45 protein-coding genes and 2 pseudogenes are annotated in these 44,364 nt (G+C 64.8%); 25 read left to right on the plus strand and 22 right to left on the minus strand.

Annotation, left to right across the window (positions count from 1 at the left end):
* From IOC82_RS12120 to der, 5 genes and pseudogenes are all read left to right on the plus strand, one after another.
* A pseudogene (locus tag IOC82_RS12120) lies at positions 1–126 on the plus strand (IS630 family transposase); the annotation flags it as partial.
* A 97-nt stretch (positions 127–223) separates the two neighbouring features.
* Positions 224–358: a hypothetical protein gene (locus tag IOC82_RS12125; RefSeq protein WP_290546455.1), complete on the plus strand. Its 135-nt coding sequence runs from the start codon at positions 224–226 to the stop codon at positions 356–358.
* Positions 359–430: 72 nt separating this feature from the next.
* Entirely contained in the window at positions 431–1,087 is a 657-nt protein-coding gene (locus IOC82_RS12130) for a tetratricopeptide repeat protein (RefSeq protein ID WP_290546456.1), read from the plus strand.
* Positions 1,084–1,362, plus strand: coding sequence for a hypothetical protein (locus IOC82_RS12135; RefSeq protein ID WP_290546457.1), 279 nt, complete (start codon positions 1,084–1,086; stop codon positions 1,360–1,362). Before IOC82_RS12130 ends, IOC82_RS12135 begins: the two co-directional genes overlap by 4 nt.
* Positions 1,359–2,705 (plus strand): ribosome biogenesis GTPase Der, encoded by a 1,347-nt coding sequence (gene der, locus IOC82_RS12140; RefSeq protein WP_290546458.1) that lies wholly within the window; start codon positions 1,359–1,361, stop codon positions 2,703–2,705. The genes IOC82_RS12135 and der overlap by 4 nt, the downstream gene beginning before the upstream one ends.
* A 12-nt stretch (positions 2,706–2,717) precedes the next feature.
* Here der and IOC82_RS12145 read toward each other — a convergent pair whose 3' ends face one another.
* From IOC82_RS12145 to rpsF, 15 genes are all read right to left on the minus strand, one after another.
* Positions 2,718–3,485, minus strand: a complete 768-nt coding sequence (locus tag IOC82_RS12145; protein ID WP_290546459.1) for a fumarylacetoacetate hydrolase family protein — start codon at positions 3,483–3,485, stop codon at positions 2,718–2,720.
* Between the two features lie 14 nt (positions 3,486–3,499).
* Complete coding sequence (locus tag IOC82_RS12150; RefSeq protein ID WP_290546460.1) at positions 3,500–4,231, minus strand: SDR family NAD(P)-dependent oxidoreductase; 732 nt, start codon at positions 4,229–4,231, stop codon at positions 3,500–3,502.
* 6 nt (positions 4,232–4,237) lie between these two features.
* The gene (purF, locus tag IOC82_RS12155) at positions 4,238–5,698 is read right to left on the minus strand and encodes an amidophosphoribosyltransferase (protein ID WP_290546461.1); all 1,461 of its coding nucleotides are present in this window, start codon (positions 5,696–5,698) and stop codon (positions 4,238–4,240) included.
* Positions 5,695–6,411, minus strand: coding sequence for a CvpA family protein (locus tag IOC82_RS12160; RefSeq protein ID WP_290546462.1), 717 nt, complete (start codon positions 6,409–6,411; stop codon positions 5,695–5,697). Before IOC82_RS12160 ends, purF begins: the two co-directional genes overlap by 4 nt.
* Positions 6,412–6,478: 67 nt before the next feature.
* Positions 6,479–7,867 (minus strand): DNA repair protein RadA, encoded by a 1,389-nt coding sequence (radA, locus tag IOC82_RS12165; protein WP_290546463.1) that lies wholly within the window; start codon positions 7,865–7,867, stop codon positions 6,479–6,481.
* 49 nt (positions 7,868–7,916) lie between these two features.
* A complete protein-coding gene (locus IOC82_RS12170; RefSeq protein ID WP_290546464.1) occupies positions 7,917–8,201 on the minus strand; it encodes a 1-deoxy-D-xylulose-5-phosphate synthase in 285 nt (94 codons plus the stop codon).
* Between the two features lie 479 nt (positions 8,202–8,680).
* Positions 8,681–10,354: an amidohydrolase gene (locus IOC82_RS12175; RefSeq protein WP_290546465.1), complete on the minus strand. Its 1,674-nt coding sequence runs from the start codon at positions 10,352–10,354 to the stop codon at positions 8,681–8,683.
* Between the two features lie 304 nt (positions 10,355–10,658).
* A complete protein-coding gene (locus tag IOC82_RS12180; protein ID WP_290546466.1) occupies positions 10,659–11,435 on the minus strand; it encodes an ATP-binding cassette domain-containing protein in 777 nt (258 codons plus the stop codon).
* Positions 11,436–11,437: 2 nt separating this feature from the next.
* Positions 11,438–12,211, minus strand: a complete 774-nt coding sequence (locus IOC82_RS12185) for an ABC transporter permease (protein WP_290546467.1) — start codon at positions 12,209–12,211, stop codon at positions 11,438–11,440.
* Positions 12,208–13,347: an alanine racemase gene (alr, locus tag IOC82_RS12190; RefSeq protein ID WP_290546468.1), complete on the minus strand. Its 1,140-nt coding sequence runs from the start codon at positions 13,345–13,347 to the stop codon at positions 12,208–12,210. Before alr ends, IOC82_RS12185 begins: the two co-directional genes overlap by 4 nt.
* A 128-nt stretch (positions 13,348–13,475) precedes the next feature.
* Positions 13,476–14,975, minus strand: coding sequence for a replicative DNA helicase (locus IOC82_RS12195; RefSeq protein WP_290546469.1), 1,500 nt, complete (start codon positions 14,973–14,975; stop codon positions 13,476–13,478).
* Between the two features lie 115 nt (positions 14,976–15,090).
* Positions 15,091–16,353 (minus strand): cyclopropane-fatty-acyl-phospholipid synthase family protein, encoded by a 1,263-nt coding sequence (locus IOC82_RS12200; protein ID WP_290546470.1) that lies wholly within the window; start codon positions 16,351–16,353, stop codon positions 15,091–15,093.
* Positions 16,354–16,586: 233 nt separating this feature from the next.
* The gene (rplI, locus tag IOC82_RS12205) at positions 16,587–17,162 is read right to left on the minus strand and encodes a 50S ribosomal protein L9 (protein ID WP_290546471.1); all 576 of its coding nucleotides are present in this window, start codon (positions 17,160–17,162) and stop codon (positions 16,587–16,589) included.
* Positions 17,163–17,174: 12 nt separating this feature from the next.
* Positions 17,175–17,414 (minus strand): 30S ribosomal protein S18, encoded by a 240-nt coding sequence (gene rpsR / locus IOC82_RS12210; protein ID WP_290546472.1) that lies wholly within the window; start codon positions 17,412–17,414, stop codon positions 17,175–17,177.
* Positions 17,414–17,788: a 30S ribosomal protein S6 gene (gene rpsF / locus IOC82_RS12215; RefSeq protein WP_290546473.1), complete on the minus strand. Its 375-nt coding sequence runs from the start codon at positions 17,786–17,788 to the stop codon at positions 17,414–17,416. The genes rpsR and rpsF overlap by 1 nt, the downstream gene beginning before the upstream one ends.
* Before the next feature lie 320 nt (positions 17,789–18,108).
* Between rpsF and IOC82_RS12220 the strand changes: the two genes are divergently transcribed.
* The 4 genes from IOC82_RS12220 (at position 18,109) to IOC82_RS12235 (ending at position 22,196) form a co-directional block, all read left to right on the plus strand.
* Positions 18,109–19,137 carry an ABC transporter ATP-binding protein gene (locus IOC82_RS12220; protein ID WP_290546498.1) on the plus strand — a complete coding sequence of 343 codons (1,029 nt, stop codon included), beginning with the start codon at positions 18,109–18,111 and terminating at the stop codon, positions 19,135–19,137.
* Between the two features lie 34 nt (positions 19,138–19,171).
* A complete protein-coding gene (locus IOC82_RS12225; protein WP_290546474.1) occupies positions 19,172–20,323 on the plus strand; it encodes a spermidine/putrescine ABC transporter substrate-binding protein in 1,152 nt (383 codons plus the stop codon).
* 193 nt (positions 20,324–20,516) lie between these two features.
* Positions 20,517–21,377, plus strand: coding sequence for an ABC transporter permease (locus IOC82_RS12230; protein ID WP_290546475.1), 861 nt, complete (start codon positions 20,517–20,519; stop codon positions 21,375–21,377).
* 9 nt (positions 21,378–21,386) lie between these two features.
* Positions 21,387–22,196 carry an ABC transporter permease gene (locus IOC82_RS12235; RefSeq protein ID WP_290546499.1) on the plus strand — a complete coding sequence of 270 codons (810 nt, stop codon included), beginning with the start codon at positions 21,387–21,389 and terminating at the stop codon, positions 22,194–22,196.
* A gap of 53 nt (positions 22,197–22,249) precedes the next feature.
* Here IOC82_RS12235 and IOC82_RS12240 read toward each other — a convergent pair whose 3' ends face one another.
* From IOC82_RS12240 to carA, 3 genes are all read right to left on the minus strand, one after another.
* On the minus strand, positions 22,250–23,548 hold the full coding sequence (locus tag IOC82_RS12240; protein WP_290546476.1) for an esterase-like activity of phytase family protein: 1,299 nt from the start codon (positions 23,546–23,548) through the stop codon (positions 22,250–22,252).
* A gap of 97 nt (positions 23,549–23,645) precedes the next feature.
* Positions 23,646–25,133: a carboxypeptidase M32 gene (locus IOC82_RS12245; protein WP_290546477.1), complete on the minus strand. Its 1,488-nt coding sequence runs from the start codon at positions 25,131–25,133 to the stop codon at positions 23,646–23,648.
* Positions 25,133–26,353 (minus strand): glutamine-hydrolyzing carbamoyl-phosphate synthase small subunit, encoded by a 1,221-nt coding sequence (carA, locus tag IOC82_RS12250; protein WP_290546478.1) that lies wholly within the window; start codon positions 26,351–26,353, stop codon positions 25,133–25,135. Before carA ends, IOC82_RS12245 begins: the two co-directional genes overlap by 1 nt.
* 122 nt (positions 26,354–26,475) lie before the next feature.
* Here carA and IOC82_RS12255 point away from each other — a divergent pair, with 122 nt between their 5' ends.
* Positions 26,476–26,937, plus strand: a complete 462-nt coding sequence (locus IOC82_RS12255) for a GatB/YqeY domain-containing protein (RefSeq protein ID WP_290546479.1) — start codon at positions 26,476–26,478, stop codon at positions 26,935–26,937.
* Between the two features lie 345 nt (positions 26,938–27,282).
* Here IOC82_RS12255 and IOC82_RS12260 read toward each other — a convergent pair whose 3' ends face one another.
* Together IOC82_RS12260 and IOC82_RS12265 are read right to left on the minus strand one after the other, a co-directional pair.
* Complete coding sequence (locus IOC82_RS12260) at positions 27,283–27,702, minus strand: organic hydroperoxide resistance protein (RefSeq protein WP_290546480.1); 420 nt, start codon at positions 27,700–27,702, stop codon at positions 27,283–27,285.
* Between the two features lie 123 nt (positions 27,703–27,825).
* Positions 27,826–28,641, minus strand: coding sequence for an endonuclease/exonuclease/phosphatase family protein (locus IOC82_RS12265; protein WP_290546481.1), 816 nt, complete (start codon positions 28,639–28,641; stop codon positions 27,826–27,828).
* Between the two features lie 86 nt (positions 28,642–28,727).
* Between IOC82_RS12265 and IOC82_RS12270 the strand changes: the two genes are divergently transcribed.
* From IOC82_RS12270 to IOC82_RS12280, 3 genes are read left to right on the plus strand one after another with little or no spacing between them, the layout of a single operon-like run.
* Positions 28,728–29,519 (plus strand): transporter substrate-binding domain-containing protein, encoded by a 792-nt coding sequence (locus IOC82_RS12270; protein ID WP_290546482.1) that lies wholly within the window; start codon positions 28,728–28,730, stop codon positions 29,517–29,519.
* Between the two features lie 3 nt (positions 29,520–29,522).
* Positions 29,523–30,227, plus strand: a complete 705-nt coding sequence (locus tag IOC82_RS12275) for an ABC transporter permease (protein ID WP_290546483.1) — start codon at positions 29,523–29,525, stop codon at positions 30,225–30,227.
* A 4-nt stretch (positions 30,228–30,231) separates the two neighbouring features.
* Entirely contained in the window at positions 30,232–30,960 is a 729-nt protein-coding gene (locus tag IOC82_RS12280; RefSeq protein ID WP_290546484.1) for an ABC transporter permease, read from the plus strand.
* Between the two features lie 78 nt (positions 30,961–31,038).
* On the opposite strand, the gene trmFO is transcribed toward IOC82_RS12280, so the two are convergent.
* On the minus strand, positions 31,039–32,445 hold the full coding sequence (trmFO, locus tag IOC82_RS12285; protein WP_290546485.1) for a methylenetetrahydrofolate--tRNA-(uracil(54)-C(5))-methyltransferase (FADH(2)-oxidizing) TrmFO: 1,407 nt from the start codon (positions 32,443–32,445) through the stop codon (positions 31,039–31,041).
* Between the two features lie 18 nt (positions 32,446–32,463).
* Here trmFO and IOC82_RS12290 point away from each other — a divergent pair, with 18 nt between their 5' ends.
* The 12 genes from IOC82_RS12290 (at position 32,464) to IOC82_RS12345 (ending at position 44,141) form a co-directional block, all read left to right on the plus strand.
* Entirely contained in the window at positions 32,464–33,123 is a 660-nt protein-coding gene (locus tag IOC82_RS12290) for a L,D-transpeptidase (protein ID WP_290546486.1), read from the plus strand.
* 48 nt (positions 33,124–33,171) lie between these two features.
* Entirely contained in the window at positions 33,172–34,353 is a 1,182-nt protein-coding gene (locus IOC82_RS12295) for a glycine C-acetyltransferase (RefSeq protein WP_290546487.1), read from the plus strand.
* A gap of 1 nt (position 34,354) precedes the next feature.
* The gene (gene tdh, locus IOC82_RS12300) at positions 34,355–35,386 is read left to right on the plus strand and encodes an L-threonine 3-dehydrogenase (protein ID WP_290546488.1); all 1,032 of its coding nucleotides are present in this window, start codon (positions 34,355–34,357) and stop codon (positions 35,384–35,386) included.
* A gap of 174 nt (positions 35,387–35,560) precedes the next feature.
* The gene (gene corA, locus IOC82_RS12305; protein ID WP_290546489.1) at positions 35,561–36,565 is read left to right on the plus strand and encodes a magnesium/cobalt transporter CorA; all 1,005 of its coding nucleotides are present in this window, start codon (positions 35,561–35,563) and stop codon (positions 36,563–36,565) included.
* The gene (gene crcB / locus IOC82_RS12310) at positions 36,565–36,948 is read left to right on the plus strand and encodes a fluoride efflux transporter CrcB (RefSeq protein WP_290546490.1); all 384 of its coding nucleotides are present in this window, start codon (positions 36,565–36,567) and stop codon (positions 36,946–36,948) included. The genes corA and crcB overlap by 1 nt, the downstream gene beginning before the upstream one ends.
* A complete protein-coding gene (locus IOC82_RS12315) occupies positions 36,945–37,931 on the plus strand; it encodes an RluA family pseudouridine synthase (RefSeq protein ID WP_290546491.1) in 987 nt (328 codons plus the stop codon). The genes crcB and IOC82_RS12315 overlap by 4 nt, the downstream gene beginning before the upstream one ends.
* Position 37,932: 1 nt before the next feature.
* A complete protein-coding gene (locus IOC82_RS12320) occupies positions 37,933–38,628 on the plus strand; it encodes an ATP12 family chaperone protein (protein ID WP_290546492.1) in 696 nt (231 codons plus the stop codon).
* A 76-nt stretch (positions 38,629–38,704) separates the two neighbouring features.
* Positions 38,705–40,237 carry an acyl-CoA carboxylase subunit beta gene (locus tag IOC82_RS12325; protein WP_290546493.1) on the plus strand — a complete coding sequence of 511 codons (1,533 nt, stop codon included), beginning with the start codon at positions 38,705–38,707 and terminating at the stop codon, positions 40,235–40,237.
* A 116-nt stretch (positions 40,238–40,353) separates the two neighbouring features.
* A complete protein-coding gene (locus tag IOC82_RS12330) occupies positions 40,354–40,629 on the plus strand; it encodes a hypothetical protein (protein ID WP_290546494.1) in 276 nt (91 codons plus the stop codon).
* A 65-nt stretch (positions 40,630–40,694) separates the two neighbouring features.
* On the plus strand, positions 40,695–41,510 hold the full coding sequence (locus tag IOC82_RS12335) for a hypothetical protein (protein WP_290546495.1): 816 nt from the start codon (positions 40,695–40,697) through the stop codon (positions 41,508–41,510).
* 12 nt (positions 41,511–41,522) lie between these two features.
* The gene (locus IOC82_RS12340; RefSeq protein ID WP_290546496.1) at positions 41,523–42,839 is read left to right on the plus strand and encodes a hypothetical protein; all 1,317 of its coding nucleotides are present in this window, start codon (positions 41,523–41,525) and stop codon (positions 42,837–42,839) included.
* A gap of 42 nt (positions 42,840–42,881) precedes the next feature.
* Complete coding sequence (locus IOC82_RS12345) at positions 42,882–44,141, plus strand: MgtC/SapB family protein (RefSeq protein ID WP_290546497.1); 1,260 nt, start codon at positions 42,882–42,884, stop codon at positions 44,139–44,141.
* Positions 44,142–44,143: 2 nt separating this feature from the next.
* On the opposite strand, the pseudogene IOC82_RS12350 reads toward IOC82_RS12345, so the two are convergent.
* Positions 44,144–44,364, minus strand: a pseudogene (locus IOC82_RS12350) (transposase); the annotation flags it as partial.

Genomic DNA, 44,364 nt, shown 5'->3' on the forward strand with positions numbered 1-44,364 from the left:
CACCTCAGAGCCAAAGCAGCACGCACCATCGATGATCTCTGGAAGGCCATCGGAAACATCTGCTCGCTCTTCACTCCAAACGAATGCGCCAACTACTTCGCCGCTGCAGGATATGGATTCAATTGACCGCCCGATGCTCTAAAGGTTGTGGATTAGTGCGCGATTAATCTTTCCTTAACGCCGAGAGCCCAGCATAGTCCGGAAACCTGTAGGGGTGTGGAACATGCTTTTCGAAATCCTCGGCTTTCTGTCCGGCACGGTCGGCATCGGCGCGGCCTTCTGGATGCTGTACCGGCGTGACAGCAGCCGGGTGGTGGAAGGCATTTACGGCGTCCGCCGCAGCCGCCATCGTTTCTGAATTGCCTTGATCTTGCCTTGGGGCTGATCTAGTCCGCTTCTCAATCCTTTGGCTGATATGAGGAGCCGCGCTTTGAGCGACGAAACCCTGTTTCGCGAGGTGGACGAAGAGGTCCGCCAGGAACAGTTCAGGAAATTATGGGCCCGCTATGGCAATGCTGCCATCGGTGCCGGCGTTCTCATAATCCTTGGTGTGGCCGGAATGGAAGGCTGGCGCTATTTCCAGCTGAAACAGTCGGAAGCGGCCGGCGACCAGTTCTTTGCCGCCGCCGCGCTGGCGGATGCCGGCAAGACTGCCGATGCGGTGAAGGATTTCGAAGCCATCGCCCAGACCGGCTTCGCCGATCTGGGCCGCCTGCGCGCCGCCGCCGAACTCGTGGCTGGCAACAAGGCGGAGGATGGCGTCAAGCTCTATGACGCCATCGCGGCTGATGCCGGCGTCGACAGGACGCTGCGCGACATCGCGCGCATCCACGCCGCCGCCGCCCTGGCCGACAGCGCGGCTTTCGCCGATGTCGAGGCGCGCCTGAAGGAGTTTGCCGCTCCGGGCAACCCCTGGCGCCATGTGGCGCGCGAGATCATGGCCGGGGCGCAGTTCCGCCTCAAGGACTACGCCGGCGCCGGCAAGCAGGTGCAGGCGATTCTCGCCGATCCGGAAACGCCCGCCGCGCTGCGCAACCGCGCCGAGAAGATGTCACAGCTCCTCCTGCCCATGGCGCCCCCGAAATGAGGCTTGTTCCCCGGGTGCTGCTGGCGGCGGGCGTCCTGACGCTGCTCGCGGGCTGCAGCTATCTCGACACCATCACGGGGCAGACCAACAGCAAGGTGCTGCCTGGCCAGCGCGAGGACGCGATCCCCGGCCGCCCCAGCTTCCCCGAGAAGCCCGATCCGCAGGTGGGCACTGCCGCGCCGCCGTCGGCCGGCGGAGGCTCGGGCTGCGCCAGCAATGACCCGGCCTGCAAACCTCCCTCCACCACCAACGACACGTTCAAAGATCCGCAATGACCGCCACCGTCGCCATTATGGGGCGGCCAAATGTCGGCAAGTCGACCCTGTTCAACAGGCTCGTCGGCCGCAAGATCGCGCTTGTCGACGACCAGCCCGGCGTCACGCGTGACCGCCGCGAGGGCGAGGCGCGGCTCGGCGGCCTGCGCTTCCGCGTCTTCGACACGGCAGGCCTCGACAACATCAAGGGCGACAGCCTCGAAGCCCGCATGAGTGCGCAGGCCGAGACGGCGGTGGACGATTCCGATGTCGTGCTCTTCGTCTATGACGCGCGCGCCGGCGTCACGCCGGCCGACCGCGAATTCGCGGGGCGCGTGCGCCGCCGCGGCAAGCCCGTCATCCTCGTCGCCAACAAGGTGGAGGGCAGGGGTCACGAGGGCGCGCTTCTCGAGGCCTTCGAACTGGGCTTCGGCGAGCCGCTCGCCATTTCCGCCGAGCATGGCGAAGGCCTCGACCAGCTCTATGACGCGCTTCTTCCGTATACGGAGGAAAAGGAAGGCGAGGTTCAGGAGGGCGAGGACAGGGGCGATGGCCCGCTGCGCCTTGCCATCATCGGCCAGCCCAATGCGGGCAAGTCCACGCTCGTCAATACCATCCTCGGCGAGGACCGTATGCTGACTGGCCCCGAGGCCGGCATCACGCGCGATGCCATTTCCTCCGAGTTCGAATGGCGCGGCCAGAAGATCAAGCTGTGGGATACCGCCGGCATCCGGCGTAAGTCGCGCGTTGTCGGCAAGATCGAGAAGCTGGCCGTGTCGGACGCGCTGCGCGCCATCCGCTTCGCCGAATGCGTGGTGGTGTTGATCGATGCGTCCCTTCCCATCGAACGCCAGGATCTCTCGCTCTGCGACCTCGTGGCGCGCGAGGGCCGTGCGGTGGTGCTGGCGCTGTCCAAATGGGACCTCGTCGAGGAAAAGCAGAAGAAGCTGAAAGAAGTGATCTCCGACCTTGAGGACGTGCTGCCTGAAATCCGCGGCGTCTCGGTCGTGACCCTCTCCGCGAAGCAGGAAAAGGGCATAGACAAGCTGCTCGAGACCGTGCTGAAGGCCATGGAGCGCTGGAACCGCCGCATCCCCACATCCCAAGTCAACCGCTGGCTCGAAGCCGCCATTGAGCGCAACCCGCCGCCCGCGCCCTCGGGCCGCCGCATCAAGATCCGTTACGCCACGCAGGCCAATGCCCGGCCCCCGACCTTCGCCATCTTCGGCAACCAGCTTTCCAAGATGCCGGAAAGCTATGTGCGCTATCTGATGAACGGCTTGCGCGAAAGCTTCGACCTGGGCGGCACCCCCATCCGCTTCAGCCTGCGCGGGGGAAAGAATCCGTTCGACAAGGACCGCTGAGGGAAGAGACCCTCAGAACCTCACCGTCACCAGTCCGAGGTGCTCGAACCGCACCGTGATGTCATCGCCCAATCCCGCGGAAAAGAATTCGGTGATCACGCCCGTGGTGACGATCTCGCCTTCCTTCAGCCCCAGCCCATGTCCGTTCAGGTGATTGGCAAGCCAGGTCAGCGCCAGGTCGCCGCCGCCGAGCGCGTTGGACCCGGCGCCGCCCTGCATCTCGCGGCCGTTCCACCACACCTGGCCGTAGAGCGATGCATATCCGGCGCGTGAGAGCGGCTTCCTCGCTTCGCCCAGCACGATCCCCTCATTGAGCCCGCCATCGACGATGAACCATGGCGCCTCTTCGCCGAAGCCCTTGGGTGTCCTCGGGTTGACGACCTCGATCGCCACGCAGACATGGGCGACCGCGGCCATCACCTCGTCAACGGAATAATTGCGCCCGCGCGGGGCCAAGTCCTTCGCCATGGTGAAGCAGACCTCGGGCTCCACCACGCGCTTGTTCTCCGCTATGGTGGGGAAGGTTTCGCCGGAACGGTAGATGCGGTTCGCGAACATCGTGCCGGGAAAAGGGCCCGGTGCATTCAGCGCCTTCTGGGCGCGCTCCGAGGTGCAGCCGATCTTCCAGCCGGCCTGCTCCCAGCCCAGTTCCTTTGTCACCGCGCATTGCAGGCGGAAGGCGCGGGCATAGTCGGGCGCGCCGGGCTCGGGAAGGTGGCTCAGGGGCGACTGGGACTTGCGGGCGGCGGCGAAGGCCGCGATCACCTGGCTGTCGCTCATGGACTCCACCTTTCTCAGAATTGCTTGAACAGGCCCTCGGGCGCGTATTTCCACACCCCGCCATTGTCGTTGAAGGAAGGCTCGCACATCGGCACGATCTGGGCCGCCACTTCGTCGGGGTGCGGCAGGCTCATCGGGTCCTCGCCCGGCATGGCGGTTGCCCGCATGTGGGTGCGCGTGGCGCCGGGGCTGAAGCAGTTGGCCCTGATCTTCGTCGTGGCGACTTCCGCGGCATAGGTCTTCACCATTGCCTCGAGCGCCGCCTTGGAAATCGAATAGGGTCCCCAATAGGCCCAGCACTTGTGGGCGAGGCCGGAGGTTACGAACACCGCGCGGCCGGCATCCGACTGGCGCAGCAGCGGGTCCATGGAGCGGATCAAGCGGTAATTGGCGGTGACATTCACCGCCATCACGTCGTCCCACATTTTCGGCTCCACATGCGAGACGGGCGTCAGCTTGCCCAGCACGCCGGCATTGCCGATCAGGATGTCGAGCTTCTTCCAGCGCTCGAAGATCGCCGCCCCCAGCCTGTCGATGGCCGCAAAGTCCTTGATATCGACGGGGACCAGCGTGGCCGCACCGCCGGCCTTCTTGATCTCGTCGTCGAGTTCGGTGAGACCGCCCTCGGTGCGCGCGGTGGCGATGATGTGGGCGCCCTCACAGGCGAGCGCGATCGCGGCGGAAGCACCGAGCCCCCGCGAGGCGCCTGTCACCAGGGCGACGCGCCCTTCAAGCCTGCGTGTCATGCGATATCAGCCCGCTTCCGCCAGCAGCGAGAGCTGCTGCTTCCTGGTTTCACCGGCGAGGTCGGTGAGGTGGGTGGGATAATCCCCGGTGAAGCAATGGTCGGTGAACTGCGGCCTGGCATTGTCCCGGCCCGGGTAACCCACCGAACGGTAGACGCCGTCAACCGACAGGAAGGCCAGCGAGTCGACGCCGATGTACTGGCGCATCTCCTCCAGCGTGTGGGTGGCGGCCAGGAGCGATTTCTGCTCCGGCGTGTCGATGCCATAGAAGTCCGGGTGCTTGATGGGCGGGCTCGAGATGCGCATGTGCACCTCCTTCGCACCCGCCTCGTACATCATGCGCACGATCTTCACTGACGTTGTGCCGCGCACGATCGAGTCGTCGATCAGCACCACGCGCTTTCCCTGCACGACGGCGCGGTTGGCGTTGTGCTTCAGCTTCACGCCGAGCGAGCGGATCGTTTGCGTCGGCTCGATGAAGGTGCGGCCCACATAATGGTTGCGGATGATGCCGAGCTCGAAGGGAATGCCCGTCTGCTGGGCATAGCCGATGGCGGCGGGAACGCCCGAGTCCGGGATCGGCACGATCACGTCAGCCGCGGCGGAGGATTCCCTGGCGAGTTCGCGGCCCATGGCCTTGCGCACGTCATAGATCGAGCGGCCGCCCAGCATGGAATCTGGCCGCGAGAAATAGATGTATTCGAAGATGCAGGGCCGCGCGGGCGCCTTGGGAAAAGGCCTGAGGCTTTCGATGCCCTCGTCCGAGATCACCACCACTTCGCCGTTCTCGATCTCGCGGATGTATCTGGCGCCGATGATGTCCAGCGCGCAGGTTTCCGAGCACAGGATGTAGGCGCCGTTCAGTTCGCCGAGGATCAGCGGGCGGATGCCGTTGGGGTCGCGCGCGCCGATGAGCTTCTTGTTGGTGAGAGCCACCAATGCGTAGGCGCCCTCCAGCGCCCGCAGCGCATCGATGTAGCGCTCCACCATTCGGGCTTTCGGGGAGCGCGCCACGAGATGCAGGATCACCTCGGTGTCCGACGTTGACTGGCAGATGGCGCCCTGCGCGATGAGTTCGCGGCGCAGCGTCAGTCCGTTGGTGAGGTTGCCGTTGTGCGCGACGGCGAAGCCGCCGGCGGCCAGTTCGGCGAACAGCGGCTGCACGTTGCGCAGAATGGTTTCGCCGGTGGTCGAATAGCGCACATGGCCCAAGGCCGATGAGCCCTGAAGCCGGTTAATAACCTTCTCGGAGGAGAAGTGGTCGCCGACGAGGCCTAAACGGCGCTCGGTCTGGAACCGCTCGCCGTCGAAGGACACGATGCCCGCCGCCTCCTGGCCGCGGTGCTGCAGCGCGTGCAGGCCCAGCGCCGTCAGGGCCGCCGCGTCGGGGTGGCCATAGATGCCGAACACGCCGCACTCCTCGCGCAGCCGGTCGGCGTTGATCTCGCAATCGAGGTCCATGCTCATTGGCTGTTGTCCTGTCCGCTTGGCGGTTGCCCGGTGTTGCCGCCAACGTCCTGTCCGGCAGCCGGCAGCTGGTCGTTGCCGCCGCCCGTGCTCTCCATCAGATTGTCCAGCTGCTGGCTGTCGTTGCTCCTGTAGCCGGGGTCTGTCTGCCCGGCATCGCCGGGGGCCGAGGTCTTGCCGCCGCCCGTGGCGAGGGCCGTGTTGTTCAGCGTGTCCGCAATATCCGGCGGCATGAAGGCGAGGAGGCCCGCGCCGGCCGACTTGATCATCGGCAGCGAATAGGCGGTCCGGACCCAGCTTTCCTGCCTGTCGAAGGGCTGGAGCCAGCCATAGAACAGATAGGCGATGGCGACGAATATGAAACCCCGCGCCACGCCGAACATGAAACCCAGCGTGCGGTCGAAGGTGCCGGCCGCCGAATCGACCACCCAGTCCGAGATCTTGACGCTGATGACGGAGATGACGATCAACACGATCAGGAAGGCCGAGGCTCCCAGGGCGATCTGGGCGATGTTCTCCTTCTCGAGATAGGGCACGCTGGCCTGAACCCAGCTCACTAAACTCGGCTGCTTGATGGAGAAATAGGCGGCCACCGCCGCCGCACCCCACGCGACCAGCGACAGCACCTCGCGGGTGAAGCCGCGCATCAGCGCGAGGAGGCCGGAAACGAGCATGATGGCGATGAGAATGAAATCGAGGAGCGTCAGAGGCATCTCGTGGTCCTGGAGGGGTACGGCGACCCGGTTTCGGGCTTCTTATAGAAAGAATTCCCGCTTGAGCCTAGGCGATTCTCCGTTGTCCGCGGTCCTGTGCGGCTGACCACGCCACGAGGTCCATGATCGTTTCGAGGCCTTTCACCTTCAGACCCTTGACGCCCGGTTGCTCCGTAGTGGCGGCGACCACGGCCTCCTTCAATCCCAGCTTCTGGGCTTCCTTGAGGCGGGCTTCGGTCTGGCCCACGGGGCGGATGGCGCCAGACAGCGCAATCTCGCCGAACACCGCCGTGCCAGGCGGGATCACCGTGCCGGTGAGGGAGGAGAGGAGCGCCGCCGCCACCGCGAGGTCGGCCGCAGGTTCTCGCACTTTAAGCCCGCCGGCGACGTTAAGATATACGTCGTTCTGCCCGGTCTGCACGCCGGCGCGCGCCTCCAGCACGGCAAGGATCATGGCCAGCCGGTTCGAATCCCAGCCGACCGTGGTGCGTCGCGGCGTGCCGAGCGGCGAGGGCGAGACCAGCGCCTGCACCTCGATCAGCAGCGGCCTGGTGCCCTCCATGCCGGCGAAAACCGCCGTGCCTGGCGTCGGCCGCTCATCCGAGCCCATGAACAGGCGCGACGGGTTGCTGACTTCCGCCAGCCCGCCGTCGGACATTTCGAAGACGCCGATCTCGTCGGTCGGCCCGAAGCGGTTCTTGACAGCGCGCAGGATGCGGTACTGGTGGCCGCGGTCGCCCTCGAAATAGAGCACGGCATCCACCATGTGCTCCACCACCTTAGGTCCGGCGATCTGACCGTCCTTGGTCACATGGCCGACGAGCAGGATGGCCGTGCCCTTCTGCTTGGCGAAGCGGATCAGCGCCTCGGACCCAGCCTTGAGCTGGGAGACCGTGCCGGGCGCCGCCTCGATCGGGGGTGCCCACAGGGTCTGGATCGAATCGATGACTGCAATGGACGGGGGCTTCTCCTCCGACAGCGTGGCCAAGATGTCGGAGACGTTGGTCTCTGCCGCCAGCAGCACTGGGGCGTCGTCGAGGCCCAGCCGCTGGGCCCTGAGCCGCACCTGGGCAATCGCCTCCTCGCCGGAGATATAGACCACCCGCTCGCCCCTGCGCGCCAGGGCGGCCAGGGCCTGGAGCAAAAGGGTGGACTTGCCGATCCCCGGGTCGCCGCCGATCAGCACGCCCGAGCCCGCCACGAAGCCGCCGCCCGCCACGCGGTCCAACTCGGCAATGCCGGTGATAATGCGTGGCGGTGCGGGCGACTCGCCGCGCAGGCCGACGAGCCTTGTTGCCCGCCCCTTGGGCAGGCCGGCGCCCTTCGCGCCAGACAGTGGGGCTGCTGCCTGTTCCTCGACGATGGAGTTCCACTCCCCGCAATTGTCGCAGCGGCCGGACCATTTGGAAGAGGTGGAGCCGCAGCTCTGGCAGACGAATTGGGAGGACTTAGCCATGTCCCTTCATACCGGAACATTTCTGGAACGGAAAGGCCCAGCTTGCAAATTACGCGAGAATGCCCCGGATCTTGGACATGTACTCGACCCTTACATCGCCGTCGATCTCGACCGGACGCCTGCTGGCTGGATAGAGCCTGTCTTTGCCGTTGCGGCGCGGTCCGGAAATCCAGTATTCGTCGCCGTTTTCGACGTCGAAGCAGTTGCACTTATACCCCTTCATCTTCTGGAACTGCCGGCCCCGGTACGTCATCGTTCGGCCGGACTTTGAGAAGGTCACGCGGCCGATCCAAGCCGGCCCGTTGAGGCCTTCAGCCTTTCTTTCGATATACATGATGCGGGATTTCGGAGTGCTCATAACGTAGCATAAACCCATTGGCGCCAGGAAGCGCGTCGGTCCCGGAGGGGTGGGGTTCCTCCGGGACCATTCGGAAAACGCGCTCTTTATGGGAAGGCATGAGGCCCACTCAAACTGCCTCAAAACTCCCCGCTAACTGGCACGCCCTGCAAGGCGCCGGGGCAGGCAAACCGTTGCATACCGCTGTCCTGCTGTCGTCAGAATGACTGGTGGAAAATCAGTAATCCCGTAGAGTTCGTTAAATCAAATTAAATCTTCTGCGATCTGCACTTTACGTCAAAGTTTGGTCGCCTGGCGCCGCGTTCCCGGCCAGACGCCCGGCACCACAAAGGTCGGCCCCACACGAACGCCAGAACAGCATAGGTCACAAGGTGACGCTACTTCACGGGCCTCGGGGATTCGGCGGTTGGAAGGGTGCGGCACCGCCCCCCGCTCTGTCCTTTGGCTTCTTCACCTCACGCCTCGAAGCTTACGCGGCCATCGCAGATCGTCGTGACCGGCCGCACATTGGCAACCTGGTCCTTCGGCGTCTTCTCCATGTCAGAATCGAGCACCACCACGTCGGCGAGGAAGCCCTCTTTCAGCGTGCCCTTTCTGTCCTCCATGAATTCCATGTAGGCCCCCGCCGCGGTGAAGCTGTGGAGCGTGTCCATCAGGCTCTGCGCCTGCGGCGGGCAGTTGGGTTTCAATGGCGCCGCGGTCATCGCCGCCTGCATGCCGAGGAAGGGGCTTAAGGGCGCCACCGGCCAGTCGGAGGAGAAGGCAATCACCGCCCCCGTCTCGCGCAGCGTCTGCCAGGCATAGGCCCATGGCAGCTTGGTCCCGACGCGCGACAGAATCGGCTCATGCGGCGAGCCGGGCACGCCCACGCCGGCGATGGGCTGCAGCGAGGCGATAACGCCCAGCTCCTTCAGCCGCTTGATGTCGGCAGGGTCGATCATCTCGATATGCTCGATGCGGTGGCGCGAGTCGCGTTTGCCATTCACCTTGATCGCATTTTCATAAGCATCGAGCGTGCGCCTGACGCCGCCGTCGCCGATAGCATGGGTTGCCACCTGCAGCCCGTGCTTGTCGGCGCGGCGTACGATCTCGTTCATCTCCTCCGCCGTGAACAGCGGTGCGCCCATGTTCTCAGGCTGGCCGGGATAGCCCTCGAGCATCAGCGCGGTATAGGTTTCGAGCACGCCGTCGACGAACACCTTCACGCGGTCGCAATGCAGCATCTCGCCACCCGGCCGCGTGCGGCCATATTTGGCGCGCATCTCGGCTGCCTCCTCGACGCGGGCGATCTCGAAGGTGTTCTTCTGGTGGAAGGGAATCTCGACGCGCGCATACATCTCGCCGCGGTCCAGCAGCGCCTGCAGCAGTTCGAGCTGATACCAGTTGCCATCCATGTTGTGCATCGACGTGATGCCGAGGGACGCCGCATGCGCGATGCCTTTCTTGAAGAAGCCGATGTCGAGTTCGCGCTGTGCGGCCGTTGCCGGCGGCTCTGGATTCTCGCCCGTGGTCATGCCCAGCCATTCGCGCCCGCCCGTGGGGGTCAGCGCCTGGACAAGCATATAGGCGGCGGGCTCGCGCAGTTCGCCCGTGGCGATGCCATTGTCGTCGAGCACGATCTCATTGCCGGTGGGCAGTTCACGACCCTTCATGATGCCGGCTATCTCCAGCGCCTTGGTATTGGCCCACATGGTGTGGTGGTCGAAGCAGCCCATGATGAAGGGAATGTCGGAGACCATGCGGTCCAGCATCTGCCGGGTGATCGGCTCGCCGAAGGCCTCATGCGCGATGCCGGTTGCCAGCAGCACGGGCTCGCCCGGCCGCTGTCGGCGGAACAGGGCCACGGCTTCGGCCACCGCCGCGAAACCGGTCATGCCATTCAGCATCAGCGTGTCGAGTTCGACGGCCCCGCCGAAGAGGTGCACATGGCCCTCGATGATGCCGGGCATCACCGTCTTCTGCGCGGCATCGATGACGCGCGTGTGCTTGGCCTTGAGTCCCGCCACGTCATCCATGGATCCCAGCCGGATGATCCGGTTCCCGGCAATCGCCACCGCTTCTGCCTGCGGCCGCGCGGGGTCCATGGTCAGCACACGGGCATTGGTGATCAGAATGTCGGCGGCGGTCATGTCAGGCGTCCTTTGAGTTGCGCCTGTGAAATTGCCCTCTTGACGAAACCCCGGCAAGCCCTCACCTTGGACGCAGTGTCAACAACGAAAGGAGGTGATCCGATGTCGAGTGAGTTCACTGTGCCGGCGGGCCGGATCGTTGCCTCCGCGAGCGTGCGGAGCTGACGCAACGGTGTCGAGACCGCTTCCCGGCGCATCTCACGGAAAGGCCGCCAGCTCTGGCGGCCTTTTTCGTTCCACACGTCTCTCTTTCCTCTCCTCCACCGGGGGATAGGAAAAGGTGAGGGGGGCCGTGAGTCCGCCGCTAAGGCTTCAGCACATCCATCTGGATCGGCCCTTCGGCGCGGCCGTGGATGAACTGGTCGACGTAAGGATTGCCGCTCGTGTCGATGGTCTTCGCGGGCCCCTGCCAGACGATCTCGCCTTTGAAGATCATGGCAATGTCGTCGGCGATCTTGCGGGCAGACGCCATGTCATGGGTGATCGACACGGTGGTGGCGCCCAGCCTTTTCACGCAGTCGACGATCAGGTTGTTGATGACGTCCGCCATGATCGGGTCGAGCCCCGTCGTCGGTTCGTCGAAGAAGATGATCTCGGGGTCCGCCGCAATGGCGCGGGCAAGCCCCACGCGCTTCTGCATGCCGCCCGAGAGTTCCGCCGGATAGAGATTGCCGACGTCCGGAGTGAGCCCCACCTGACCCAGCTTCTCGATGGCGATGTCGCGGGCTCGCGAGCGTGCCATGTGGCGGCCCTGGATCAGGCCGAAGGCGACATTCTCCCACACGGAGAGCGAGTCGAAGAGAGCGGCCCCCTGGAACAGCATGCCGAAGCGCGCCAGATATTCGTCGCGCGCGCTGCCCCGAAGGCCCACGGCCTCTTCGCCCGCGATGCGGATCGAGCCAGAATCGGGATGCAGCAGGCCGAGGATGCATTTCAGCATCACCGATTTGCCCGTGCCCGAGCCGCCGATCACCACCAGCGAATGGCCCTTGGGCACCGACAGCGTCACACCGTTCAGCACATGCTTCGGCCCGAAGCTCTTCGTCACGCCAGCAAGTTCGATGTATCCCGCTTCGGCCATGATCAATCCGCGAAGAGCAGCGAGGTGAGGGCGAAGTTGGCGGCGAGGATCAGGATCGCCGAGGACACCACCGCGTTCGTCGTGGCGCGGCCCACGCCTTGCGCGCCGCCCTTGGAGTTGAAGCCGTGGTAGCAGCCCATCACCGCGATGATGAAGCCGAAGACGGCGGCCTTGATGAGGCCCGAGGTCACGTCGTCAATTTCGAGGAAGTCCGCCGTGTTGCGGATATAGGCATAGCCGTTGAGGCCGATGGAGCGAGTGCCGACGATGTAGCCGCCCATGATTCCGATGATGTCGGCGATGCCAACGAGAATGGGCAGCGTCACCACCGCCGCGATGATGCGCGGGCCCACGAGATACTTGAACGGATTGGTGGCCAGCGTCACCAGCGCGTCGATCTGCTCCGTCACCCGCATGGTGCCGAGTTCCGCTGCGATCGAGGCGCCCACGCGTCCCGCCACCATCAGCCCCGCCAGCACCGGCCCCAACTCGCGCGTGATGCCAAGCGCGACGATCGAGGCCACCAGGCTTTCCGCGTTGAAGCGGGAGGAGCCGAGATAGATCTGCAGGGCCAGCGCACCGCCGGTGAAGAAGGCGGTGAGGCCGACCACGGGCAGCGAGAAATATCCGATGCGCATCATCTGCTCGAGGATCTGGCGCAGAAAGATCTTCGGCGTCAGGCCCTGCAGCAGCGCGTCCTTCAGGAAGATCGCGACGCGGCCGGTTTCTTCGAGCAGCGCAAGCGTCGCGCGGCCGATATGGGCAAGGATGTTCAAGCTCTGCCGTCCGATTCGAGACCCGTGTAGAGCCTTGCATAGCGGCTGCCCAGCCTCGTCAGCAACTCGTAGGATATGGTGCCGGCCCAGGATGCCGCCTCGTCGATGCCGATGTGCCGCCCGATGAGCTCCGCCCGGGTGCCGCGCTTCACCTCATCCTCAGGAAGGCAGGTGATATCGATCCCCATCATGTCCATTGAAATGCGCCCGATAACCGGGCAGCGGCGGCCATTGATGAAAACCTGGGCAGGGCCGCCGGGTTCCCGCGATGACAGGGCGCGGGGCACGCCATCCTTGTAGCCCGCGCCGAGCACCGCGATGCGCGTCGGCCGTGTTGCTTTCCACGTCGCGCCATAGCCAACCGTGTCACCGGCGGCAACCTCACGCAGTTGCATCACCGCGCCTTCCAGAATGGCAACGGCATGCATCGGATTCGCAACATTCGGCGTCGGATTTCCGCCGTAAAGCGCGATGCCCGGGCGCACCAGATCATGCACGAAACCGCCGCCCAGAAAGATGCCGCTGGAGTTGGCAAGGCTCGCCGCCACCTCCGGCAGCTTGGCCCGCACCGCCGCAAAAGCCGCGCGCTGGCGCAGGTTCAGCGGGTGGGAGGGCTCGTCGGCGCAGGCCAGATGGCTCATCAGCAGCGTGACGTTCAGCCCCGCCATGGTGAAATTGTCCGCGAGCAGGGCCTCGAACTCCGGCATTGAGAATCCCAGCCGGTTGATGCCGGTATCGACATGAATGGCGCAGGGCAGTTTCCGCCCGTAAACCCTTCCAAACGCTGCCCATTCCCGGGCTTCCTCGATGGAAATCAGGGCCGGGCAGAGAGCGAGCTTGGCATAGAATTCGGCTTGTCCCGCAAACAACCCGTCGAGGATATAGATGGTGGCCTCGGGCAGCAGCCCGCGCAGCTCTTCCCCCTCCTTGGGCCGCGCCACGAAGAAGGAGCGGCAGCCGGCCTCCCACAGCGACTTCGCTACGGGTGCGATCCCCAGCCCGTACGCGTTGCCCTTCACTGCGGCGCCGCATTCCGCCTTTCCGGCCAATGCGTTAAGCCGGCGCCAGTTGTTCTTCAGCGCCACCAGGGCAATGGTCAGCACCGCGCCGGCGAGGTCCTCTGGAGTGGGGGTCATCTTGCGGGCCAAGTCCTTTCGGCGATTGCCATAAGCGGCGCGCGCGCGTGGATCAAGCCTTCCCTTGTGGCAGTCGAGACTTCGACGGCCGCCTCCCTTCTGGCGCACCACGCATCTGCGTCTTGCCGCTATTCGAAGCGTTCCGGCAGGTGGTCGGCGCGCGCCAGGTTCTGGAACTTGGTGAGGCTGGCCTCGAACTGCAGCTCGACGGTGCCGGTGGGGCCGTGCCTCTGCTTGCCGATGATGACTTCGGCGACGCCGTTCACCCGGTTCATCTGCTCCTGCCAGTCGAAGTGCTCCTGCGTGTTGGGTCTGGGCTCCTTGCGGGCAAGATAATATTCCTCACGATAGACGAACAGCACCACGTCGGCGTCCTGCTCGATGGAGCCCGATTCGCGCAGGTCGGCGAGCTGCGGGCGCTTCTCGTCGCGGTTCTCGACCTGGCGCGACAGCTGCGAGAGGGCAACGATCGGCACGGAGAGTTCCTTGGCGAGCGCCTTGAGGCCCACGGTGATTTCGGAAACCTCTTGCACGCGGCCTTCGGCGGCGCGGCGCGACGAGCCGGAGAGCAGCTGCAGATAGTCGACAACCAGAAGCCCCAGCCCCCGCTGGCGCTTGAGCCTGCGTGCGCGCGCCGCCACCTGCGCGATGCTGATGCCGCCGGTTGCGTCGATGTAGAGCGGCAGCGACTGCATCTCGCGCGTCACCTCGACGATCTTGGCGAACTCGTCCTCGTTGATCTTGCCCCGGCGGATGCGCTCCGAGGGGATCATCGCCTGTTCGGAAATGATGCGCGTGGCCAGCTGCTCGGCTGACATTTCGAGCGAGAAGAAGGCAACCACACCGCCATCCGTCACCTTCACCGAGCCATCGGCATTGTGCTCGGCCTTATAGGCCCTGGCGATGTTGTAGGCGATATTGGTGGCCAGCGATGTCTTGCCCATGGCGGGCCTGCCGGCGATGATGATGAGGTCGGAGGCCTGAAGCCCACCCATCTTCTCGTCAAGGTCCCGAAGGCCTGTGGAGATGCCGGAGAGGCCGCCGTCACGCTGATAGGCGTTCGCCGCCATGTCCACCGCATCGGTGAGCGCGCGGGCGAAAGGTTGGAAGCCCTGGCCATATTTGGCCGTCTCCGCCAGCGAATAGAGCGTCTGCTCGGCGCGCTCGATCAGTTCGCGGGAGGTGTCCTCGATGTCGGGTTCGAAGGCCTCGTTGACGAGATCGGTACCGATGCCGATGAGCTTACGCCGCTGCGCCAGCTCATAGATAGTGCGGCCATATTCTTCCGCATTGATGATGGTGGTGGCGCTCGCCGCGAGACGAGCGAGATATGCCGTGCCGCCGATCTCCTTCAGCGTCGCGTCATTCTCGAAATGGGTCTTGAGGGTGACGGGGCTCGCCAGCTTGCCGATCTTGATCAGCGTTGTGGCCGCTTCGTAGATGCGCGCATGCAGTGGTTCGAAGAAATGCTCCGGTGCCAGGAAGGCCGAGACCTTGTCGGCCGCCTCGTTGTTGACGAGGATCGCGCCCAGCAGCGCCTGCTCCGCCTCGATGTTGTGGGGCGGGGTGCGATAACTCCCGTCGTCCGGTGCGGGTTCGACGGCGCGGAGGGCAGGGGTCTGAATCATGGCGCGACCCTAGGTCGTTGCCGTCCCTTTGCGGCGCTTTTATGCGCCTTATGCCCGCTATCCACAATAACGCTGCGGAACGCCCGGAATGAAAGGGCGCGGCACCCCTTCGCCCTCACTCCGCCGGCAGCACCGATTTGAAGCGCGGCAGCTTCGAATCGATTTCGCGCAGGCGCTCTTCTTCGGCGAACATGTAGTTGCGGGTGAGCGGCAGGGCATGCTGGTTTTTCACGAACTGGATCTGGAAGTTGTTCATGCCCATGTAGCGGAAGGCGCATTCGGACGCCGCGAGATAGAACTCCCACATGCGGCAGAAGCGCTCGTCATAGAGTTTCCTGGCGCGCTCGCGGTGATCGGCGAAGCGCAGGAACCATTCGCGCAGCGTCTTGGCATAGTGCAACCGCAGGATTTCGATGTCGCTGACATAGAGGCCGGACTTCTCGATATGCGGCAGTACTTCGGAAAGAGCAGGGATGTAGCCGCCGGGGAAGATGTATTTCTTGATCCAGGCCGACGTGGCGTCGGGCCCTGCCGAGCGGTTGATCGAATGCAGCACCGCCACGCCATCATCCGCGAGGAGCGCGTTCACCTTGTTGAAGAACTCCCTGAAGTGGCCAACCCCCACATGCTCGAACATGCCGACCGAAACGACGCGGTCGAACTTGGCGTCGAGGTGGCGATAGTCCTTGAGCAGGAACTTCACGCGGTCTGAAACGCCGCGCTGCCTCGCGCGCTCGTTCGACAGTTTGTGCTGTTCTTCCGACAGCGTGACGCCGGTGACTTCGGCGCCGCAGATTTCCGCGAGGTAGAGGCCAAGCCCGCCCCAGCCGGAGCCGATGTCGAGAATCTTCATGCCAGGCTCGATGGCGAGCTTGGCCGCGATGTGGCGCTTCTTGGCCAGTTGCGCATCTTCCAGCGAGCCGTCATCGGTCTCGAAATAGGCGCAGGAGTATTGCCGGTCGCGGTCGAGGAACAGATCGTAGAGCGCGCCCGACAAATCATAATGGTGGGCAACGTTATTCTTGGCCTTGCCGACAGGGTTATATTGGTCCACGCGCTTCAAAGCGATGCGCACGGCGTTCGCGGCCTTGGCGATCTTCGGCATCTTGTGCGTCTGGGCATTGTCCATGAGGATTGCCAGCGCATCGTAGATCGTGGAGCCGCCCGAAACGTCGAGCGTGCCGTCCATGTAGCATTCGCCGAGATAGAGGTCGGCATCGGCAGCGATCCTGGCGGCGGCGAGCGGCGTCATGATCGAGATGTTGACCGGCGTGCCTGTGCCATCGCCGTAGTCACGAAGCTTGCCGTCTGGCCCGGTCACCCGCAGCGTGCCCCTTTCGACGACCGTCTTCAGTGCCCGATCCAGAAGTGCATACATGGTCCTGCGCTCCTAACCCCTTCCGCAATGGAAGTGCTGTTCAGCATCTCCCCCAGGCGCCATACTTGTTAACAAAACTTTAATGTCAGCGGGAGGCCTGCGCAAGGGGTTGGTTTCACGAGGGTTAACGGAGCCCGTTTCTCTGGCGTCAGGCTGGGTTTTCCGCCTCCGGCGCGCAAATGACAAAGGGCCGCCCGCAGGCGGCCCTGTCCTGTGTCGAATGGCGGACTGCGTCAGGCGTTGTCTTCCCTGGCGGCTTCGGCCTGGGCTTCCTCGAAGAGGGCCTCGGCGGCAGCACGGATTTCCGCACGGTCCGAGGTCGGGCCGGTGAGGTCTTCGCCGCGCGCCTGGGCGGCGGCTTCCTCGGGCGAGCGGGCGACGTTCACCGTGACCTTGACCTCGACTTCCGGATGCGGCGAAACGACAACATCGTGGAGGCCGATGGTCTTGATCGGGTTGGCCAGCATCACATGGCCACGGTCGATCTTGACGCCCACGGCGGCAGCCGCCTCGACGATGTCGCGGGGGCTGACGGAGCCATAGAGCTGGCCCGACTCGCCCGCCTGGCGGATCAGCGTGAACGTCTTGCCGTCCAGCGACTTGGCTTCTTCGCCGGCGGCAGCACGGCGTTCGGCGTTGCGGGCCTCAAGTGCCGCGCGCTCGCGCTCGAATTTGGCCCTATTTGCCTCGGTGGCGCGCAGCGCCTTGCCCTGCCGGAGAAGGAAGTTACGGGCAAAGCCGTCCTTGACCTTCACCACCTCGCCCATGTGGCCGAGTTTGGAGACGCGCTCCAGAAGAATCACTTCCATGTTGCTTACTCCTTACTTCAGCACATAGGGCAGCAGGCCCAGGAAGCGAGAGCGCTTGATGGCCTTGGCCAGCTCGCGCTGCTTCTTGGCGCACACCGCGGTGATGCGGCTCGGCACTATCTTGCCGCGCTCGGAGACATAACGCTGCAGGAGGCGCACGTCCTTGTAGTCGATCTTCGGCGCGTTATCGCCGGTGAAGGGGCAGCTCTTCTTGCGGCGGAAGAAGGGGCGGCGTGCTTGCGGAGCGGACATCAGTTGCTCTCCTCAGTGGCTTCGACACGGTCATCACGGCGCTCGCGGTCTTCGCGGCGGCGCATCTGGGCCGAGGGGCCGTCCTCATGCGCTTCGACCTTCACGGTCATGAAGCGGATCACGTCTTCCGAGATCGACATCTGGCGCTCCATCTCCTGCACGGCGGCAGAAGGGGCATCGATGTTGAAGAGCGTGTAATGCGCCTTGCGGTTCTTGCGGATCCGGAAGGTGAGGGACTTGAGGCCCCAGTATTCGGTCTTCGTTACCTTGCCGCCATGGGCGGCGACAAGCGCCTTGTACTGGTCCGTCAGGGCATCGACCTGCGCGGGCGCTGCGTCCTGACGGGTCAGGAACACGTGCTCGTAGAGAGCCATATGGATTATGCCTTTCGTTGCGTTTCAACAGTGCAAGTCATCCGGCGCAGAGCCTCTTTCGAACCCAGAAAGGCTCGAAAGACCGGTCAAACGAAAGAGCGGAGACACGGGAAGACGGGGCTTCGCCCCTAGCCAGCCGCTGATGCGCGACTGACCCTTCCGTTCAGCCCCCAGCCGGGTGCCTTACAGCGACGCGGCTTATGGCGGAAAACCGCGGCCAATGCAAGACATGGCTTCCGGCCGCCCGCCTTCCCATGCGGAACGTTGACAATCGATGAGCGCTGTCGGAACCTCACTGTGAAATTCTTTTTCCCCTGGGTATCGTGAGCGACACGTCCAGCGTCATCGAATTCCGCAAGGTCACCAAGCGCTTCGGCGATGTGGTGGCGGTTGCCGGCAATGACCTTGCGGTGAGGGCGGGCGAGTTCATGTCCATTCTGGGCCCATCGGGCTGCGGCAAGACCACCTCGCTGCGCATGATGGCGGGTTTCGAGCAGCCGAGCTCCGGCGAGGTCTTCATCCGCGGCGAGAATGTCACCGGCGTCCCGGCCTACCGGCGGCCCGTCAATATGGTGTTCCAGCACTATGCGCTGTTCCCGCATCTCTCGGTTGCTGACAATGTGTCCTATGGCCTGCGCCAGCGCAATCCAAAGCCGTCCAAAGCCGAAATAGACCGCGCGGTGGACGGGGCGCTCGCCATGGTCCGCCTCGAAGGCTACGGCAAGCGCCGCAGCTATGAGCTCTCCGGCGGCCAGCAGCAGCGTGTGGCGCTGGCCCGCGCCCTCATCAACCGCCCCGCCGTGCTGCTGCTCGACGAACCGCTCGCCGCACTCGACCGCAAGCTCCGCCGCGACATGCAAATCGAACTCCAAAACCTGCAGCGCGACGTCGGCATCACCTTCCTTCTCGTCACGCATGACCAGGAGGAGGCGCTGTCGATGTCCGGCCGGGTCTGCGTCATGCGCGAGGGCCGCATCGTGCAGACGGGCTCCCCGCGCGAGCTCTATGACCAGCCGGTCAACCGCTACGTGGCGGATTTCGTCGGCAAGACCAATTTCTTCGCCGGCCCGTCCCCGGCTGAAGTGCTGAGCATCCGGCCGGAGCAGATCGAGATCGCAACCAGCCTCAGCGCCCTGCCGGAGGGGCTCATGGCCAGGCTTCCGGTCAGGGTGCTGAACCGCATCTTCCTCGGCGAGCACACGGAATATGTGGTGGTGAGCGAGAAGCTCGGCGAGTTCATGGTAATGGCCCCGCGGAAATCGGAGCGCGACGCAGGGGTCTATGACATCGGCGACATGATCGCCGCGGGATGGCGCGCCGAGGCAGAGCGTATCTTGCCGAATACGTAACGGTATAAACACAAACACAGGGAGGAGAAGACGCATGACCAAGACACCTGACTATTTCCCGGCGCGGAATTTCATCGACGAGCTCCGCCGCTACCAGAAGGGCAGCGTCACCCGCCGCCACTTCCTCGGCGTTACGGGCCTCGGGCTGGCCACCGCCGTGCTCGGCGGCGCCGTGCCGGGCCTGCGCCCCCGCAAGGCCTATGCCGGCCTCACCGGCACGCTGAATGTCACGACCTGGCCCAACTACTTCAGCCAAGAGAACTACGACAACTTCACCAAGCAGACGGGTGTGCCGATCAACATCAACGTCTTCGGCTCCAACGAGGAAATGCTGGCGAAGCTGCAGGCGGGTTCCACCGGCTGGGACGTGCTGGTGCCCACCAACTATACGATTTCCACCTACAAGAGCCTCGACTTGATCGAGCCCCTGGACCTGAAGCTCTTCCCGAACTACGACCCCGCCCAGCAGGATCCGCGCTTCCTCGGCCCGGGCACCATCGACGGCGTCACCTATGCCGTGCCGAAGGACTGGGGCACCACGGGCTTCATCGTCAACACCAAGTCGACCACCGAGAACCCGGCCAGCTGGAAGGATTTCTTCGCCCTCGCCCAGGGCCCGCTTTCGGGCAAGGCCACGGTGCATGACTATCAGCTCACCACCATCGGCAGCGCGGCCAAGTCGCTTGGCTATTCCTTCAACACCGTGGACCCGAAGGAACTGGCCGAGATCGAGAAGCTGCTGGTTGCCACCAAGCCGCATCTCTTCGCCGTCACCTCCGACTATCAGCCCGCCATGCGCAATGGCGATGCCGCCATGGCCATGTGCTGGACCAATGACGCCGCCCAGCTCAACCGCGACCTCCCTGAGATGAGCTACCGCCTCGGCAAGGACGGCGGGGAAATCTGGGTCGATCACTATGCGGTCATCAAGGGCGCGCCCAACCGCGATGCGGCCTATGCCTTCCTCGACTTCATCCTCACGCCGTCGATCAACGCCAAGGAAATCGAGGCCCACGGCACGCCGACCACCGACGCGCGCGTTCTCAAGCTGCTCCCCGAGAGCATCCTCAAGAACCCGATCCTCTATCCGGCGGCCGGCCAGCTGTCGGTGCTGGAATATGGCGCCGCCGAAACGCTCACCAACCCGGATCGCGCCGAGTTGATGGCGCGCTTCAAGTCCGCGTGACGCACTTCGTCTTCTCCCGCTTCAGCGGGAGAAGAAGGGCCCCGTTGCGCAAGCAACGGGGAGATGAGGGGAAGTCAAAGCGCTGCATTTCATGTGCAGCACACTTCCCCTCACCTACCCCAGCTGCGCTGGGGAACTCTTCCTCTCCCGCTGAAAGAGCGAGCGAGGACGCATTGAGCAAACCCAGGAACCGATGACCACCACCCCGCGCCCCAAACTCGTGACGGCCCTGCTGCTTGCGCCAGCGGGGCTGTTCTTCGTGTTCCTGCTGCTGGCGCCGCTCGCGGTGGTGCTGCTCTTTTCCTTCGGCGAGCGCGCACCGGCGGGCGGCTACGTGCCGGCCTTCACGCTGCAGAACTACATGGACCTGCCGGCGCGCGGCAAAGCCTTCTTCAACACACTTACGCTGGCGCCGTTCGGCACGCTGCTGACGGCGCTCTTCGCCTTCCCCATGGCCTATTTCCTGGCGGTGAAGACCAGCCCTGGGTGGCGCGTGGCGCTGCTGATCCTCGTCATGGCGCCGTTCTGGACCAGCCAGCTGCTGCGCTACTATGCCTGGATGATGATCCTCGGCAACAAGGGCATCCCCGGCTGGCTTGCCACGCTGGGCATTGCCGACGTGCGCATCATCAACACGCCCTGGGCGGTGCTCATCGGCGCCGTCTACGGTTTCCTGCCGCTCATGGTGCCGCCCATCTATGTGTCCCTCGAAAAGCTCGACAAGCGCCTGCTCGAGGCCTCTGCCGATCTCGGCGCAACGCCCATCCGCACCTTCCTGCAGGTGACATTGCCGCTGGCGCTGCCGGGTGTTGCCACCGGCTCCATGCTGGTCTTCATCCTGCTGATGGGCGATTACATCCTGCCGCAGTTCTTGGGCGGCGGTAAGGTGTTCTTTATCGGCAATGCGCTGGTGGATCTGTTCCTCCAGTCGCGCAACTGGCCCTTCGGCGCGGCGGTTTCCGTGGCCCTCGTCGCCATCATGTTCGTCACGATCTATGTCTATATGCGCTTCGTGCTGTCGAAGTCCGGCACGCGGCGCGCGGCACTTGTGTGAGGTGACATGATGCTGCGCGCCTATGCCATCTGCATCTACATCTTCCTCTATTTGCCGATCAGCCTGATCGTGTTCTTCTCCTTCAATGCCGGCAAGTATGCCATGGCCTGGGAGGGCTTCTCGCTCTTCTGGTACGGCAAGGCCTTCTCCAACCCTCTGATTATGGGCGCCCTCAAGACCTCCGTCATCATCGCGCTGTCCACCGCCTTCCTCTCCGCCATCATCGGCACACTCACGGCGCTGGGGCTTGAGCGCACCAAAGGCTGGCTGCGCGTCACCTTCGATGCGCTGATCTATATCGCCATCATGGTGCCCGGCATCGTCATTGGCATCTCGACCTTGATTGCCTTCGTGAGCTTCTTCGATCTCGTCAATCCTTCACTCGCGGGGCTGGGCATCAAGTTTCAGATGGGTACCTGGGCCGTCATCGCGGCGCATGTGCTGTTCAACATCGCGGTGGTGGCGCTGCTCGTGCGCGCCCGCCTTCAGGGCATGGACCGCAGCCTCGTCGATGCCTCGGAGGATCTTTACGCTACTCCGCTCGGCACCTTTGCCCAAGTGGTGCTGCCGCTGCTCGCCCCCGCGATCCTCGCCGGCTTCCTGCTGGCCTTCACCTTCTCGTTCGAGGACTTCATCATCGCCTATTTCGTGTCAGGGCCGGACACGACGCTGCCGATCTACATCTTCTCCTCGATCCGCCGCGGCGTCACGCCGGAGATCAATGCCGTGGGCTCGGTGGTGCTTCTCACCTCCTTCGTGCTCTTGATCGCGGCGCAGGCGGTGCTGAGACGGGGGGAGAGGACGGCGCGGGCGGAATGAGAAAGGGCTCCGGCCATTCCGCCGGAGCCCCCATGTACCTTTGACGTTGTTACTTACTGGAGAACAGGCGACGCGAAGGTCACCCGCAACGCCTTGTTGCCGTCGCCCTCGATACCGAAGTCAGAGTCGTTGAACACGATCATCTCTATGGGGCTCATCACCGCCACACCCTCGATCTTCTTCGGCAGGCCCTCGACGTCGTCCGAATTCAGGACCAGGGTCTTGACGACCGGCTTGATGCCCTTTGCCTTTATGTCCGCAGCACTCATCTGTTCGAGCGACGGCGAGGTCTTCGCATCGTCGAAGGACGGATCGACCGGCGTCGCCGTGGCAAGGTCGATCACATAGAACTTGGTCGTCTTGCTGATGCGCTCGTCCACCAGCAGCCTGTCGTTTCCGAGTGCCACCATTTCGCTCATGCGCACCGCGTTCTGCTTCTGCGGCTCCTTCTTGTTGTCGGCAGCGAAGGAGGCGGCGTCATCCATCACGTAGACATATTCACCCAGCACCTTGCCGGTGGCGCGGTCGATCTTCCACAGGCGGGTGTTGGCGCTCTTCTTGTAGGCATCGCTGTCCGGGTTCGCCAGCGGGCTCTGCATCAGCGCGTAGATGGTGTTGCCATCGGGCGAGAGCGCCAGGTTCTCGAGACCGCGGTTGATGTAGCGCTTAGCCATGATGGCAGGGAGCGTGCCCACAACCTCGACGCCGTCATTGGCCAGCGCCGTTTCGAGGCCCGCCGGAACATGGCGCTTCACCAGCGTGCCATCCGCCGCCACTTCGACGATCGAGGGCGCATATTCGTCCGCAATCAGGAAGCCGCCGCCCGGAAGGCGCACCAGCGCCTCGCTGTCGAGGCCGTTGACGCCGGTGAGCGGCTTGCCGTTCATGTCAAAGGCGGCTTCCATCTTGATGCCATCGGCCGTGAAGGGCAGGCCGCCCACCGCCTTTCCGGTCTTGTCCTTGAGCGAAATGGTCTCGGTCACCTTGGCCGTGCCGTCTGCCCCAGCCTCGACCTTCTGGATGGTGATATTGAAGTCCGGCATCGGGAAATTCTTGGCCTTGCCGTCGCCGGCGCACAGCGTGTCGATGCCGAGGCCCGTCAGTTCCTCGATGCCCTCGCAGTCGAGATTGGGGCCGCGGTCGGTGAGCGTCCAGACGACGCCGGCCGGGTCATTCGGGTCGCGGAAGGCGGCGGAGCCAATGCCGCGCACCAGTGTCAGCGTCTTGCCACCGGGGTAGGTCACCTGGCCAAGCGGGAGGTCATCGAGCTTGAATTCGGTCACCGTCACGTCGGCCGCCAGGGCGGCGGTCGCCGAGAGGGCGAATACGGTGCTGAGCAGGAAGGCGCGCATCGGGTTCTCCTTGTTGGGAAATCGCAACCCTTCGCGACTACGGCTCCCTCTTAACGATTATGTGACACCCGGCCTCTCAGAAACGTGAAGGCGCGCATCACCCAAGATATCGCCGTTTCAGGTGCGCCTCGAAATATTTCGCATTCAACGGCTCACCGGTCGCCTGGCGCATGATCTCAGGCGTCGAAAGCATCGAGGCCTTCGACCAGATATTCTCCTTGCGCCAAACATTGATCCCTGAGAAGTCGCCCTTCGCGATCTGCGCTGCCGCATCCGGCACGGCGCGCTCCACCGCCACCCATTGCTGCGCCGCCATCATCGCGCCCAGCGTATAGCTGGGGAAATAGCCGAAGGCGCCGGACGGCCAATGCACGTCCTGCATCGGCCCATCCTTGTAATTGCCAGCGGTGGAGAGGCCGAGGTACTCCGTCATCTTGGCGTTCCATGCCTCTGGAACGTCCTTCGCCGCGAGCCTGCCCGTCACCAGCTCCTGCTCGATCTCGAAGCGCAGGATCACATGCAGCGGATAAGTGGCCTCGTCGGCATCCACGCGAATGAAGCCTCGCTCCACCCGGTGCACATGGGCCAGAAGATCGTCGATCGTAACGTCCTCAAGCCCGAGGATCTCTCGCGCCTTCGGCAGCGCGAATTCCCAGAACTCCGGCCGCCGCGACAGCTGCATTTCCTGGAACAGGCTCTGGCTCTCATGCATCGCCATGCCGCGCGCCCTCGTCGAGGGCCAGTGCGACAGGTCATGCGGCAGGTTCTGTTCATAAAGCCCATGACCCGTCTCGTGCAGAATGCCCATGAGGGATGAGAGGAACTCGTCCGTCCGGTAGCGCGTCGTCATGCGCACGTCGGAGGGAACGCCGCCGCAGAAGGGATGGTGCGAAATGTCGAGGCGGCCATGGTGGAAATCGAAGCCCGCCGCCTTCATCAGCTCGAGGCCCAGCGCCTTCTGCTTCTCGATTGCGAAGGGGCCGGCAAAGGCCTTCAGCGGGTGCTTTGAGCGCCTTTGCGCCTGCGCCTCCAGGGCCTCGGGAATGAAGCCCTTGAGAAAGGCCTTGAGATCGTCGAACACGGCTGAGATGTCGGCGGACCGGCTGCCGGGGTCATATTGCTCCACCATCGCATCATAGGGAGAGAGCTTCAGCACCTCGGCGCGCCGCGCCGCTTCCTCTTGCGCTAATGCCACGATGTTCTCGAAGGAGGGCAGGAAGTCGTTCCAGTCGTTCTTTGCCCTGAGCTGCCGCCACAGCTGCTCGCAGCGGATCGCGGCATTCACCTGGCGTGCCACGAAGCCGGAGGAGAGGCAGGTGCGGTTGATGTAGACGCGCTTGAACTCCGCCACCGCAGCCCTCTGCGCGTCATCGAGGTCTTCCGTCTCCGCCTTGGCGATCCAATCTCCGATGTGCGGCGCCGTCGCCATCTCATGCGCCATGGAAGCCAGCACGCTCATCGCTTCGGCGCGCTTCTCTCCGCCGCCTTCGGGCATGTTCACGGCCTCGTCCACCCCCAGCATGGCCTGGGCATGGCCAATGGCTTCGAGGCGGCGGCAGAGATGGTCGAGTCCGGCGAAGGTCATCAGCCCTTCGCCTTTTCCATGTAGCCGGCGAAGCGCTTGAACAGGTAATGGCTGTCCTGCGGCCCCGGCGAGGCTTCCGGATGGTGCTGCACGGAGAACACCGGCCTGTCCTTCAGCGCGATCCCCGCATTGGAGCCGTCGAACAGCGAGACATGAGTCTCGACGACGCCGGCGGGCAGAGAGTCACGGTCCACTGCGAAGCCGTGGTTCATCGACACGATCTCCACCTTGTTTGTGGTGAAGTCCTTCACCGGGTGGTTGGCGCCATGGTGACCCTGGTGCATCTTGACCGTCCTGGCGCCGAGCGCGATCCCCAGCATCTGATGGCCGAGGCAGATGCCGAAGACAGGCTTGCCGGATTGCACGAGCTTCCTGATCTCCGGCACCGCATATTCGCCCGTGGCCGCCGGGTCGCCCGGGCCGTTGGACAGGAACACGCCATCCGGCTTCATGGCGAGAATATCCTCGGCCTTGGTGGTGGCGGGCACCACGGTCACATCACAGCCCGCCGAGGTGAGGCAGCGCAGGATATTGCGCTTCAGGCCATAATCGACGGCCACCACCTTCCACGGCGATGACATGGCGGTCCGATAGCCATTCTTCCAGTCCCACAGCAGCTCGTTCCAGTGCATGCGCTGGGTGAGGCACACGTCCCTGGCGAGGTCGAGGCCGGCGAGTCCCGGCCAGTCTGCCGCCATCTTCTTCAGCTTCTTGAGGTCGAACTTACCCCTGGCATTATGCGCGATGACGCCATTGGGCATGCCCTTCTCGCGGATGCGGGCAGTCAGCGCGCGCGTGTCGATGCCGGAGAGGCCGATGATGCCCCGCGCCTTCAGCCACTTCTCGAAATGCTTGGCCGAGCGGTAATTGGCGGGCTCGGTGATCGCTTCCTTGATCACGCAGCCGACGACGCCCGCGTGTGCGGCAAGGTTGGTCGTTTCGGTGTCCTCGTCATTGGTGCCCACATTGCCAACATGTGGGAAGGTGAAGGTCACGATCTGCCCGGCATAGGAGGGGTCGGTGAGTATTTCCTGATAGCCGGTCATGGCAGTGTTGAAGCACACTTCGCCCACCGCCTCGCCCTCCGCCCCGATGCCGAAGCCCTCGATCACCGAGCCGTCCGCGAGCACCAGAAGGGCCGTCACGCGCGGCTGGTCCCAGTCGCCGAACGGGCGGCGTGCGGGTTTCCTGGCCTTGGCAGGCTTTTTTGCGCTCGGCATGGCGGACTCCTGGGGAATTTGAGGCTGGTTAGGGGAAGGGGGCCGGGCCGTCAAGGTTGCGGTGCAGCGTTATCCGCCCTACATGTGGCCGGAACCCCTGATATTCGAGAGGAACAGGCAGAATGGCCCTGCGCGACGACATTATGGCGGCAGTCAAGGATGCGATGAAGTCAGGCGACAAGAAGCGCCTCGGCACGCTGCGCCTCATGCAGGCCGCCATCAAGGACAAGGACATCAACAGCCGCACCGACGGCCACGATTCGGCGCTGACGCCGGACGCTGGCTTGGCCGAGCTCTTCGCCAAGATGGTAAAGCAGCGCCAGGACTCGGTCGCGGCTTACGAGCAGGGCGGCCGCCCCGAACTCGCCCAGGCGGAGCGTGACGAGATCGCCGTCATCCAGTCCTTCATGCCCAGGCAGATGTCGGAGGAGGAAGCCAAGGCAGCGGTGGCGGGCGTCATCGCAGCGGTGGGCGCCTCCTCGGTCAAGGACATGGGCAAGGTCATGGCCGAGCTCAAGGCCAAGTTCGCCGGCCAGATGGACATGGGCAAAGCAGGCGGCATCGTGAAGGCGCTCCTGGGCTAACGGCTGGCTTCGCCCCGGACCCCCTCATGTCCGTCACTCCAGCGCAGGCTGTGGTTTATCCACGCGCCAACCGCCCGAAGCGCGATCCCATCCCACGCCGGGGCGGCGGCGCGGAGGGGATGGCGGCCATGGACGGAATGGGGCCGCACAAAACAGATTCACAATGTCAATCAGCAGAAAGCACGAGAAGCCGATATCTAGCACAGATTAGGAAGAAAGTCAAGATCGAAGAAGGAGTATTTTCCGCAATCCTTTGCGGCGGCCCGCATGGGTGGAGGCGTAACAAAAAGAACAATGCGGGGCCGCCATGCAGCCCCGCATTTCGTGCGCAACCCGCAAGGATACTCAGACGATCTTGGTGGTCACCTTGATGTTTCCCTTTGTGGCGTGGGAATAGGGGCATACCACGTGGGCCTTGGTGGCAATGTCCTCGGCCTTGGCCTTATCGAGGCCGGGCAGGTGCACGTCGAGCGCCACTTCGAGGCCGAAGCCTCCACCATCCTCGCGCGGGCCAACGCCCACATGCGCGGTGACGGAGGCGTCGGGCGTGATCGTCACCTTCTCCGTGCCGGCGACGAAGCGGATGGCGCCGAGATAGCAGGCCGAATAGCCGACGGCGAAAAGCTGCTCGGGGTTCGTCCCTTTGTTGTCGCCGCCCATTTCCTTGGGCAGAGAAAGATTGACGTCGATCTTGCCGTCATCCGTGCGGCCGTGGCCGTCGCGGCCGCCGGTGGAGGTGGCATGGGCAGTATAGGCGATGGGCATGGAGGTCTCCTTCAAGAAGCCGGTTGACTGCTTTCCCCGCCATCTTGGATGCGATGCGGCGGCGGATCAAGCTTTCATCATTGCCCTGGCTTGGCCGCCAGCGCCAGGCCCAAGGACAATGTCTCAGGCGAGTTCAAGCCACACCGGCTTGTGGTCGGAGCCCGCCGCCTCCTCGTCGATCCGGGCGTGGCGGAAGCGGGGAACGAGCGCGGGGCTGAGGAAAATGTGGTCGAGCCGCAGCGGCGGCGCGTGGCCGGGGAAGGTGACGCCCTCGTGCGGCGCAAGGCCGGCCAGTTCCAGCGCATCGGCGAAGCCTTCGGCCCGGATCGACCGGTAGGCTGGCGAGCCCGGCACGCAGTTGAAATCGCCGAGCAGGATTGCCGGTTCGGGCATGGTGGGAAAGCGCCCGTCCGGCAGCACGATCCACTCGTCATCGGGTCCGAGCGCGGTCCGGCCGGGCGCCGTCACCGGCCCGCCGCGCTGTGGCGCCTCTGCGATCATCGCGAGCAAGCGGGCCGCCTGGTCCAGCCGCTGGTCCTCGCCGAGATAGTTGAGGTGGGCGTTGTACAAGCGCAGTTCGCCGATCACCGCCTCGGTCATGGCCTGCTGGTCATTGACCTGACCCTCGACCGGCCAGGAGGGCAGGGGCAGGGTTCGGGTCGATTCAATGGGCGCGCGCGAAAGGATCATATTGCCGATCTGCCGCCGCCGCCCAACCCCGCCATGGAGGTCGACGCCCGCGCCGTAAACCCAGTCGAAGCCGGGCAGCAACTCCGCCAGCCGGGCCGCCTGGTCCGGCCAGTCCTGCTCCCGCCAGTTCCGCTCCACCTCCTGCAGCGCGATGACATCTGCCGCGGCGACAGTCCCGGCGATGCGGCTCAAGTCGATCCGCCGGTCGCGGCCCATGCCCCACTGAATGTTGTAAGTTACAAGCAACATATGGCCATCATGACGGGATTTCCCGCTCTGGACAAACTGTCACAATCAGTGCCTAACTTTGCGCTGTCCTAAATTGGAGAACTGACATGAAACTGCTGAAGATCGCCGCCTTGGCGCTCGGCCTTACCGTGCTGGCGGGTCCGGCGCTTGCCGGCCAGATGAAACTCATTATCGCCACCGAGGGGGCTTACCCTCCCTACAACTTCGTTGCCGCCGACGGCAGCCTGCAGGGCTTCGACGTCGATTTCGCCAAGGCCCTGTGCGTCAAGCTCGATGCGCAGTGCGACATCATCAAGCAGGACTGGGACGGCATGATCCCCGGCCTCATCGCCAAGAAGTATGACGTGATCGTCGCCTCCATGGGCATCCTGCCGGAGCGCGAGGAGAAGATCGACTTCTCGATCCCCTATTACCAGTCGCCCACCGGCCTTGTCGCCAACAGGAACTCTGGCATCACGGCCGGCGCCGATGGCTATGTCGATCCCGCAACGCTCGCCGGCAAGAAGATCGGCGTGCAGCGCTCCACGGGTTACGAGAGCTATGCCCGCAAGACATGGCCGCAAGCCGAGATCGTGGTCTATGACACGTCGGAGAGCGCTGATCTCGACGCCACCGCGGGCCGTGTGGACGCGCGCTTCGATGACTTCATCGTGCTCAAGAACGGCCTGCTGGCGGGCGACTCCAAGGATGATTTCGCGCGCGTCGGCAACACCTGGCCGGAGACCGCCTTCGGCTCCAAGGGCGAGGGCATCGGCGTCCGCAAGGGCGAGACGGAGCTGCTGAACGCCATCAACCAGGCGATCAAGGACATGCGCGCCGACGGCACCTACAAGACGATCAACGACAAGTATTTCGACTTCGACATCTACGGCGGCTGATCCTTGGCCCTCCCGGCCTTTCTTGACCTCAAAGGCTATGGCCACCTGCTGATCGACGGTGCGCTCATTACCCTGTCGGTCGGCGTGGCGGCCATGATGGTGGCGCTCGCGCTGGGCATTCTCGGCGCGCTGGCCCGGCTGTCGGGGAACCGTTTCCTGCGCGGCGCCGGCGCCACCTATACAACCGTTATCCGCGGCATTCCCGAACTCGTGCTCATGCTGCTGGTCTATTATGGCGGCACGGTGCTGCTGCAGTGGCTGCTGTCGCTGGGGGGCGCCGAGGTGCGCGTCGACATCAATGCCTTCATGGCGGGAACCCTGGTCGTCGGCTTTGTCTATGGCGCCTATGCCACCGAGATCTTCCGCGGCGCCTTTCTGAGCGTTCCCAAGGGCCAGAGCGAGGCAGGGCAGGCCTTTGGCATGTCAAACCGTCAAGTGTTCCTCCGCATCGAACTGCCGCAGGCCTGGCGGCTGGCCATTCCCGGTCTCGGCAATCTCTGGCTCACGCTCCTGAAGGCCACCTCCATCACCTCGGTGATCGGCGTCACCGAGCTCGCCCGCCAGGCGGACCTGATCAAGGCGCCGACCCATATGCCCTTCACCGTCTTCTTCATCGCCTGCATCATCTACCTCGCGATGACGGCGGTTTCGGACCTTGCCCGCATCCGCGCCGAGCGCTGGGCCTCCTCCGGCTTCCGGCGGAGCTAAGGCAATGGGCGGCTTTGATCTCACCCTCATCTGGACCAGCCTGCCGGACCTGTTCTCCGGCCTTGTGGTGACACTGCAACTCACCGTGCTCACCGTCATCGGCGGCATCCTGCTCTCGGTTCCGCTCGGCATACTCCGCACCTCGCCCAACAAATTCATCAGCGGGCCGATCTGGGCCTATACCTATTTCTTCCGCGGCACGCCGATGCTGATCCAGCTGTTCCTGATCTATTACGGCCTCGCCCAGTTCAAGGCGGTGCGGGCCTCAGGGGTCTGGTTTATCCTGCGCGATGGCTATTGGTGCTGCCTCATCGCCTTCACGCTCAATACCGCGGCCTATACGATCGAAATCGTGGCGGGGGCACTCCGCAATGTGCCTCTGGGCGACATCGAGGCGGCGCGAGCCCTGGGGATGAGCCCCTTCGCCATCCTGCGCCGCATCAAGTTCCCGATAGCGCTCCGCATCCTGTTCCCAGCCTATACCAACGAGGTCGTGTTCATCCTGCAGTCCACTTCGCTGGCGAGCCTCGTCACCGTGATGGACCTGACGGGAGCCGCCCGCGTCGTCATCGCCCGCACCTTCGCGCCCTATGAGATGTTCATCACCATCGGGGTGATCTACCTGATCCTCACCTATCTCACTCTGTGGGGCTTCCGGGGAATCGAGGGGCGCCTGTACCGCCACTTGAAGAGCCACAGGGAAGTGGTGTCGGAGGTTCCGCTTCTGCGGTGAGTTCCGATATTGCCGTCACCCTGGCCCTCGCTGGGGTGACGGCGCCTGGGGGAGGATGACGTCAGGAGCAAGGGGAGATTATTCCGCTGCCTTCAACCCCGCCGCACCCAGCCACGCGTCGAACGCCGCCATCGCCCGCGCAGTGTAGGCGCGCTTCCGCTCGACCGCCTGTTCGGAGTGCTTGATGCGCTTGCCGTTGCGAAACCTCACCGTGTCGATGGGCGGGAAGAGGCCGAAATTGACGTTCATCGGCTGGAAGGAGGATTTCTGCCCGTCGGTGGTCTCGATGTGTCCACCGGTGATGTGGTTGATGAGCGCGCCATGCGCCGTGGTGGGCGGGGGCACGTGGAAGGGCAGGCCCAGCGCCTCGGCGGCGGCCATGCGCCCCGCCATCAGCCCCATGGCAGCACTCTCGACATAGCCCTCGACGCCGGTCACCTGTCCGGCGAAGCGCAGGGCGGGCCTCGCCTTCAGCCGCAGCAGGCCGTCGAGCACGCGCGGGCTGTTGAGGAAGGTGTTGCGGTGCAGGCCGCCCAGTCGGGCGAACTCGGCGTTCTCCAGCCCCGGAATGGAGCGGAACACCGTCACCTGCGCGGCATATTTCAGCTTCGTCTGGAAGCCGACCATGTTGTAGAGCGTGCCGAGCTTGTTGTCCTGGCGGAGCTGGACGACCGCATAGGGCTTCTCGCTGGGCTTGTGCGCATTGGTGAGGCCCCGCGGCTTCATCGGCCCGTGGCGCAACGTCTCCGGCCCGCGCTGCGCCATCACCTCGATGGGCAGGCAGCCGTCGAAATAGGGGGTCGACTTCTCCCACTCCTTGAAATCCGTCTTCTCGCCGTCCATCAGGGCACGGACGAATTGCTCGTACTGCTCCTTGTTCATCGGGCAGTTGATGTAATCCTTGCCGGTGCCGCCGGGCCCCACCTTGTCGTAGCGTGACTGGAACCAGCAGACGTCCATGTCGATCGTCTCGCGGTGCACGATGGGCGCGATGGCATCGAAGAAGGCGAGGGAGTCTTCGCCGGTGAGCGAACGGATCGCCTGCGCAAGCGCAGGGGAAGTGAGGGGACCCGTCGCGATGATGACGCTCTCCCAGTGCTCCGGCGGCAGGCCATCGACCTCGCCTTCAACCACCGTTACCAGCGGATGGCGCTTCAGCGTCCCGGTCACCTCTGCGGAGAAGGCGTCGCGGTCCACCGCAAGGGCGCCGCCGGCTGGCACCTGGTGGCGGCCGGCCATGGTCATGATCAGCGAGCCGCAGCGCCGCATCTCCCAGTGCAGCAGCCCCACGGCATTGTTCTCGGCGTCGTCCGAGCGGAAGGAGTTGGAGCAGACGAGCTCGGCAAAGCCGCCGGTGCGGTGGGCGTCGGTTCCAACCTTGGGGCGCATCTCGTGCAGGATCACGGGGACGCCGAGGTTCACCGCCTGCCAGGCGGCTTCGGAGCCTGCCATGCCGGCGCCGACGATGTGGAGGGGCTGTGTCATAGCCCCGCTGGTAGCACGATGGTGCAGGGGCTTCAAATCGCCTCGCATCCGGTCTATGGCTGCGACATGCGCATCACCCGCCGGCAGGTTCTGCTTACCCTCCCGCTTCTCGCCCTCGCCACTCCTGCCCGCGCTGCGCGCGACACGCTGGAATCCGAATGGTTCACCGGCATCATCCCGGATACGCCCTTCAACATCGAGATCGTCAATATCCGCAAGATTCCGCCAGAGTTCCGCCGCCAGGACGTACGCTATTCGGGGCGCGAGCCGGTGGGGAGCCTCGTCATCGACAAGGCCAGCCGCTTCCTGTTCCACATCACCGGCCCGGGCCGGGCGGTGCGCTATGGCGTGGCGGTGGGCCGCGACGGGGCGCAGTGGCAGGGCGAGGCCGTGGTGGGCCGCCGCGCGCGCTGGCCGAGCTGGACGCCCACAGCCAACATGCGCCGCAGGAACCCGAACCTCCCCCGCACCATGCCGGGCGGCCCGCAGAACCCGCTCGGCGCGCGGGCCCTTTATCTTTACCGGAACGGGCGGGACACGCTCTACCGCATCCACGGCACCAACGAGCCGTGGTCGATCGGCAGGGCGGCCTCCTCGGGATGCATCCGTATGCTGAACGAGGACGTCTTCGAGCTTTTCGGCAGCGTGCCCAACGGCACGCGCGTCTTCGTCAGGTGAGAGGTTTCGACCCTTCTACATGAGGCGCAGGCGGGCTAGCATCGCCTCATGAGTACAACCCTCGCCGATATTTCCGCCGAACTTGACGCCATCCGCGCCCAGTCGCTGTGGAAGGTGGAGCGCCCCATCCTCGGCCGGCAGTCCGCCCATATCCGCGTGAAGAGCGGTGAGGTGCTGAACTTCTGCGCCAACAATTACCTGGGGCTCGCTGGCCATCCGGAACTGCTGAAGGCGGCGCACGAGGCGCTCGCCACCCACGGCCTCGGCATGGCCTCGGTGCGCTTCATCTGCGGCACCTCGGACCTCCACCTCGCGCTGGAGCGCCGCCTTGCGGACTATCTCGGCATGGATGACTCGATCCTCTTCGCCGCCTGCTTCGATGCGAATGGCGCGGTGTTCGAGCCGCTGTTCGGCGAGCAGGACGCGATCGTGTCCGACGCGCTCAACCATGCTTCGATCATCGACGGCATCCGCCTCTCCAAGGCCAGGCGCTTCCGCTATGCCAATGGCGACATGAACGGCCTCGAGGCGCAGCTCAAGGCCGCGCGCGAGGGTGGCGCGCGCCGCATCGTCATCGTCACCGACGGCGTGTTCTCGATGGACGGCTATTTCGCCAAGCTCGGCGAGGTCCGCGCACTGGCCGACAGTTTCGACGCGCTGGTGATGGTGGATGACTGCCACGCCACCGGCTTCATCGGGCCGCAGGGCCGCGGCACGCCGCACCGCGTCGGCGTCAAGGCGGACATCCTCACCGGCACGCTGGGCAAGGCTTTGGGCGGTTCGGCAGGCGGCTACATCGCAGCGAGCCAGCCCATCGTGGACCTGATGCGCCAGCGCGCCAGGCCCTATCTCTTCTCCAACGCGCTCCCGCCGCCCATCGTGGCTGCCGGCTTGCGCGCCATCGACATGGCGGAGCAGGGGGACGATCTCCGCGCCCGGCTGTTCGGCAACACGCAGCGCTTCCGCTCCGGCATGGCGGCCGCGGGCTTCACGCTGCTGCCGGGCGAGCACCCCATCGTCCCCGTCATGCTGGGCGAGGCGAAGCTGGCGCAGGAGATGGCGGCGAAGCTCTATGACATGGGCATCTATGTCACCGGCTTCTTCTTCCCCGTGGTGCCCAGGGGCCAGGCGCGCATCCGCACCCAGATGTCGGCGGCGCATTCATCTGAGGACATCGACACGGCGATTGCCGCCTTCACCGCCGCGGGCCGGGAGCTGGGAGTGATCTGACATGCGGGCACTGGTGAAGGCCGAACGCGCCGAAGGCCTCGTGATGCGGGACGAGCCCGTGCCGCGGATCGGGCCGGACGACATCCTCATCAAGGTGGCGAAGACCGGCATCTGCGGCACCGACCTCCACATCTGGAAATGGGACGACTGGGCGCAGAAAACGATCCCCGTGCCGATGGTCGTGGGGCACGAATTCGCAGGGGTCGTGACCGATGTCGGAAGCCACGTGCGCACCGTGAAGGTGGGCGACCGCGTCTCGGGCGAGGGCCATCTGATCGGCATGAAGAGCCGCATGGCGAGGGCCGGGCATTTCCACCTCGACCCCGAGACCAAGGGCATCGGCGTCAACCTGCCGGGCGCCTTCGCGGACTATCTCAAGATCCCGGCCTTCAACGCCATCCATCTGCCTCCGGAAGTCGATGACGAGATCGGCGCCATTCTCGATCCGCTGGGCAACGCGGTGCACACGGCCCTGTCCTTCGATCTCGTGGGCGAGGACGTGCTGATCACCGGCGCGGGGCCGATCGGCATCATGGCCGCCGCCGTCTGCCGCCACGTGGGCGCGCGCCATGTGGTGGTCACCGACATCAACGACTACCGCCTCGACCTCTGCAACCGGGTGACGGACGCGGTGACGGTGAATGTTTCGCGTGAAGATCTCCCGGACGTCATGCACCGCCTGCGCATGAGCGAGGGCTTCGACATCGGGCTTGAGATGTCAGGCGCGCCCAAGGCCTTCGACCAGATGGTGGACCGCATGATCATGGGCGGCAAGATCGCCATGCTCGGCATTCCCTCGGGCCCGACGACGGTCGACTGGAACCGCGTGATCTTCAAGTCGCTCACCATCAAGGGCATCTATGGCCGCGAGATGTTCGAGACCTGGTACAAGATGATCGCCATGCTGCAATCGGGCCTCGACTTGCGGAAGGTCATCACCCACCGCATGAAGGCCGCGGACTATGCGCAGGGCTTCGCCCTGATGAAGCAGGGAAGCTGCGGCAAGGTGGTTCTGGACTGGGGTTCCCCGTAGCGCCGTCATCGCGGCGAAAGCCGGGACCCTGCTTTCCCTAGGCTCCAAAGGCCAAAGCTGGGCCCTGGCTTTCGCCAGGGTGACGGCATGCAGGGGTCCACCTTGCCATTCCCCGCCATGAGGGTTACGGAGGGGGCTCCGTACCCCCGTAACCCAGGTCTCCGAGTTCACCCCATGATGACTGTGTATGGCACGGCCAATGGCTGCCTGACCGAGTTCCCGGCCGATCCGCCGGACCTGCCGCCGGATGCCGTGTGGATCGACCTGGTGGAGCCGACGGCCAACGAGGAATCGAAGGTCGAGGGCGTGCTGGGGATCGACATCCCGACGCGCGAGGAGCTGGCCGAGATCGAGGCGTCCTCGCGCCTCTACCAGGAGGACGGGGCGGTGTTCATGACCGCGAACCTGATCCGCCGCGGCGAGAATGACGAGCCGGAATCCTCCCCCGTCACCTTCATCGTCAAGGACAACACGCTCATCACCGTGCGCTATCACCACCCGCAGGCCTTTCCGGCCTATGTGAAGCGGGCGATGAAGTCGCAGTCCGCCTCGATGAGCGGCTGGGGCATTCTGATTTCGCTCTTGGAAGCGGTGGTCGACCGCGCCGCCGACCACCTGGAGCGCGCCGGTCAGATCGTGGACGAAACATCGAAGAAGACCTTCGGCGCCAAGCGCACGCTGGCCGGCACCCACAAGCAGAACCCGAGAAAGGGCGTCAATCTGCAGGAGCTGATCGAGAACATCGGCGAGGAGGGCGACTTCGTCTCCAAGATGCGCGAGAGCCTGGTTTCCATTGGCCGGGCGGTGGCCTTCATGCAGGCTATCGCCGACCAGCAGTCCGACAAGAAACAGGCCAAGGAGAATGTGGGCCGCATCAAGATCCTGCAGCGCGACATCGTGTCCTTGACCGACCATGCCACCTTCCTCTCCGGCAAGATCAGCTTCCTGCTCGACGCCGTGCTGGGGCTCATCTCGATCGAGCAGAACGGCATCATCAAGATCTTCTCGGTGGCGGCCGTGGTCTTCCTGCCGCCCACGCTGGTGGCCTCGATCTATGGCATGAACTTCGCCTTCATGCCGGAGCTGCAATGGCAGCTCGGCTATCCGCTGGCCATCGGGCTGATGGTGATGTCCGCTGTGCTGCCCTACTATTATTTCAAAGGCAAAGGCTGGCTGTGATGCCGGTGGTGCTGTGGGTGGCACTTGGCGGCGCCATCGGCTCGGCGGCGCGCTATGGCGTCAATGTCTGGTCGGGGCGCATGTTCGGCGCGGAATTTCCCTGGCATACGCTGATCGTCAACATTCTGGGCTGCTTCATCATGGGTGTGCTGACCGCGATGATGGCGCTGAAGCTGAACATGGGGCAGGAGGCGCGCGCCTTCCTCACCACCGGCATTCTCGGCGGCTTCACCACCTTTTCCGCCTTCGCGCTGGATTTCGCCTATCTGGTGGAGAGGAAGCAGCTCGCCGCGGCCGGCGGCTATGCGCTGGCCTCCGTCGTCATCTCGCTCCTCGCCGTCTTCGCCGGCTTGGCCCTCATCCGCGCGCTTTACGCGGCATGAGCGAGGTCAAGCGGCACGTGGTCTCGGCGGAAGAGGCCGGGATGCGGCTCGACCGCTGGTTCAAGATCCATTTCCCGCAGGTGACCTTCGCCTATCTCAACAAGCTCACCCGCACCGGCCAGGTGCGGGTGGGAGGCGCCCGGGCCAGGACCAACACCAGGCTCGAGGCCGGGCAGGAAATCCGCGTGCCGCCCCTGGCCTTCGACACGCGCCCGGCGGATGCGCCCAGGGGTGACGTGAAGCCGTTCACTGCGCAGGAACGCAGGCTGTTCGACTCCATGGTGCTCTACGAGGACAAGGACCTCTTCGTCCTCAACAAGCCGAGCGGATTCGCGGTGCAGGGCGGCGCCAAGACGCATCATCACCTCGACGGCTTGCTGATGGGGCTTGGCGCGGAGTTGGGCGAGCGGCCGTTGCTCGTCCACCGGCTGGACCGCGACACCTCGGGCGTCATCGTCATCGCCAGGCGCCGGTCGATTGCCGCGGCACTCGGCAAGCTCTTCGCCACGCGCGCGGTGAAGAAGACCTATTGGGCCGTGGTGAAGGGGGTCCCTGAGCCGCCGCAGGGGCGGATCGAGGTGGCCCTCATCAAGGCCAAGGGGCCGGAGGGCGACCGGATGCGCGCCTCGCGCGAAGGCGAGGAGGAGGATGAGCAGCGCGCGGTCACCTTCTACAACGTGCTCGACCGCACGCCGCCGGTGGCGGCCTGGGTGTCCTTGAAGCCCGTCACCGGCCGCCAGCACCAGCTCCGTGCCCATATGGCCCATATCGGCACGCCGATCTGGGGGGACGAAAAATATGGCGGGCTCCAGGGCCTGCCGGATGGCATGGACAGGAAGCTTCACCTCCACGCCCGGCGCATCGTCTTCCCGCACCCTCGCGAGGGAACGGTCGATATCTCCGCGCCGCTGCCCGAACATTTCCTGAAGACCTTCAAGCTCCTCGATTATGACGCCGGGCGCTTCGCGGAGGGGCAGGCGTGACATGACGACCCGCCGCCGCTTCTACAAGGACGTGACCGTCACTGGGGATCTCGGCATCGCACTCGATGGCCGCCCGGTGAAGACCCCGATCAAGGCGCCGTTGCGGCTGCCCACCCGGGCGCTCGCCGAGGCGGTGGCCACCGAATGGGCGGAGCAGGGCGGCGAGATGAAGCCCGCCACCATGTACCTGACGAAGCTCGCCAACACTGCCATCGACCGGGTGGGCGCGCACCGCGCGGCCATTCTGCAGGAGCTGCTGGACTATGCCAACTCGGACCTCGTCTGCTACCGCGCCGACCGGCCGCCGCAGCTCGTCGAGCGCCAGGCCAGGGCCTGGGATCCCATCGTCGACTGGGCGCGCACCGATCTCGATGCGCCCTTCGAGGTCACCGGCGGCATCCTCCACCGCCCGCAGCCCGAAGCGGCACGCGCCGCCTTCGGCGAGGCGGTGAAGCCGCTCACCGACTTCGAATTGGCCGCCTTCCACTCGGTCATGACGCTGACCGGCTCGGCCCTGATCGCCATGATGCTGGCCCGCCGGGCGACGGTTCCCGAGGCTGCTTGGATCGCCGCCCATGTCGACGAGGACTACCAGATCGAGCATTGGGGCCATGATGCCGAGGCCCAGGCGCGGCGGGCGGCCCGGTTTACCGAATTCATGGCCTGCTGCCGGTTCATGGCGCTCTCCCGCCCATAGCCTTAAGGCTGATTTGACGGCTTGGACCAAGGGCCTTAACACATGGGAAAGACAGATATTTCCCGGAGTGTGGCCCATGCAGGAGATCCTCGAGAAGCTTGAAGCCCGCCGTGTGCAGGCCAGGGCCGGTGGCGGGGAAAAGCGCGTGGCCGCGCAGCATGCCAAGGGCAAGCTGGCGGCGCGGGAGCGGATCGCGCTGCTCCTCGACGAAGGCTCCTTCGAGGAGTTCGATATGTTCGTCGAACACCGCTGCACCGATTTCGGCATGGAAGACCAGAAGCTGCCGGGCGATGGCGTGGTGACGGGCTGGGGCACGGTCAATGGCCGGGTGGTCTATGTCTTCGCCAAGGACTTCACCGTGTTCGGCGGCTCGCTGTCGGAGGCGCACGCCCGCAAGATCACCAAGATCCAGGACATGGCGCTGCAGAACCGCGCGCCCATCATCGGCCTGTTCGACGCCGGTGGCGCGCGCATCCAGGAAGGTGTCAACGCGCTCGGCGGCTATGGCGAGGTATTCCAGCGCAACGTGATGGCCTCGGGCGTCATCCCGCAGATTTCCGTCATCATGGGCCCCTGCGCGGGCGGCGACGTCTATTCGCCGGCCATGACGGATTTCATCTTCATGGTGCGCGATACGAGCTATATGTTCGTCACCGGGCCTGACGTGGTGAAGACCGTGACCAACGAGACGGTGACCGCCGAAGAGCTCGGCGGCGCCTCCGTCCACACCACCAAGTCTTCCATTGCAGACAAGGCCTTCGAGAACGACGTCGAGGCCCTGCTTCAGATGCGGCGGCTCATCGACTTCCTGCCATCCTCCAACACCTCGCCCCTTCCCGAATTGCCGAGCTTCGATGCCGCGGACCGCATCGACCCCTCGCTCGACACGCTGATCCCCGCCAATCCGAACCAGCCCTATGACATGAAGGAGCTGATCCTGAAGGCCGTGGACGAGGGCGACTTCTTCGAGATCCAGGAGGCGCATGCGAGGAACATCATCACCGGCCTCGCCCGCATCAACGGCCGCACCGTGGGCATTGTGGCGAACCAGCCGATGGTGCTGGCAGGCGTGCTCGACAGCGACGCGGGCCGCAAGGGCGGCCGCTTCGTGCGCTTCTGCGACTGTTTCAACATCCCCATCGTGACGCTGGTCGATGTGCCCGGTTTCCTGCCTGGCACGGCGCAGGAATATGGCGGCCTCATCAAGCACGGCGCCAAGCTGCTCTTCGCCTATGCCGAGGCCACCGTCCCCAAGATCACCGTCATCACGCGGAAGGCCTATGGCGGCGCCTATGTCGTCATGGCGTCGAAGCACCTGCGGGGCGACGTGAACTATGCCTGGCCCACCGCCGAGATCGCGGTGATGGGCTCCAAGGGCGCGGCCGAGATCATCTACCGCTCGGAACTCTCCGACCCGGCGAAGATCCAGGCCCGCATCAAGGACTATGAGCAGCGCTTCGCCAATCCCTTCGTTGCCGCCGAGCGCGGTTTCCTCGACGAGGTGATCATGCCGCACTCGACAAGGAAGCGCATTGCGCGCGCGCTCAACATGCTGCGCGGCAAGGAATTGCAGAACCCCTGGAAGAAGCACGACAATATTCCGCTGTGATTCCGGCTTGACGCAATGTCACAATGCGCTCATTCTTTAGCTTGATGAAGCGGGTATCCGTTTGGGCGCAGCGTGCATCGTAATCGTGCCTTTCACTGCCCAACAAGAGGTGGTCCATGGCTGTCGAACAACTCAATATCAGGCCTTTGTTCCGCGCGACCGAAGTGCCCTGTGACGGGCAGGTCGGAGACGTGCTGATCGTAACGCCGCTGTCCGAGAAGGACATCGATCCGGACAAGCCCGGCAATGTGCAGGTTTTCATCTGCACCCGCGCGTCCAATGCCGAGACAGGGCCAGCCATTTGGTCGCGCCTGCGCTTCGATGGCTATACCACCTGCAAGAGCCCCTTGCCCAACCCGGTTAAGGATATACCCGTGCTGAGGGGCGGTTGACGCGGTGCAGCCCCGCCGGCCCAAGACGTGCAGCCCCATAACGCGCCGATTACCGGAGGATGGCCATGGCCAAGCTGACGATCAGGACTGACACCCAGGAAATAGCGATCAATGCCGTCTCGGACGGACCCGGCCTAGTGGCCGAAACATCGTCGGCGGCGATGGACCCTGCCATCTCTGGCGTGGCCAGCAATCCCGGGGGCGGCGGTGCCGGGCTTATCGGGCAGACCTTCGGCAGCGGCGCGGGCGTGGTCGGCCTCGGCAACGACAGGGGCCTCGGCGGCTTCTTCCAGAGTGTCACGCGCGGGGCGTTGGTTTGCGAAACGCGGTCCGCGGTGGAAGCCGCTGCGGCGGTGTTCCAGAAGAATCCGGCCGGCGTCTCTGCTTTGCATGTCGAACATATCACGGATGGCACGGCCGCCTTCTTCAAGGGCAATGTGATCGTCACCGGCGATGTGTCGTTTCCCGGCGCCGATTGTGCCGAGGAGTTCGTTATTGCCGATGCAGCCCCGGCCGAGCCCGGCAGCGTGATGGTGATGGCGGCGGACGGCCGCCTGCTGCCGTGCACCGAGGCCTATGACCGTGCCGTGGCCGGCGTGGTGGCGGGGGCGGGGGACCTGCGTCCGGGCATCGTCATGGGGCGCGATCCGGCCGACACCCGGCGGCGCTCGCCGATAGCGCTGGTCGGGCGCACCTTCTGCAAGGTCGATGCGGCTTATGGCGCAATCGCCACGGGGGACCTGCTCACCTCCTCGGCCACGCCGGGCCATGCGATGAAAGCTGCCGACCCCGCGCGGGCCTTCGGCGCCGTCATCGGCAAGGCCATGGCCCCGCACGCCGCGGGCACGGGCCTCATTCCGATACTTGTCGCGCTGCAGTGAAGGCTCTGTGCCATGCGCAATGTCCGGGCCTTCGTCAAACGCAGCGGCAATTCCAGCCTGCGGGGCTATTTCGGTTCGGATGCGGTGGACTTCGACCCGCGCAGCCTCAGCCTGCGCCAGAACATCCGGAAGGACCTGGCCAAACGCGTCTATGACCTTGCCTCCGGCGCCACCGGCGACGACGAGGAGGACGAGATCCGGGATCTCATGGCGGGGGCGGACAATTCCTATGAGCTGATCCGCATGATGCAGGCGATCGGCGGCTGGCCGGGGCTGGACGACGAACTGCCCGAAAGCCACCTCGACGATGTCGCGCAGGGTCTCGTGCGTGTACTGGACCAGCGCGACTATGCGCCCTATCGCCTGGGGCGGCGTCACCTTGCCGTGCTCGACTACAACGCGCCGCCCACGCTGGACCAATGCTTCCGCAACTTCCTGCTGGCGTGGCCCGCGCCGTTCCGCGGCGATGAAATCGACTTGATCCTGGCTGACAAGCAGCGCCTGCTGAAGGATGTGACGCGGGCCGCCCTTCGTGAGCGCGTGGTTATGGCGGGCGCTGCCGCCATCGATCCCGCAACGGTTACGCAGTATGCCGGGGCCGGCCTGCACCGCGGGGGCGAACTGGTGGCGCTGATGCATGAGACCCGATACACGCTGCGCATTTGCTCGGCCTTGGCCCGCCTCGATTACTTCCCGCTCTATGACGTTATCCTTGACATGGCGCGGCCGCTGCCAATGACCAATGCACAGCGCATCGCATGCCGGGACACATGCGTGCGGCTGCAGCCGGAATTCGCCGCCGCGGCGCGGCTGGTCGCGCTTGCTGGCAGCGGCGAGGCCAAGGCCACCGTCAACCGCTTCACCAATGCGCTGCAGGCCGCCATCGACAATTTCCCGGCCGCGGCGCCTAACCCTGGGATCCTCAATGCCATTGCGGCGGCGTTGGGCGGTGTCGCTGGCAGCATTACCGATCTGGTGACGCTGGTGTCCAATTTGCCGGAGGCGCTGCTGGGCGAGATCACTGTCGCATCCATTCTTGGCACCGACGATGACGATAAGGCCCGGCTGATCGCAAGCGAGCTCCATGCGCTTTCCCTGCTGGGGCAGGCGCCCTTCCGCATCAAGACCGCGATGATCAACGCGCTCCTCAGCGGCTCGACCGACGATGATGACGAGATCGCCATCATCCGCATCCTGGAAGAGAGCCGCGCCCTGTGCCAGGCCGAAGTCTACCAGTTGTCCACGGCGGCCACCTGGGAGTCGCTCTGGTCATCCGTGGATGGCGACGAATACGACATACTGGAAGGCGTGCTCGACGCCCCAGTCTGACAGCCCGAGACAAGGCAGCGTCGGCTGTTGTAGCATCCGCTCATGGACATCACTTCGCTTGCAACCCGCCTCGGCCTGGCCCTGGCGCTGGGCTTCGTCATCGGCCTTGAGCGCGGCTGGAAGGAACGGGGCGAGGGGGAGGGGAAGCGCGCGGCGGGGCTTCGGACCTTTTCGCTGATCGGCCTGATGGGCGGGATGTTCGGCATGCTGTCGCTGGGGGGCGACCGCATTTTGCTGGCGGCGGGTTTCGTGACGACGGGCGCGGTGATGGCCGCCTTCATCTCGCGGGAGAGCCAGCGTGAGGGCGACTACAGCGCCACGACGCTGGTGGCCGCGCTCCTCACCTTCATGCTGGGCGCCTCCGCCGTGCTGGGCGACATGAAGATCGTAGCCGGGGCGGGCGTGGTCACCGTCGGGTTGCTGGCCTACAAGACGCAGCTTCACGGCTGGATTTCCCGCATCACATGGGACGAGCTCCGCTCCGGCTTCTTGCTCGCCGCGATGACCTTCATCGCGCTCCCGCTGCTGCCCGACCGCCCCATTGATCCGTGGGGCACGCTCAACCTGCATGAGCTCTGGCTGATCACTATTCTCATCGCGGCGATCTCCTTCCTGGGATACGTCGCGGTGAAGATCGCCGGGCCCTCGCGCGGGCTCGTCATGGCGGCGGCGCTGGGCGGGCTCATCTCCTCGACAGCCGTGACGCTGACGCTGGCGGGTCTCGCGCGATCAGGCGCCGCAAGGCTGGGGCTGCTGGCGGGCAGCATCCTTGCCTCGGGGGCGGTGATGATGGCGCGCGTCCTCGTCCTTGCCGGCGTGCTGAACCTTTCGCTGGCGCTGGCGCTCGCCGTACCGCTCCTGGCGGCAGCGCTGGTCCAGGCGATTGCCGCCTGGGTGCTGATCGGCCGGGGAAAGAACGGCGGGGCGAAGGCAGAGGACCTCGCCCACAAGAACCCCTTCCTGCTCTCGCAGGTCCTGCGCTTCGGCGCGATGCTGGGTGCCGTGATGCTGGCCGCGGGCATCGCCCACAGCGTCTATGGCGGGGCGGGGCTGATGGCGGTGGCGGCCATCTCGGGCTTTGCCGACGTCGATGCCATCACCCTCTCTGTTGCCAAAATGGGTCCCGCCTCAGTGACGGGCGCTGCGGCGGTGCTGGTGGCGGCCGGCGTCAATACGCTTGCGAAGGCCGTCTATGCGGGCGTTGCTGGCGGGGTGAAGCTCGGGGCGCTTCTGTTCGGGCTGAATGCCGCCGCGCTGGCGGTGGCGGCGGCGTTTTTCCTGCTGGTTCCACCGTTGCGCTAGCAGCTGGCGCACAGCACCTTGGAGACAGCGGCCTTGATCCCCTCATGAGCATCGGAGACGACCAGCTTCACGCCTCTCAGCGCGCGCCGCGTCAGCTTGCGAAGGAAGGCGGTCCAGATGGGTTCGGCCTCCGCGGTGCCGATCTCCATACCCAGAATCTCGCGCCGTCCGTCGCTGTTGACGCCTGTAGCGATGATGACGGCGAGCGAGACGACACGCCCGC

It is taken from the genome of Aestuariivirga sp., assembly GCF_020252395.1.
Taxonomy (GTDB): Bacteria; Pseudomonadota; Alphaproteobacteria; order Rhizobiales; family Aestuariivirgaceae; genus Aestuariivirga.

Excerpts from the sequence above, each read along its gene's own strand:
- IOC82_RS12125 (WP_290546455.1), top strand. The coding sequence starts at position 224 with ATGCTTTTCGAAATCCTCGGCTTTCTGTCCGGCACGGTCGGCATCGGC.
- IOC82_RS12135 (WP_290546457.1), top strand. The coding sequence starts at position 1,084 with ATGAGGCTTGTTCCCCGGGTGCTGCTGGCGGCGGGCGTCCTGACGCTG.
- der (WP_290546458.1), top strand. The coding sequence starts at position 1,359 with ATGACCGCCACCGTCGCCATTATGGGGCGGCCAAATGTCGGCAAGTCG.
- IOC82_RS12145 (WP_290546459.1), bottom strand. The coding sequence starts at position 3,485 with ATGAGCGACAGCCAGGTGATCGCGGCCTTCGCCGCCGCCCGCAAGTCC.
- IOC82_RS12150 (WP_290546460.1), bottom strand. The coding sequence starts at position 4,231 with ATGACACGCAGGCTTGAAGGGCGCGTCGCCCTGGTGACAGGCGCCTCG.
- purF (WP_290546461.1), bottom strand. The coding sequence starts at position 5,698 with ATGAGCATGGACCTCGATTGCGAGATCAACGCCGACCGGCTGCGCGAG.
- IOC82_RS12160 (WP_290546462.1), bottom strand. The coding sequence starts at position 6,411 with ATGCCTCTGACGCTCCTCGATTTCATTCTCATCGCCATCATGCTCGTT.
- radA (WP_290546463.1), bottom strand. The coding sequence starts at position 7,867 with ATGGCTAAGTCCTCCCAATTCGTCTGCCAGAGCTGCGGCTCCACCTCT.
- IOC82_RS12170 (WP_290546464.1), bottom strand. The coding sequence starts at position 8,201 with ATGTATATCGAAAGAAAGGCTGAAGGCCTCAACGGGCCGGCTTGGATC.
- IOC82_RS12175 (WP_290546465.1), bottom strand. The coding sequence starts at position 10,354 with ATGACCGCCGCCGACATTCTGATCACCAATGCCCGTGTGCTGACCATG.
- IOC82_RS12180 (WP_290546466.1), bottom strand. The coding sequence starts at position 11,435 with ATGGCCGAAGCGGGATACATCGAACTTGCTGGCGTGACGAAGAGCTTC.
- alr (WP_290546468.1), bottom strand. The coding sequence starts at position 13,347 with ATGACCCCCACTCCAGAGGACCTCGCCGGCGCGGTGCTGACCATTGCC.
- IOC82_RS12195 (WP_290546469.1), bottom strand. The coding sequence starts at position 14,975 with ATGATTCAGACCCCTGCCCTCCGCGCCGTCGAACCCGCACCGGACGAC.
- IOC82_RS12200 (WP_290546470.1), bottom strand. The coding sequence starts at position 16,353 with ATGTATGCACTTCTGGATCGGGCACTGAAGACGGTCGTCGAAAGGGGC.
- rplI (WP_290546471.1), bottom strand. The coding sequence starts at position 17,162 with ATGGAAGTGATTCTTCTGGAGCGCGTCTCCAAACTCGGCCACATGGGC.
- rpsR (WP_290546472.1), bottom strand. The coding sequence starts at position 17,414 with ATGTCCGCTCCGCAAGCACGCCGCCCCTTCTTCCGCCGCAAGAAGAGC.
- rpsF (WP_290546473.1), bottom strand. The coding sequence starts at position 17,788 with ATGGCTCTCTACGAGCACGTGTTCCTGACCCGTCAGGACGCAGCGCCC.
- IOC82_RS12225 (WP_290546474.1), top strand. The coding sequence starts at position 19,172 with ATGACCAAGACACCTGACTATTTCCCGGCGCGGAATTTCATCGACGAG.
- IOC82_RS12230 (WP_290546475.1), top strand. The coding sequence starts at position 20,517 with ATGACCACCACCCCGCGCCCCAAACTCGTGACGGCCCTGCTGCTTGCG.
- IOC82_RS12235 (WP_290546499.1), top strand. The coding sequence starts at position 21,387 with ATGCTGCGCGCCTATGCCATCTGCATCTACATCTTCCTCTATTTGCCG.
- IOC82_RS12240 (WP_290546476.1), bottom strand. The coding sequence starts at position 23,548 with ATGCGCGCCTTCCTGCTCAGCACCGTATTCGCCCTCTCGGCGACCGCC.
- IOC82_RS12245 (WP_290546477.1), bottom strand. The coding sequence starts at position 25,133 with ATGACCTTCGCCGGACTCGACCATCTCTGCCGCCGCCTCGAAGCCATT.
- carA (WP_290546478.1), bottom strand. The coding sequence starts at position 26,353 with ATGCCGAGCGCAAAAAAGCCTGCCAAGGCCAGGAAACCCGCACGCCGC.
- IOC82_RS12255 (WP_290546479.1), top strand. The coding sequence starts at position 26,476 with ATGGCCCTGCGCGACGACATTATGGCGGCAGTCAAGGATGCGATGAAG.
- IOC82_RS12260 (WP_290546480.1), bottom strand. The coding sequence starts at position 27,702 with ATGCCCATCGCCTATACTGCCCATGCCACCTCCACCGGCGGCCGCGAC.
- IOC82_RS12265 (WP_290546481.1), bottom strand. The coding sequence starts at position 28,641 with ATGTTGCTTGTAACTTACAACATTCAGTGGGGCATGGGCCGCGACCGG.
- IOC82_RS12270 (WP_290546482.1), top strand. The coding sequence starts at position 28,728 with ATGAAACTGCTGAAGATCGCCGCCTTGGCGCTCGGCCTTACCGTGCTG.
- IOC82_RS12280 (WP_290546484.1), top strand. The coding sequence starts at position 30,232 with ATGGGCGGCTTTGATCTCACCCTCATCTGGACCAGCCTGCCGGACCTG.
- trmFO (WP_290546485.1), bottom strand. The coding sequence starts at position 32,445 with ATGACACAGCCCCTCCACATCGTCGGCGCCGGCATGGCAGGCTCCGAA.
- IOC82_RS12290 (WP_290546486.1), top strand. The coding sequence starts at position 32,464 with ATGGTGCAGGGGCTTCAAATCGCCTCGCATCCGGTCTATGGCTGCGAC.
- IOC82_RS12295 (WP_290546487.1), top strand. The coding sequence starts at position 33,172 with ATGAGTACAACCCTCGCCGATATTTCCGCCGAACTTGACGCCATCCGC.
- tdh (WP_290546488.1), top strand. The coding sequence starts at position 34,355 with ATGCGGGCACTGGTGAAGGCCGAACGCGCCGAAGGCCTCGTGATGCGG.
- corA (WP_290546489.1), top strand. The coding sequence starts at position 35,561 with ATGATGACTGTGTATGGCACGGCCAATGGCTGCCTGACCGAGTTCCCG.
- crcB (WP_290546490.1), top strand. The coding sequence starts at position 36,565 with ATGCCGGTGGTGCTGTGGGTGGCACTTGGCGGCGCCATCGGCTCGGCG.
- IOC82_RS12315 (WP_290546491.1), top strand. The coding sequence starts at position 36,945 with ATGAGCGAGGTCAAGCGGCACGTGGTCTCGGCGGAAGAGGCCGGGATG.
- IOC82_RS12320 (WP_290546492.1), top strand. The coding sequence starts at position 37,933 with ATGACGACCCGCCGCCGCTTCTACAAGGACGTGACCGTCACTGGGGAT.
- IOC82_RS12325 (WP_290546493.1), top strand. The coding sequence starts at position 38,705 with ATGCAGGAGATCCTCGAGAAGCTTGAAGCCCGCCGTGTGCAGGCCAGG.
- IOC82_RS12330 (WP_290546494.1), top strand. The coding sequence starts at position 40,354 with ATGGCTGTCGAACAACTCAATATCAGGCCTTTGTTCCGCGCGACCGAA.
- IOC82_RS12335 (WP_290546495.1), top strand. The coding sequence starts at position 40,695 with ATGGCCAAGCTGACGATCAGGACTGACACCCAGGAAATAGCGATCAAT.
- IOC82_RS12340 (WP_290546496.1), top strand. The coding sequence starts at position 41,523 with ATGCGCAATGTCCGGGCCTTCGTCAAACGCAGCGGCAATTCCAGCCTG.
- IOC82_RS12345 (WP_290546497.1), top strand. The coding sequence starts at position 42,882 with ATGGACATCACTTCGCTTGCAACCCGCCTCGGCCTGGCCCTGGCGCTG.